Origin of the sequence: Hafnia paralvei ATCC 29927 (assembly GCF_001655005.1) — a bacterium.
GTDB classification, from domain to species: Bacteria; Pseudomonadota; Gammaproteobacteria; order Enterobacterales; family Enterobacteriaceae; genus Hafnia; species Hafnia paralvei.
Map to the genome: position 1 here is coordinate 1 of NZ_LXET01000004.1, position 57,671 is coordinate 57,671.

The 57,671-nt window shown below is 47.4% G+C and carries 45 protein-coding genes, 1 tRNA gene and 1 pseudogene (1 of these 47 running past the window's edge); 33 read left to right on the forward strand and 14 right to left on the reverse strand.

Translation table 11 applies throughout. From position 1 onward, the window contains the following. Window positions 1-237: 237 nt before the first annotated feature. The gene (locus M988_RS00480) at window positions 238-696 is read left to right on the forward strand and encodes a nucleoside deaminase (protein WP_004091228.1); all 459 of its coding nucleotides are present in this window, start codon (window positions 238-240) and stop codon (window positions 694-696) included. Beyond that, the gene (locus M988_RS00485) at window positions 693-1,880 is read left to right on the forward strand and encodes a cyanate transporter (RefSeq protein ID WP_061059405.1); all 1,188 of its coding nucleotides are present in this window, start codon (window positions 693-695) and stop codon (window positions 1,878-1,880) included. The genes M988_RS00480 and M988_RS00485 overlap by 4 nt, the downstream gene beginning before the upstream one ends. A gap of 50 nt (window positions 1,881-1,930) precedes the next feature. Here M988_RS00485 and yicI read toward each other — a convergent pair whose 3' ends face one another. From yicI to M988_RS00500, 3 genes are all read right to left on the reverse strand, one after another. After that, complete coding sequence (gene yicI, locus M988_RS00490) at window positions 1,931-4,255, reverse strand: alpha-xylosidase (protein ID WP_064572462.1); 2,325 nt, start codon at window positions 4,253-4,255, stop codon at window positions 1,931-1,933. Beyond that, window positions 4,242-5,699: a glycoside-pentoside-hexuronide family transporter gene (locus M988_RS00495; protein ID WP_008815621.1), complete on the reverse strand. Its 1,458-nt coding sequence runs from the start codon at window positions 5,697-5,699 to the stop codon at window positions 4,242-4,244. The genes yicI and M988_RS00495 overlap by 14 nt, the downstream gene beginning before the upstream one ends. A 190-nt stretch (window positions 5,700-5,889) precedes the next feature. Beyond that, window positions 5,890-6,465: a DJ-1/PfpI family protein gene (locus tag M988_RS00500; protein ID WP_008815620.1), complete on the reverse strand. Its 576-nt coding sequence runs from the start codon at window positions 6,463-6,465 to the stop codon at window positions 5,890-5,892. 172 nt (window positions 6,466-6,637) lie between these two features. On the opposite strand from M988_RS00500, the gene M988_RS00505 reads away from it, so the two are divergent. The 4 genes and pseudogenes from M988_RS00505 to M988_RS00515 all read left to right on the forward strand — a co-directional run bounded on the left by M988_RS00505 (window position 6,638) and on the right by M988_RS00515 (window position 9,855). After that, window positions 6,638-6,732: transfer RNA gene (locus tag M988_RS00505), tRNA-Sec, on the forward strand. Between the two features lie 211 nt (window positions 6,733-6,943). Continuing rightward, window positions 6,944-7,123, forward strand: a pseudogene (locus M988_RS22200) (DUF4942 domain-containing protein); the annotation flags it as partial. An 87-nt stretch (window positions 7,124-7,210) separates the two neighbouring features. Next, entirely contained in the window at window positions 7,211-8,248 is a 1,038-nt protein-coding gene (rhuM, locus tag M988_RS00510) for a virulence protein RhuM (RefSeq protein WP_064572463.1), read from the forward strand. A gap of 578 nt (window positions 8,249-8,826) precedes the next feature. After that, on the forward strand, window positions 8,827-9,855 hold the full coding sequence (locus tag M988_RS00515) for an alpha/beta hydrolase (RefSeq protein WP_020303545.1): 1,029 nt from the start codon (window positions 8,827-8,829) through the stop codon (window positions 9,853-9,855). Window positions 9,856-9,960: 105 nt separating this feature from the next. Here M988_RS00515 and M988_RS00520 read toward each other — a convergent pair whose 3' ends face one another. Both M988_RS00520 and M988_RS00525 read right to left on the reverse strand, forming a co-directional pair. Further along, window positions 9,961-10,929: a chemotaxis protein gene (locus M988_RS00520; RefSeq protein ID WP_008815609.1), complete on the reverse strand. Its 969-nt coding sequence runs from the start codon at window positions 10,927-10,929 to the stop codon at window positions 9,961-9,963. A gap of 203 nt (window positions 10,930-11,132) precedes the next feature. Further along, on the reverse strand, window positions 11,133-11,894 hold the full coding sequence (locus tag M988_RS00525) for an SDR family NAD(P)-dependent oxidoreductase (RefSeq protein ID WP_008815608.1): 762 nt from the start codon (window positions 11,892-11,894) through the stop codon (window positions 11,133-11,135). Between the two features lie 30 nt (window positions 11,895-11,924). Here M988_RS00525 and M988_RS00530 point away from each other — a divergent pair, with 30 nt between their 5' ends. The 7 genes from M988_RS00530 to M988_RS00565 all read left to right on the forward strand — a co-directional run bounded on the left by M988_RS00530 (window position 11,925) and on the right by M988_RS00565 (window position 20,997). After that, the gene (locus tag M988_RS00530; protein ID WP_082919387.1) at window positions 11,925-12,884 is read left to right on the forward strand and encodes an AraC family transcriptional regulator; all 960 of its coding nucleotides are present in this window, start codon (window positions 11,925-11,927) and stop codon (window positions 12,882-12,884) included. A 39-nt stretch (window positions 12,885-12,923) separates the two neighbouring features. Beyond that, entirely contained in the window at window positions 12,924-13,520 is a 597-nt protein-coding gene (locus tag M988_RS00535) for a DNA-3-methyladenine glycosylase (protein ID WP_008815606.1), read from the forward strand. 846 nt (window positions 13,521-14,366) lie between these two features. Further along, a complete protein-coding gene (gene tdcB / locus M988_RS00545) occupies window positions 14,367-15,359 on the forward strand; it encodes a bifunctional threonine ammonia-lyase/L-serine ammonia-lyase TdcB (RefSeq protein WP_004091192.1) in 993 nt (330 codons plus the stop codon). 72 nt (window positions 15,360-15,431) lie between these two features. Further along, window positions 15,432-16,757: a threonine/serine transporter TdcC gene (gene tdcC / locus M988_RS00550; protein WP_008815604.1), complete on the forward strand. Its 1,326-nt coding sequence runs from the start codon at window positions 15,432-15,434 to the stop codon at window positions 16,755-16,757. A gap of 59 nt (window positions 16,758-16,816) precedes the next feature. Further along, a complete protein-coding gene (tdcD, locus tag M988_RS00555) occupies window positions 16,817-18,025 on the forward strand; it encodes a propionate kinase (RefSeq protein WP_008815603.1) in 1,209 nt (402 codons plus the stop codon). Window positions 18,026-18,108: 83 nt separating this feature from the next. Then, window positions 18,109-20,403, forward strand: a complete 2,295-nt coding sequence (pflB, locus tag M988_RS00560) for a formate C-acetyltransferase (protein WP_008815602.1) — start codon at window positions 18,109-18,111, stop codon at window positions 20,401-20,403. A 165-nt stretch (window positions 20,404-20,568) separates the two neighbouring features. Then, the gene (locus tag M988_RS00565) at window positions 20,569-20,997 is read left to right on the forward strand and encodes a universal stress protein (protein WP_008815601.1); all 429 of its coding nucleotides are present in this window, start codon (window positions 20,569-20,571) and stop codon (window positions 20,995-20,997) included. Between the two features lie 207 nt (window positions 20,998-21,204). Here the strand turns inward: M988_RS00565 and fliB are convergent, their stop codons facing one another. Together fliB and M988_RS00575 are read right to left on the reverse strand one after the other, a co-directional pair. After that, window positions 21,205-22,428, reverse strand: a complete 1,224-nt coding sequence (gene fliB / locus M988_RS00570; RefSeq protein ID WP_064572464.1) for a flagellin lysine-N-methylase — start codon at window positions 22,426-22,428, stop codon at window positions 21,205-21,207. Window positions 22,429-22,530: 102 nt separating this feature from the next. Next, entirely contained in the window at window positions 22,531-23,076 is a 546-nt protein-coding gene (locus M988_RS00575) for a class IV adenylate cyclase (protein WP_008815599.1), read from the reverse strand. Between the two features lie 520 nt (window positions 23,077-23,596). Between M988_RS00575 and adiA the strand changes: the two genes are divergently transcribed. The 3 genes from adiA (at window position 23,597) to adiC (ending at window position 28,566) form a co-directional block, all read left to right on the forward strand. Further along, window positions 23,597-25,873: an arginine decarboxylase gene (gene adiA, locus M988_RS00580; RefSeq protein WP_064572500.1), complete on the forward strand. Its 2,277-nt coding sequence runs from the start codon at window positions 23,597-23,599 to the stop codon at window positions 25,871-25,873. A gap of 322 nt (window positions 25,874-26,195) precedes the next feature. Continuing rightward, a complete protein-coding gene (locus M988_RS00585; protein WP_008815597.1) occupies window positions 26,196-26,957 on the forward strand; it encodes an AraC family transcriptional regulator in 762 nt (253 codons plus the stop codon). A gap of 247 nt (window positions 26,958-27,204) precedes the next feature. Further along, on the forward strand, window positions 27,205-28,566 hold the full coding sequence (gene adiC / locus M988_RS00590) for an arginine/agmatine antiporter (protein WP_008815596.1): 1,362 nt from the start codon (window positions 27,205-27,207) through the stop codon (window positions 28,564-28,566). A gap of 68 nt (window positions 28,567-28,634) precedes the next feature. Here adiC and M988_RS00595 read toward each other — a convergent pair whose 3' ends face one another. Further along, entirely contained in the window at window positions 28,635-29,048 is a 414-nt protein-coding gene (locus M988_RS00595) for an ACT domain-containing protein (RefSeq protein ID WP_064572465.1), read from the reverse strand. A gap of 134 nt (window positions 29,049-29,182) precedes the next feature. Here M988_RS00595 and idi point away from each other — a divergent pair, with 134 nt between their 5' ends. The 5 genes from idi (at window position 29,183) to M988_RS00620 (ending at window position 35,054) form a co-directional block, all read left to right on the forward strand. Continuing rightward, complete coding sequence (gene idi, locus M988_RS00600) at window positions 29,183-29,692, forward strand: isopentenyl-diphosphate Delta-isomerase (protein ID WP_008815594.1); 510 nt, start codon at window positions 29,183-29,185, stop codon at window positions 29,690-29,692. Between the two features lie 329 nt (window positions 29,693-30,021). Further along, window positions 30,022-30,279, forward strand: a complete 258-nt coding sequence (bhsA, locus tag M988_RS00605; RefSeq protein WP_004091138.1) for a multiple stress resistance protein BhsA — start codon at window positions 30,022-30,024, stop codon at window positions 30,277-30,279. Window positions 30,280-30,442: 163 nt separating this feature from the next. Continuing rightward, the gene (proC, locus tag M988_RS00610; RefSeq protein ID WP_008815593.1) at window positions 30,443-31,297 is read left to right on the forward strand and encodes a pyrroline-5-carboxylate reductase; all 855 of its coding nucleotides are present in this window, start codon (window positions 30,443-30,445) and stop codon (window positions 31,295-31,297) included. Between the two features lie 262 nt (window positions 31,298-31,559). Continuing rightward, complete coding sequence (eptB, locus tag M988_RS00615) at window positions 31,560-33,227, forward strand: kdo(2)-lipid A phosphoethanolamine 7''-transferase (protein WP_064572466.1); 1,668 nt, start codon at window positions 31,560-31,562, stop codon at window positions 33,225-33,227. A gap of 264 nt (window positions 33,228-33,491) precedes the next feature. After that, window positions 33,492-35,054 (forward strand): methyl-accepting chemotaxis protein, encoded by a 1,563-nt coding sequence (locus tag M988_RS00620; protein WP_008815591.1) that lies wholly within the window; start codon window positions 33,492-33,494, stop codon window positions 35,052-35,054. Window positions 35,055-35,127: 73 nt separating this feature from the next. On the opposite strand, the gene M988_RS00625 is transcribed toward M988_RS00620, so the two are convergent. The 3 genes from M988_RS00625 to ygjJ all read right to left on the reverse strand — a co-directional run bounded on the left by M988_RS00625 (window position 35,128) and on the right by ygjJ (window position 39,147). Further along, window positions 35,128-35,616 carry a YbaK/prolyl-tRNA synthetase associated domain-containing protein gene (locus M988_RS00625; protein WP_064572467.1) on the reverse strand — a complete coding sequence of 163 codons (489 nt, stop codon included), beginning with the start codon at window positions 35,614-35,616 and terminating at the stop codon, window positions 35,128-35,130. Between the two features lie 81 nt (window positions 35,617-35,697). After that, a complete protein-coding gene (ygjK, locus tag M988_RS00630; protein WP_064572468.1) occupies window positions 35,698-38,070 on the reverse strand; it encodes an alpha-glucosidase in 2,373 nt (790 codons plus the stop codon). A gap of 9 nt (window positions 38,071-38,079) precedes the next feature. Beyond that, complete coding sequence (gene ygjJ / locus M988_RS00635; RefSeq protein ID WP_156518147.1) at window positions 38,080-39,147, reverse strand: protein YgjJ; 1,068 nt, start codon at window positions 39,145-39,147, stop codon at window positions 38,080-38,082. Between the two features lie 209 nt (window positions 39,148-39,356). Here ygjJ and ebgR point away from each other — a divergent pair, with 209 nt between their 5' ends. The 9 genes from ebgR (at window position 39,357) to dppF (ending at window position 51,999) form a co-directional block, all read left to right on the forward strand. Beyond that, window positions 39,357-40,340 carry a transcriptional regulator EbgR gene (gene ebgR / locus M988_RS00640; RefSeq protein WP_064572473.1) on the forward strand — a complete coding sequence of 328 codons (984 nt, stop codon included), beginning with the start codon at window positions 39,357-39,359 and terminating at the stop codon, window positions 40,338-40,340. 153 nt (window positions 40,341-40,493) lie between these two features. After that, entirely contained in the window at window positions 40,494-43,562 is a 3,069-nt protein-coding gene (ebgA, locus tag M988_RS00645; RefSeq protein WP_064572475.1) for a beta-galactosidase subunit alpha, read from the forward strand. 13 nt (window positions 43,563-43,575) lie between these two features. Beyond that, window positions 43,576-44,028, forward strand: coding sequence for a beta-galactosidase subunit beta (locus M988_RS00650; RefSeq protein ID WP_064572477.1), 453 nt, complete (start codon window positions 43,576-43,578; stop codon window positions 44,026-44,028). A gap of 84 nt (window positions 44,029-44,112) precedes the next feature. After that, complete coding sequence (locus M988_RS00655; protein ID WP_064572478.1) at window positions 44,113-45,597, forward strand: amino acid permease; 1,485 nt, start codon at window positions 44,113-44,115, stop codon at window positions 45,595-45,597. 653 nt (window positions 45,598-46,250) lie between these two features. Continuing rightward, the gene (gene dppA, locus M988_RS00660) at window positions 46,251-47,879 is read left to right on the forward strand and encodes a dipeptide ABC transporter periplasmic-binding protein DppA (protein ID WP_008815589.1); all 1,629 of its coding nucleotides are present in this window, start codon (window positions 46,251-46,253) and stop codon (window positions 47,877-47,879) included. 179 nt (window positions 47,880-48,058) lie between these two features. After that, window positions 48,059-49,078: a dipeptide ABC transporter permease DppB gene (gene dppB / locus M988_RS00665; protein WP_061059419.1), complete on the forward strand. Its 1,020-nt coding sequence runs from the start codon at window positions 48,059-48,061 to the stop codon at window positions 49,076-49,078. 11 nt (window positions 49,079-49,089) lie between these two features. Further along, complete coding sequence (gene dppC / locus M988_RS00670; RefSeq protein ID WP_061059420.1) at window positions 49,090-49,995, forward strand: dipeptide ABC transporter permease DppC; 906 nt, start codon at window positions 49,090-49,092, stop codon at window positions 49,993-49,995. A gap of 19 nt (window positions 49,996-50,014) precedes the next feature. Continuing rightward, window positions 50,015-50,995 (forward strand): dipeptide ABC transporter ATP-binding protein, encoded by a 981-nt coding sequence (gene dppD / locus M988_RS00675; RefSeq protein ID WP_008815586.1) that lies wholly within the window; start codon window positions 50,015-50,017, stop codon window positions 50,993-50,995. Further along, complete coding sequence (gene dppF, locus M988_RS00680; RefSeq protein WP_008815585.1) at window positions 50,992-51,999, forward strand: dipeptide ABC transporter ATP-binding subunit DppF; 1,008 nt, start codon at window positions 50,992-50,994, stop codon at window positions 51,997-51,999. Before dppD ends, dppF begins: the two co-directional genes overlap by 4 nt. A gap of 431 nt (window positions 52,000-52,430) precedes the next feature. On the opposite strand, the gene bcsG is transcribed toward dppF, so the two are convergent. From bcsG to bcsE, 3 genes are read right to left on the reverse strand one after another with little or no spacing between them, the layout of a single operon-like run. Next, window positions 52,431-54,098, reverse strand: coding sequence for a cellulose biosynthesis protein BcsG (gene bcsG / locus M988_RS00685; protein ID WP_008815584.1), 1,668 nt, complete (start codon window positions 54,096-54,098; stop codon window positions 52,431-52,433). Continuing rightward, window positions 54,085-54,306: a cellulose biosynthesis protein BcsF gene (gene bcsF, locus M988_RS00690; protein WP_008815583.1), complete on the reverse strand. Its 222-nt coding sequence runs from the start codon at window positions 54,304-54,306 to the stop codon at window positions 54,085-54,087. The genes bcsG and bcsF overlap by 14 nt, the downstream gene beginning before the upstream one ends. Beyond that, complete coding sequence (gene bcsE / locus M988_RS00695; protein ID WP_064572479.1) at window positions 54,303-55,865, reverse strand: cellulose biosynthesis protein BcsE; 1,563 nt, start codon at window positions 55,863-55,865, stop codon at window positions 54,303-54,305. The genes bcsF and bcsE overlap by 4 nt, the downstream gene beginning before the upstream one ends. Window positions 55,866-56,153: 288 nt before the next feature. On the opposite strand from bcsE, the gene bcsR reads away from it, so the two are divergent. The 3 genes in view from bcsR to bcsA are tightly spaced (each overlapping or abutting the next) and all read left to right on the forward strand, a layout consistent with a single transcriptional unit that may run on beyond the window. Continuing rightward, a complete protein-coding gene (gene bcsR, locus M988_RS00700) occupies window positions 56,154-56,351 on the forward strand; it encodes a cellulose biosynthesis protein BcsR (RefSeq protein ID WP_008815581.1) in 198 nt (65 codons plus the stop codon). Then, window positions 56,351-57,106: a cellulose biosynthesis protein BcsQ gene (bcsQ, locus tag M988_RS00705; RefSeq protein WP_008815580.1), complete on the forward strand. Its 756-nt coding sequence runs from the start codon at window positions 56,351-56,353 to the stop codon at window positions 57,104-57,106. Before bcsR ends, bcsQ begins: the two co-directional genes overlap by 1 nt. Then, on the forward strand, window positions 57,103-57,671 hold the start of the coding sequence (gene bcsA, locus M988_RS00710; RefSeq protein WP_064572481.1) for a UDP-forming cellulose synthase catalytic subunit. It continues 1,999 nt past the right edge of the window; the window shows 569 of its 2,568 coding nt (coding positions 1-569); it begins with the start codon at window positions 57,103-57,105; its stop codon lies off the right edge, out of view. Before bcsQ ends, bcsA begins: the two co-directional genes overlap by 4 nt.

Sequence of the window (57,671 nt, forward strand, 5' to 3'; positions counted from 1 at the left end):
GGATAAAAGCGCGCGAGTGCAGAGACCACGCGCTAGTGGTCTCTGCCCGTACGCCTAAACTAGTGTATCAATGAAGCTCGGTATGGACAGGCGGGCGGAATATTACACTGCAGTCCCACAAACGACAGGCGATCGAAACATTACACCGCAGCCCCACGAATTCTCACTTCACACTATTATTCCCCTTCACTCTCGAATATTCTTACTCTGCTAACTTTTTATTAACAGGAGTCACGAATGTCTTCTCATGATGAGTACCTACAGCGCGCTTTAGCGTTGGCGGCGGAGAGCGTTGAGCAGGGCGGGCGTCCATTTGGTGCGGTAATCGTACGTAATGGAGAGGTTGTCGCCGAAGCGGTGAATACCATTCATCTTAACGGTGACCCAACGGCACATGCCGAGCTGAACGGCATTCGTGATGTTTCTACACGTCATGGTAGTACTGCGCTGCGTGAGTGTGTGGTCTATGCAAGCGGTCAGCCTTGCCCAATGTGCTTGAGTGCCATGTATCTGACCGGCGTGCAGGCGGTGTATTTCGCCAACGGTAATCAGGATGGGGAAGACTATAAACTCTCTACTGCAGCGATTTATCAGCAACTGCAGTTACCGTTAGAACAGCAAACTTTGCCAATCCATCATTTACCGCAGTTGAATGGTCGTAAGCTGTATGAACGTTGGGCGCAAAAGCAGTCATGAGCCAAACACAAAAGCATGGATTGATGTTGTTAGTTTTGGTGTTGATCGGCCTGAACATGCGTCCGTTGTTGACGTCTATTGGTCCATTGCTGCCACAGTTACGTGAAGCCAGTGGGATGAGTTTCACTGCCGTTTCGTTGTTAACCGCGTTGCCCGTTGTCGCGATGGGCGTTTTAGCGTTGGCGGGTGGTTGGGTTGATCGCCATTTCTGCGAGCGTAATAGTGTGGCATTGAGCCTGTTGGCCATTGCCGTGGGGGCTTTACTGCGGGAACTGGCACCGCAAAGCCTATTGCTGCTGAGCAGCGCGTTGCTTGGCGGTATTGGCATCGGGATTATTCAAGCGGTAATGCCGGCGGTGATCAAACGAACATTCCAGCGGCGTATGCCATTGGTGATGGGACTGTGGTCAGCGGCATTGATGGGTGGTGGTGGTTTAGGCGCGGCGCTAACGCCTTGGTTAGCTGAGCATAGCGACGTTTGGCATCGTTCTTTAGCATGGTGGGCGTTGCCAGCACTGGTTGCGTTAATCGGCTGGTGGCCGCAGAGTAAATCGCTCAACCAGCCGATAAAATCGTCGCAATTAGCGCAGCCATTGCGGCTACATCTTAGTCCACGCGCGTGGACGCTGGGCCTGTATTTTGGGTTGATCAACGGCGGTTATACCAGCCTGATTGCATGGCTTCCACCTTACTATATGCAGCTTGGTGCCACGGCACAGTTCAGTGGTAGTTTGCTGGCGTTGATGACGGTAGGGCAGGCGGCAGGCGCGCTCATTCTGCCTATGTTTGCGCGTAAACAAGATCGGCGCAGCCTATTAATGGCGGCGCTTACGTTACAACTGATCGGTTTCTGCGGATTTATCTGGTTGCCACTCCAGATGTCGGTACTGTGGGCGGTAGTGTGCGGTTTTGGGCTCGGTGGTGCTTTCCCGCTGTGTTTGGTTCTGGCTCTCGACCATTCACCTCAGCCAGCTATTGCGGGGCGTTTAGTGGCCTTTATGCAAGGTATTGGTTTTATCGTCGCAGGGCTATCGCCGTATCTTTCCGGTTTACTGCGTAGCTTAAGCGGTAACTTCCTGCTGGATTGGATGTTCCATGCAGTGCTGGTGGTCGGACTTATGCTGCTGACGCTGCGCTTTGTTCCGTCACATTATCCACGAGAATGGGCACTGAACCGCCATTAAAAAATCGCCAGCGTTTAAAGCGCTGGCGATTGTCTTTGGCGTCAAAACGGCTATTTCAAGGAGACCGTCAGCTCTCCGCAGCCTTGCTGTGGGATAATGATAATACCCATTTCGTCAGGCTGTACTGAACCGTTGGTCGCAGAATTCACGCTGTGAATATTGCGTAAGCACAGACTCCAGTTGCACGCGTTACCTGTGCTGCTGACATGGAGTTGCTTGCCTTCACGTCGTACGCTAAGCGTGAACTGAGTACTGCCGTCGGCGGCAGGGATCACCGCTTGAGCCAGTGCGCCGTCTTCGAGGACGAACAGGTGGAAAACAGTGCCGTCGGCATAGTCGTAATCTGGTTTCTGGCTATTATTTCCAATCGCAATCAGGCTATTTGGGCGAACATATAGCGGCAGGCTGTTGAAGTCATGGCGCTCTTTACGCCAGCCGCCGGTGACTTCTTGGTTAGTGTACAAATGTGTCCAACGCCCAGTCGGCAAGTAGACGCTAACGTCGCCTTTTTCGCTGAATACCGGTGCAACCAGCAGCGAATCTCCCAACATGTATTGGCGATCCAGATAATCACAGCCAGGATCGTCTGGGAACTCTAGCATCATGGCGCGCATCACTGGTGAACCCGTATCCCTTGCCTGCGCAGATGCGGCATACAGATACGGCATCAGGCGGCATTTCCACTCAGTGAAGAAACGCACCACGTCGCAGGCTTGGTCATCATATGCCCATGGCACACGATAAGATTTACTGCCGTGCAAGCGGCTGTGGCTGGAGAGCAAACCAAATGCGCACCAACGTTTGTAGACGTGAGCTGGCGCGGTATTTTCGAATCCGCCGATATCATGACTCCAAAAGCCAAACCCAGACAACCCTAGCGACAATCCCCCACGCAGGCTTTCAGCCATGGATTCATAGTTGGCGTAGCAGTCGCCGCCCCAGTGAACGGGGAATTGCTGTGCGCCCACGGATGCCGAGCGTGCAAACAACACCGCCTCATCTTTACCCAATGTCTGCTGCAAGACTTCGTAAACTAACTTGTTGTAAATAAAAGCATAGTGGTTATGCATTTTTTGTGGACATGAACCGTCATGCCATACGACATCTGTCGGGATGCGCTCGCCGAAATCGGTTTTGAAGCAATCCACTCCCATATGAATCAGGCGTTTCAGATGGCTGGCATACCAGTCACAGGCGGCTGGATTAGTGAAATCGACAATTCCCTGTCCTGGTTGCCATTTATCCCACTGCCATACGTCGCCGTTCGGGCGTTTAAGCAGATAGCCTTTTTCCATCCCCTCTTTGAACAGCGGAGATTTTTGTCCAATGTAGGGGTTAATCCATACGCAGATTTTTAACCCTCGCGCTTTCAAGCGTTTGAGCATGCCTTGCGGATCGGGAAAGGTTTCTGCATCCCATTCAAAATCACACCATTGGAATGCCTTCATCCAGAAGCAGTCAAAGTGGAATACGTGTAGCGGCAGATTACGTTCCGCCATGCCGTCGATAAAGCTATTGACGGTTTTTTCGTCGTAGTTAGTGGTGAATGAAGTCGTTAGCCATAGGCCGAATGACCACGCAGGCGGCAGTGCTGGGCGGCCTGTTAGACGAGTATAGCGATCGAGAACCTGTTTCGGCGTTGGGCCGTCAAAGATCAGATATTCCAGATATTCGCCTTCCACACTGAACTGCACTTTCGAGACTTTTTCTGAGCCTATTTCAAATGACACGCATTCGGGATGATTCACCAGCACGCCGTAACCGCGGTTGGTTAAGTAGAATGGAATATTTTTGTAGGCTTGTTCGGTACTGGTGCCGCCGTCTCGGTTCCAGGTTTCAACGTTTTGCCCGTTTTTCACGAAAGCAGTGAATCGTTCACCTAAGCCATAGACGGTTTCACCGACGCCTAAATCGAGACGCTCATACAGATGTGTTTTGCCCTCTTTAGCGTTCTGAACATAACCATTGGATTTTGCTACGCTGCCAGTAATACGTTCGCCACTGCGTAGAAAGTCTAACGCCCAGTTTTCACCTTTAGTGACTCGCACGCTGAGATTTCCGCTATGCAGTGCGGCAAAACTATGGGTGTCTTCCATCCGAATGAGATGTTCGGTGGAGTGAGTTAAGGGATACTGTGGCCCGCGTTCCACTCGTCCAGCAAAGTGTGCGATGCGTACACCGATCACGCCTTCCTGCGGGGAGAAGAAACGCAGCGTAAACAACGGTGTGTCTAGCTGTGCAGAACGAACGCTCGCGTCGCGTGGGGCGGCATAGACGATCATCTCACGGTCATGTTGTTCCACCTCGAATACATATAATGGGTGGATTAGGCTGAGTCCTTCTTGGATGAGCCAGTTACCGTCACTGATTTTCATGACTTAAGTCCTCTGATGTCTTCATCTCTTGATTAAATTCTTGTTCGTTACGGCGTACACCTGCGGCTAGCTCTTTTAGGATGCGATTGATGAAAGGAGTACGTAGGGTGTAAAGGCGAGCCGCAATCACGGCGCTAAGGAAGTAGCAAATGGCTGGAACCAGCGTGAATAGGGCAATAATGCTGGCCATGGTGGCGCTATTTTGGGTTGCTGCGCCGGATTGGTAGCCTGAGCCCGCGAGCATCCAACCAATCAACGCACCGCCGAGTGCCAGACCCAGTTTTAGAACGAATAACGTACCGGCAAAGCTGATCCCTGTGAGACGTTTTCCGCTTTTCCATTCGCCGTAATCAACCGTATCGGACATCATCACCCACTGAATTGGGGTGACCAACTGATGCAGGATGCCGATGATAAAGATGAATACAAACATGGTGATATTCGCGCCGATAGGTACAAAGAACATCGCTACGCTCAATACCGTTAAAATCGCGTTGGTCCACCAGAATACGCTTACTTTGCATTTCCAATCAGTCAGTGGCTTGGCAGCAGCGCTGCCAAAAAGATTGCCAACGCAGTAAACGGTTAAGAACACGGTAAATACGGGGGGATTGTGAAGTAGGGATAGAAGATTAAACAACGCTGAGCCTTCTGGTGGAGCACCAAGCACATAGGTGACGTAGTACATCATTGCCCCTCCGCGCACAGACACCGCCAAAATATTAAAGATGGTTAGCAGGCCGACGATACGCCATTGATCATTGCGCATGATGTCTCTGAGATCTTCACGCATGCTGCCCTGAATCGCGCCTTCATCGCTAATACGTTCTTTGGTGGTAGCGAAACAGATAGCCAACATGAATACAGCGACAAGGGCGAGTATCGCAATCCCTCCTTGAAAACCGAAAGCCTGATTGCCTTTACCGACGAAATTGACCAGTGGCATCATGAGTACGGTACTTAGCATGCCGCCGGCGGTCGCCAGCACGAAGCGATAGGACTGTAGGGAAATACGCTGTGTTGGATCGGCAGTGATAACGCCGCCTAGTGCGCAATATGGAATGTTGACGACGGTATACATAAGCGTTAACAGCGTATAAGTACATGCGGCGTAAACCATTTTTGCCGTTAGGCTAAGATCTGGCGTGCTGTAGGCGAAGACACAGACGATGCCGAATGGAATGGCGGCGAATAGCACATAGGGGCGAAACTTCCCCCAGCGGGTACGGGTGCGATCGGCCACCAGACCCATGACGGGGTCGGAAATAGCATCCAGCGCTCGAGCCACTAAAAACATGGTGCCAACGAAGCCGGCTGGAATACCAAAAATATCCGTATAAAAAAACATCATGTAAAACATGACATTATCAAAAACGATATGGCTAGCGGCGTCGCCTAGCCCATAACCGATTTTTTCCCGCATTGACAGAATATGGTTGCTCATATATCCCTCTGAGGCGCATCTAGTGTGAATTCAATACGCCATTTTTAGAGCAAGGATATATCGCTAACCATTGTGTTTTTTGGTTCTGAAATTATGTTTTGTGTTTTATGTGATCAAGGTAACCGGTTTTGAAACAGAGTTATTATAGGGAAAGATGAGACGCAGTTAAGTTATTAGCTGCGTCTATATTTTAGGCGCGCGTACGCCAGAAATCGTAATAGATGTGGTCTACCTGAAAATCAACGTTGGCACTATCGCCGGTCAGCTTCCAGCCTAGATGGAAGGCAAAATCAAAGGCGACGCCCAGACCTTTACCACTCAGTAAGTTGCCGTCTTCAACGATCTTTTCATCCACGTATATACCGTCTTTCACATCCTGATAAAGCTCGCCTGAGCAAGTATAGCGGCGCCCCTTGAGCAGATGATTACCGCCCAGTACGCGGGCAGCGGCAGAACAGATGGGGCAAATCCATTTCCCTGCTTCGTCGTGGCGACGAATGAATTCAACCACTAAGGGGTTCGCGGCAAGATTAACGGTTCCTTCTGGCCCGCCGGGGATCACAACGGCGTCGAAGGTTTCATCCATATTGCGTTCCAGAAGTGCATCGGCAAACATCCGAATATTGTGGTAGCTGGTGATTTCCAACATATCTTGGCAGGCTAACGTGGTGACGCTGATATTAAGGCGGCGCAGCACGTCGATGGTCATGATAGCTTCAGCTTCTTCAAATCCTTTAGCCAACAATACAGCGACTTTCTTAGACATGGTATCTCCTGCTAATTAGGGGCGGTTATTTATGCAGCGAAGAGTACCAAACTTGTACCGATAAAAATAAAACGATGTTTTGAATATGCCATGGGCGTCGCGAAACAAGGATTTATCCTTTAGCATTGCAGGGATTTCGGGGTATAATTGCCGACTCTCTCGATCTCCTAATGGAAGATCATCGTCCCCGGTGGGGCGGCTGGACTTCAAATCCAGTTGGGGCCGCCAGCGGTCCCGGGCAGGTTCGACTCCTGTGATCTTCCGCCAATTTGCCTCTACTGAACTCTTCCAACGTCAACTAGGCCCCTGTTAAACCTTTGTGTATCAAGCTATCCATATATCCCGAGGTCAACCGGCATCAAACGGTTTTGGGGGGTATCAGGTTCGTTACTGGCGGAAATCCCTCAGGAGGATGGATTCATCAAAGGCCGGAGGATGTCATAGCGCTAACCGATGCTAAAGTTAAAACCGCGAAGTTATCCGGTTCATGGATTTTGTTCGCGACAATCCGCATCAGCAGGTCTTTGAGGACGATCTGTTCACCATTCGCTATTTCCAGAAAGGTAGCGGACATATCACGTTTAAACGCCTTGAACTGGTGGAGAAGATGAATGACATTGTAGCGAAGCATTATCTGGGAGCGCTGCCCGCAAAATAAACGCTATCTGCGTAATGAGCTTCACCAGGAATTTCTGGCATACTAAGCGGATTACAGCATTGCTAGTCAGATGTAAGCGGAGGCGGCATGACAGATAAATACTTAACCCAATCCCCGGCAGGCGAATTTGTTATGTTTGCCAGTGATGACGGTGAAGTTCGTGTTGAATGCCGCTTTGAGCAAGAGACGTTATGGCTCTCTCAGGCAACCATCGCAAGCCTTTATCAGATCACTCCTCAGGCCGTTACACAGCACATTAAAGCGATCTATGAAGAAGGCGAACTTGAACAAAACGCAACCTGTAAGTCTTACTTACAAGTTCAACAGGAAGGTGGCCGTCAGGTAAGCCGCAACAGGCTTCACTACAGCCTGCCTGTTATTCTTGCTGTAGGCTACCGCGTTCGCTCCCCTCGCGGCACGCAGTTCCGCCAGTGGGCAACCCAGACGCTCCAGGAATATCTGATCAAAGGTTTTGTGATGGACGATGAGCGGCTGAAAAATCCGCCAGTGGGTTCTTCTGCTGTGCCCGATTACTTCGATGAGATGCTCGAACGCATCCGCGATATTCGGGCCAGCGAGCGACGGGTTTATTTGCGGGTTAGGGAGATTTTTGCGTTAGCTGCCGACTATCAACCGTCGCTAAAAGAAACCACTCAGTTCTTTCAAACCATCCAGAACAAGTTGCATTTTGCCTGCACCGGACATACCGCCGCTGAACTCATTCATCTTCGTGCTGACGCCAGCCAGCCGCATATGTGGCTGACCAGCTATAAAGGTGAAGAGGTACGTAAGGGTGACGTGACGGTGGCAAAAAATTATCTCACTCAGGATGAGGTTAGCGAACTCAATCGCGTGGTTAACATGTGGCTGGATTTTGCCGAAGATCAGGCCCGCCGCCGTCAGCAGGTCTTTCTGCGCGACTGGCAGGATAAGCTGGATCAGTTCCTGCAATTTAACGACCGTGAGGTTTTGCAAGGTGCTGGTACGGTCAGTAAGAAAATGGCCGATGAAAAAGCCCAGGCTGAATATAGTCAGTTTGCTGAGCAGCAGCGCCGCTTAAAAGAAGCCGAAGGCGAGAAGGATATTGCCGCTTTGCTACAGTGGAAAACAGAGCCGAAAAAGTAACTCAGAATGCCTCCGCCCTCATAAGGAAAATCATTTGGGGGGGCTTATGGGAGTTACTCATTTATCCAACACAAAATATTAATTTTAACTCAATGAGTTAAGTATCAAATACGACTCCTGTGATCGATTTAAAACATCCTCTATATAGGCAAGTTTCCTCTATACCTATGCGGTAACACCCCCTCCTTTCTACGCAAAAACGTGACGTGAATCACACTAATCGTGCAAAGCAATAGATCGCAAACAATGAAATAAATGGTTTTTAATTCTACAAAAATAATATTTTAATAGTAATTAATTTTATCAAAAATATTTTTAACGCACTAAAAGATCGTTGCTATCTATTTAGCAATGATTCCATTATAGAAAAGTCTCATGGTCTTCATTTTTTCTGCATGTAGTATCTTCTCGGCGGCGTAAATATATAATGTTGAGATGAAAGGATGCTTGGCGTGTATTACTTATTAGTTTTTATTTTATCGTCATTTCTTGTTGTCATGGTTTCATTCATAACTGGCAGCTATACCATTTTACTTAATGCCACTATCCCATTGGGTTAGAATAGCGTAGGTTGAAGAATGAGTGATGCTATACAGGTCTATAACGTAAAAAGCAGAAAAACCAGAAAGAGAATGTATTTTTCTCTATGCTTAATTGTTTTTATTACATTTCTTTATTTTAGTGTGACAAGTCAAGCAGCGCTGGTTTATATTGCTAGGAATATGATCCCTGATATTTCTGTGTTACCGGATGATTACACAAAATATACTAATAATGTCACTCGCGTTGGTGATCTTCACTATCCGTCAAAATATGGTAGCAGTGATTTTGATATTTACTATCCATCGCAATCCACATTTAAGGCGTCTTTGCCGGTGATTATCTGGGTGCATGGTGGTGCTTTTATTTCGGGTGACAAGCGGAACGTGGAAAGTATTGTTTCGATGTTAGCAAGCGCGGGTTATGTGGTTATTGCTATGAATTATCAATTGGCGCCAGAAGCTCGTTACCCTACGCCAGTCTTGCAAGTATATGAGCTGCTTAACTACTTGCCTTCCTTAGCTCTGGCCTATCCTCAGATCGATGACAAACGTGTGTTTTTGGCTGGTGATTCGGCCGGTGCGCAGATCTCAGCACAAAGTGTTTTAGCGATGAGTAATGCGAAAATGCGTCGTGAGCTGAACATTACGCAGTCTATTCCAGAAAATATAATACGCGGTGTTTTGCTCTTTTGTGGCCCATATAGCGTTGAGAAGACGCTAGCAATTGATAGCCCATTGATAAAACAGGCCTTTGATACTATTGGGTCAGCTTATCTTGGCAAGGAACTATGGCGGCAAAGTAAAGAACTCGAGCAGTTTGATATTATTACTAATGTAACATCAAAATTCCCCCCAACTTTTATTGCGGATGGAAACTACATGTCTTTTTCCGATCAGGGAAAGGCGTTGGCAGATACGCTGAAAAATAAAAATGTTCCTGTTCAAACGACCTTTTTTAATGGGTCTAGAGTTATTCCTCACCAATATCAGGTCGATTTTTCCCGGCCAGAAGCGTGGTTTACCTTTTTTAAAGCTAAAGGTTTTTTGCATCAATACAGTGAGTGATAAATTATTATTTCTTGTGGTTCTAGTCGCGTTCAATAGCCTCTTGCGATCTCTATTCAAAGAGGATGCAAGATGGCTATTTGAACCAAAATGAACGCTATATGGTTAGCTTTCAGCAACGTCTGCCAGCGCTTTATGGATTACTGCAGAGAGCTCGGCAACATCAAATTTTGCGACATAACCATTGGCTCCGACTTTACGCACATGATCTTCGTTTGCGCTGCCTGACAGTGATGAATGGATCACGACCGGAATATGTTTTAATGCTGGTTCGTTTTTAATATTTCGCGTTAGAGTAAAGCCATCCATCTCTGGCATTTCAATATCGGTGAGTACTAGCCCAATGCGGTCTGTAATGGGCTGACCAGCGGCTTTAGCTTCGGCGGCAATGGACTGGATTTTTTCCCATGCCTCTAAGCCGGTGGTGTGCATAAGCGCCGGAATCCCCATCCCTTTCAAGCCTTGTTCCAGCATGGAGCGAGCAACTTTAGAGTCCTCTGCCACAATCGCCAGTGCGCCAGGCTTCAAGGCATAGATTTTCTCTTCGATAGCGTCTACATCGACATCGCGGCCAGAGGGGATGATGTCATACAGAATTTGTTCAACGTCGAGTACTAGCGCCAGATCTTTGTTGCCGTTTTCGTCTTCCATGCTGGCGATACTGGTAATGTTACGGCTACTGACGCCTGAATCTGCGGCATGAACTTGACTCCAGTCCAAGCGAATAATGTTATCCACTGACTCCACGGCAAAGGCTTGAGTGCTGCGTGCATACTCGGTGATAAGCAGCAGGTTGAGACCCGTTTCCGGTGTGCAGCCAAGCGCTGCAGGGAGATCGATAACCGGCATTATCTGGTCACGGATATTTACCACGCCTAATAGAGGGGACATCATGCCTGCTGCACGATTAATTTTTTGCATTGGCACGATTTCACGCAGCTTGAAAACGTTGATGCCATAAAGCTCTGATTTACTTTCGTGTTGACTGGTTCCTAACCGAAACAGCAACAGCTCGAACTTATTGGATAAGGCCAGATTAGCCCTTTCATCGATATCTTTCTGAAAACTATCCATCTAAACCTCAGTTGCTTATCGGTAGGTGTGGGTAACAATGTTGGTAACAATACGAAGACATTTTCTATAGAGGTTATCGGCAGCAACTGGGGAAAATGGAGTGGTTGTGGGGAAATGATATGTGACCGAGCAAACAAAATGAGTTTAAAGAAAGCAACTCAAGCCGATGGCTTACACCCGCTTGAGTCTAGGGAGATAATAAATTACAAACGCATTCCACCAGAGACTTCAATTCGTTGCGCGTTTACCCAGTGATTATCGTCGGATAAAAATGATGCCAGCATTTTTCCGATATCGTCAGGTAATCCCGGGCGACCTAATGCGGTCATATTGGAGACAAGCTGATTAATCTCGGGGTTATCACGCACCACGCCGCCGCTAAAATCGGTTTGAATTGCTCCTGGCGCCACGGTATTTACTGAAATATTGCGGGGGCCGAGATCGTGAGCCATATAGCGGGTGAACACTTCAATAGCACCTTTAACGGTGGCATAGGCCACGCTATTTGGATTCACAAAGCGAGTGACTCCAGATGAAATATTCACGATCTGGCCACCATCACGCAGCAGCGGCAGTAATTTTTGAGTCAGGAAAAAGACACCTTTGAAATTCACTTGAAACTGTAAATCAAGCTCTTCCTCAGTGACCTGCATAAACGGCGTATGGTTTGAAATACCCGCGTTATTGACCAGATAGTTGAATTTATCGGTGTTTAGCTCAGCCAGTGCGTTTTTTACCTGAGTGGAGAAAGCATCGAAACCTGCGATGTTAGCGGTATTCAGATGAATGGCGATAGCTTTAGCACCTGCTTCTGTAGCCGCTTGAGTAACCTCTTTAGCTTCTTGTTCTCCAGAGTTAAAGGTAAATATAGAGTGAACTCCGCGCTTGGCGAGATTAATGACGGTGCTGCGACCCAGACCACGACTGCCACCGGTAATAACAGCGACTTTAATATTCTGTTTCATGACAAAATTTCCTCGATTAACGATGAGTTCATGATAGGCGAGGAGAGAGATAGTGGTGTGCCTGTTATCGGCGTATTATTGCCTAATCGTATTTTATTGCGGGTCATGAGCATGACTGAAGAATTACTCGCTCTATTAGCAAAACATACTTTCTCCAGCCATGAGCAAACTCCGTTTCACACGGCTTTACCCAGTGTCACTTTGGTCAGAGCGAGCAATGGTCGTTATCCCCGCTATATTTTGCATCGTCCTGCTCTTTGCATGGTGCTTCAAGGAACCAAACGTACAGTTTTTGGTGATATGCCCTTTGACTACTCTGCTGGGCAGGCGCTAGTCGTTACCACCACCATGCCCGGCGTTAGCCGCATTATCGAAGCCGATGCCCTCCATCCTTACTTAGGCATTATCGTTGAGTTCGATATGGTGATCCTGAGAGATGTGTTTATTCAGCTCTCTCAGCGACCCATACAAAAAAATGAATCATCTCATGCGGCTTTTGTGGTCGATACCAATGAGTCTCTTTATCGTTGCGTGCTTCGAGGACTGCGTTTACTCGATACGCCTGATGCGATCCCTGTATTGCATACGGGATTTATGCAGGAGTTGTGTTATTGGCTGCTGACGGGGCCCAACGGGGCGGATATTGCGCGCGTTATCATGGGGGATGGCCACTCGGCAGGCGTTCTCAGCGCATTAGCGCTACTGCGTGATAAATACACTGAATCGTTGAGCCTTGATGCATTAGCTAAAGCCGCAAACCTTAGCCGCTCTGCCTTCCATCGAAAATTCAAAGACCTAACGGGAATGAGCCCGCTTGATTATCAAAAGCAACTGCGATTGCTGGAGGCTCGCCAGTTATTGCTAGCGCATAACAACACGGCGGAAGCGATTGCTTTCCAAGTAGGCTATAACAGTCCGAACCAGTTCAGCCGTGAATACTCGCGGATGTTTGGCCTATCACCGCGCAAAGATGCACTGGCGTTAAGATAATGATGAAAAAATATTATTCAGAGATAGGAGCCGCTGAGAATGAAAAAATTGGCGTTAGATTTTTATTCTGCCGATGTTATTACCGTCGCCAAGCGACTGATTGGCTGCTATTTGGTGCGTGAGCTGGAAGAGGGGACGATTATCGGACGCATCAATGAAGTGGAAGCCTATGATGGAGCTATCGATAAAGCCTGTCATGCCTATGGCGGTAAGCGAACGGTCAGGAACGAACCGCTTTTTCGTGCTGGTGGCATTGCACATGTTTATTTTGTGTATGGCATGCACAATTGTCTTAATGTAGTCAGTGGTGTGATGGATGAGCCTGCAGCCGTATTATTGCGTGGTATTGATATCGTACAAGGCGCCGATTTAGCCGCATTTAATCGCTATGGTAAACGGATGGAGGAGTTAACCAAGGCACAGATTAAAAACCTATCCAACGGCCCAGGAAAGCTATGTAGTGCGCTATCCGTAGATAGGACTTTTGACTATGAGCCTTTGTCCGGCAGTCGGCTGTATATTTGTGGGCAGATAAGAGATTTTCAAAAGTTGCCGGTTACAGTGACTGCGAGCAAACGTATTGGTATTGATTATGCGGAAGAAGCCGTTGATTTTCTCTGGCGATTTACTGGCTAGACGTTGTGTGACATAGAATAACAAGCAGTATTTGACTCAGATGTTTCATATCTCGATTACGGTCATATAGTCGTTGATCTGCTTAATAAACGTCTTTAGCAACAATACTTCATCGGCTGTCCACCATCCCATTAAGTGGCCGATAAATAATGCATTGTGCAAATCGTGAGACGTTTTTATCTCAAACGAATAATCTCTCATTTCCTCCCAAGTACAATCAAAGTTCTGGCATGTAACTATCCTGTGGGGATCAGAAACGTACCTCATGATATAGCGCTGATTACCTTCTGTCAGAAGATATATCTGCTCATTAAATACACAGAATGAGAATGGAAAGTGGATATTCATAAGTGAGCTAATTATGCCGCGAGTAACATTAACGATGTCCATCGCTGAATACCTACAATCGATACAAGAGTCTTTTATTTATAAACACAGATAAGTGAAAAAGAGAACGATCTTGATCACAGAGTAAATAAACTTAGTAATGAATTGGGTATTTTAGATAGGAGGGTTAATACCGCATGTTATTTATTAATGGGTGAAAATTAAATCTATTTTTAGAATATTAACAATAAATCTACGTTGTGTCTTCTTGAGAATAGGTGCATTGACTACGTGACGGTAACATTTATAACAATTCGTTAATATTAATTAAATTATATTTGTAATAATGCAAAAATATTTTTTTATTTAAATATTCATCCAATATTTCAAATGAAAAAGAACTTCATTTTTTATAACTCAGAAAATAAATAAAGGATCTAATTATCGCGACTCCTATCACATTCAAAGTTGAAATATTTAAGCATACTGCCGGCGTCAAATAATCTGCGGGATGAGAAAATGAAGATATATAATAATCTGCCAGTGACGCTTAACGACATAATCGAGGCCCAGCAAAGGATAAAAGGCCATGTCTATAAAACCGGCATGCCTAAGTCAAACTACCTCAGTGAACGTTGTAACGGCACCATCCATCTTAAATTTGAGAATATGCAGCGCACCGGTTCTTTTAAAATCCGCGGCGCATTTAATAAATTGAGTTCTTTATCTAGAGAAGAGCGTGAGCAGGGCGTTATCGCTTGTTCAGCGGGTAATCACGCACAGGGCGTTTCTCTTTCCTGCGCGATGTTAGGAATTGATAGTAAAGTTGTCATGCCTTGCTGCGCTCCAAGCTCTAAAGTCGCGGCGACAGCAGATTATTCTGCCGAGGTTATCCTGCACGGAAATAGTTTTAATGACACCATATCGAAAGCGCAGGAATTAATTGAAGCAGAGAATAGAATATTTATTCCACCTTATGACGACGTTAAAGTAATTGCAGGCCAGGGCACCATTGGTTTAGAGATTCTTGAAGACCTGTATGACGTTGATAACGTTATTGTCCCTATTGGTGGTGGGGGATTAATTTCCGGTATCGCGATTGCGCTGAAATCAATTAACCCAACAATCAATATCATAGGTGTCCAAGCGGTCAATGTTCATGGTATGGCCAAATCTTTCCATGAAGGACAATTTTTATCTCACCGCACAACAGGTACAATCGCGGACGGCTGCGACGTAGCGACGCCAGGTAAACTGACATATGAGATTGTCAAAGAGCTGGTTACCGATATCGTGGTAGTCACGGAAGAAGAAATTAAGCGCGGCATGATTGATCTTATTCAGAGAAACAAGATCGTGACTGAAGGTGCCGGTGCGCTGGCATCTGCGGCAATATTAAGCGGTAAGCTCAAGGGCTATATCGAAAATAAAAAGACCGTTAGCCTTATTTCCGGTGGGAATATTGATTTATCCAGAATATCCGAGATAACGGGACTGAATCACGTTCACTAATAATATGTTAAGACCCTACTGAGGTTGCGGTAACGCAGCCTCAAGAAAGGGCAAATCCGCGAGGAATATAGTATGACGACAGACAGCGTAACTTATGCAAAACAAGGATCTACGTGGCGAAAATCGGACACCACATGGACTCTGGGGTTATTTGGTACGGCTATCGGTGCAGGGGTTCTGTTCTTCCCTATCCGTGCAGGTTTCGGCGGTTTAATTCCAATCCTCATCATGCTGGTATTGGCCTATCCTATCGCTTTCTTATGCCATCGTGCATTAGCGCGTTTATGCCTATCGGGTAGTAATATTTCCGGCAACATCACCGACACGGTTGAAGAGCATTTTGGCAAAACCGGTGGTGTCATCATCACCTTCCTGTACTTCTTCGCGATTTGCCCACTGTTATGGATTTACGGTGTCACTATCACCAACACCTTTATGACATTTTGGGAAAATCAGCTGCAACTCATGCCGTTAAACCGCGGCTTAGTGGCTTTGGTTCTGCTGATGGCGATGGCTTTCATCATTTTCTTCGGCAAAAACCTGATGGTTAAGGTAATGAGCTTCCTGGTATTCCCGTTTATTGCCAGCCTAGTTCTGATTTCTCTGTCGCTCATCCCTTACTGGAACGCCTCTGTATTTGAGCAGGTAAATGCCAGCAGTATTTCTTTGCTTGGTCATGATGGTATTTTAGTCAACGTTTGGCTAGGTATCGCCATCATGGTGTTCTCCTTTAACTTCTCGCCAATCGTCTCTTCTTTCGTTGAGTCAAAACGTGAAGAATATGAACCTGAGTTTGGTGCGCAGTTCACTGAAGACCGTTGCTCTAAGATTATCTCTCGCGCCAGTATGCTGATGGTTGCCGTGGTGATGTTCTTCGCCTTTAGCTGCCTGTTCACGCTCTCACCAGCGATGATGGCCGATGCGAAAGCACAAAATATTCCAGTTCTTTCTTATTTGGCAAACCATTTCTCTTCCATGTCAGGTGGTAAATCAACGTTCTCAACCGTGTTGGAATATGGAGCCTCGCTGATTGCTCTAGTGGCTATCTTCAAATCGTTCTTCGGTCACTATCTGGGAACGCTGGAAGGTATGAATGGCTTAATCGTTAAGTTCGCGTGTAAGGGCGATAAGAAGAAGTACTCGGCTGGCAAACTGAACATGATTAGCATGTTCTTCATCATGGGTTCGACTTGGGTCGTCGCTTATGTAAACCCAAATATCCTCGACCTGATTGAAGCGATGGGTGCGCCTATTATTGCCTCTCTGCTGTGTTTACTGCCGATGTATGCAGTTCGTAAAGTTCCTGCTCTGGCAAAATACAAAGGCAAACCAGAAAACTACTTTGTCACTATCGTTGGTCTGCTGACTATCCTGAATATCTTCTACAAACTCGTTTAATCTAAATTAAAAAAATAGCAGCTAACTCCTCTCTGGGGAGTTAGCTGTGAGGTATCTCTATGTCTTCAAAATCTGTAGTGCTAGTTATTAATTGTGGATCTTCGTCTATAAAATTCTCTGTTATGCAGGGAAATAACTGTGATGTGATGATGTCTGGCATTGTTGATAACGTTGGTATTGAAAATACCTCAATGACGATAGATAAAACTATCAGCATTAATTTAAAGACCGGTAGTTATGAAGATGCTTTGAATTCTATCGTCAGAGAATTAGAAAAAAGAAAGCTGAGTGAGGCTATTTCTTGTGTAGGCCATCGCATTGCTCACGGTGGGGAAGCCTTTAGCGATGCAACCCTGATTAATGACGAAGTATTGGAAGAAATAACTAATGTTTCCTCTTTAGCACCACTGCATAATTACGCTAACTTGGAAGGAATAATGGCAGCACGTCATATATTCCCTGATTTACCCCACGTAGCCGTATTTGATACGGCATTCCATCAGAGTCTAAAACCAGAAGCCTACACTTACGCATTACCACAGCAATATTTTAAGAAATATGGTGTAAGACGTTATGGTTTCCACGGCACCTCACATCGTTACGTTGCTCAGCAAGCTATTGAGCAGCTTGGTTTGGATGAAAATAATTCAGGCATTATTGTTGCTCACTTAGGCAACGGTGCGTCGATATGCGCAGTGCAGAACGGTAAAAGTGTGGATACGTCCATGGGGATGACGCCGTTAGAAGGCTTGGTGATGGGAACCCGCAGCGGCGACGTTGATTTCGGGGCGCTGGCCTATCTGGCGGATAAAACCGGTAAGACGCTGGATGACCTGATGTTTATGGTAAACAAAGAGTCTGGGCTATTGGGGATTTCCGGCCTTTCCAGCGATCTGCGTGTCTTGCAGAAAGCTTATGAAGAGGGGCACGAAGGGGCTCAGCTGGCAATTAATGTCTTTGTCCATCGTTTGGCCCGCCATATTGGCGGCCACGCTGCATCATTGACCAAGCTTGATGCCCTCATTTTCACCGGTGGCATTGGGGAAAACTCCGAGCTTATTCGTAAGCTAACGCTCGATCATCTGGCAGTCTTCGGTTTGAAAATTGATGACGTTAAAAATCATATACGCCGTACCGGTGACGCTGAGATCGTTACTTCTTCATCTTCCAAAGTGATTGCCGCAGTCATCCCAACCAATGAAGAAAAAATGATTGCGCTGGACGCCATGCGAGTGAGTTCCACTGCTGAAAATATCGCGTTCGCATAACGTAGTGAAATAAAGCTGAAATAAATACTCTTTTCGCCCCTATATTCGACAGGGGCGATATCATCGTATATGGAGTTTGATGAATGAATATCGATCTAGATGTATGTGAGAATATATTTACCGACGCATGGAGCGGATTTTCTGGTTCACAATGGAAAGAAGAAATTAATGTAAGAGATTTTATTCAAAATAACTATACGCCATATGAAGGCGATGAATCTTTCCTTTCCACAGCCACCGAAGCCACCACTAAACTGTGGGAAAAAGTGATGGAAGGTGTGCGGCTTGAAAACGCGACTCATGCGCCGGTTGATTTTGACGATAATATCGCGACAACTATCACGGCACATGCTCCGGGATATATTCATCAAGATCTGGAAAAAATAGTTGGATTACAAACTGAAAAACCACTGAAACGCGCGTTATTCCCGTTTGGCGGTATTAATATGATTGAGAGCTCTTTTGAAGCTTACAATCGTAAACTGGATCCAAATTTTAAATACCTTTTCACCGATATTCGTAAAACCCACAACCAAGGTGTATTTGACGTTTATTCTCCAGAAATGCTGCGCTGCCGTAAATCGGGCGTTCTGACAGGCCTGCCGGATGGCTACGGCCGTGGGCGCATCATTGGTGATTATCGCCGTGTGGCTCTGTATGGCATTCGTTATCTGATCCGTGAAAGAGAGCTACAGTTTGCCGATCTGCAGGGCAAGCTAGAAAAAGGGATTCAACTTGAGCAGGTGATCCGCCAGCGTGAAGAGCTTGCTGAGCAGAAACGTGCGCTGCAGCAGATTCAGGAAATGGCGGCGAAGTATGGTTTTGATATTTCGCGTCCGGCGCAGAATGCACAAGAAGCGATCCAGTGGCTTTACTTTGGTTATCTGGCTGCGGTGAAATCACAGAACGGCGGGGCGATGTCATTGGGACGGACGTCAACGTTCCTTGATATTTATCTTGAGCGTGACCTCAAAAATGGCGTCATCAACGAGCAGGAAGCCCAGCAGCTGATTGATCATTTCATCATGAAAATCAGAATGGTGCGTTTTTTACGTACTCCTGAGTTTGACACGCTGTTCTCCGGCGATCCGATCTGGGCAACGGAAGTCATCGGCGGCATGGGCTTAGATGGCAGAACGCTGGTAACGAAAAACTCATACCGTTATCTAAATACGCTTGAAACCATGGGGCCATCGCCAGAGCCAAACCTGACAATTCTGTGGTCTGAGCGCCTGCCGAAAGCGTTTAAAGCCTATGCGGCGAATCTCTCGATTGCGACTTCATCGTTGCAGTATGAAAACGATGATTTGATGCGTCCTGATTTTGACAGCGATGACTACGCGATTGCTTGCTGCGTTAGCCCTATGGTGGTCGGTAAGCAGATGCAGTTCTTTGGCGCACGTGCCAACTTGGCTAAAACCCTGCTTTATTGCATCAACGGCGGTGTGGATGAAAAGCTAAAAATTCAGGTTGGGCCAAAAGTACCAGCCATGACCGATGAAATATTGGATTACGACAAGGTGATGGCAAGTCTGGATTCGTTCATGGACTGGCTGGCGGTACAGTACATCACCGCACTGAACGTTATTCACTACATGCACGATAAATATAGCTATGAAGCTGCGTTAATGGCACTGCACGATCGTGACGTTGTACGCACCATGGCGTGTGGTATTGCAGGGCTTTCCGTTGCCGCTGATTCTCTGGCAGCAATTAAATATGCCAAGGTGCGTCCAATTCGCGATGAAAGTGGCTTGGCGATTGATTTTGCTATCGAAGGGGAATATCCGCAGTTCGGTAATAACGATCAGCGGGTGGACGATATTGCCTGCGATTTGGTTGAGCGCTTTATGAAGAAAATTCAGAAACTGCCAACCTACCGTGATGCTGAGCCAACGCAGTCTATTCTAACGATCACCTCTAACGTGGTTTACGGACAGAAAACCGGTAACACCCCAGATGGGCGTCGAGCGGGTACGCCGTTTGGTCCAGGCGCTAACCCGATGCACGGACGCGATCGCAAAGGAGCCGTTGCTTCATTAACATCGGTGGCGAAACTTCCGTTCAAATATGCGAAAGATGGCATTTCATATACTTTCTCGATTGTTCCCGGCGCACTAGGTAAAGACGAATTTATCCGTAAAAACAATCTGGTTGGTCTGATTGATGGTTATTTCCATCATGAAGAACACGTGGAAGGCGGCCAGCATTTGAATGTGAACGTCATGAACCGTGAAATGTTGCTAGATGCGATTGAGAACCCGGACAAATATCCGAGCTTAACTATTAGGGTATCGGGTTATGCCGTGCGTTTTAATGCGTTAACGCGTGAACAGCAACAAGACGTCATTTCGAGAACTTTCACCAGCTCGCTGTGATCGACTAGTCGTGTTTGATCCTCAATGCCTCGCAAAGCCTGCGAGGCATTTTTTATGGGCGTAAGGGGGGACGTTTGGTCTCACAAATCTGCGCTAAACAAGTACCACCCTGAATTAAGTAAGGCTATTCTATACATAAGTTTTCTACATGGAGAGGTCATACATATGTATAAAAGCATTTTGGTGCCGGTAGATATTGAAGAGGATATTCTGACTCAAAACGCACTGCGCCACGTTGAGTATCTGGCAAAAATGGCTGATGCCGACGTTCATTTTTTATATGTACTACCCGATGCACAGGCTTTCGTCACCGCTTACTCGTTTGGTATCAAAGAGTTTGAAAATAAAGCGGTTACCTACGCGGAAGAGAAAATTCGGGAGCTTATTCAGGGTGTTGACCTGCCTAAAGATCGCATGTCATACACCATTCGCTTCGGCACACCGCGTGATGAAGCATTACAGCAAGCAGATGAAATGGGGGCAGACCTGATTATTGTAGGGTCGCATCGTCCAAGCGTGAAAACCTATCTGTTGGGCTCCAACGCCGCAGGTATCGTGCGTCATGCAAAAGTGAATGTGATGGTAATTCGCTAGTTTTTGCTTCTTCGGTACTTCTGATATTTCAATGAAAGGGGGCTAATGCTGATCGTTTAAGAGATCGAGATACACGGGGCTAGTACACCGCGGGGCGCTCCGGCAGCTAAAGCTGCTACGACCCCATCGGTGTACTTCCCCTAAAATCGCGCTTAAGTGACCGGCATTAGCCTTCTGCAGGCTCCCTTTTTTATCAATCAGCGCCCATTAATTGAGTAGCAACAAGCAGGATAAATCATCATTCGCGTTTATCTGATCGACGTATGCGTTTAGCTCTTTTGCTAAGTTGTGGTTGTGGTTATAAACCATATGAAATGAGCCAAAAAGCTGCATGATTTCTTCCTGAGTCACGTCTCGCGTCATGGATATCATCGATATTTGAGTTTTTAGATAAAAATAATCCGCAATCATCAGATAATATTTACGCAAGATGTCGCCCATCTCATCGCCGGGAAAAGCGTTGTTGTACATATGGTAAAGAATGTAATTCTTCACTACATGTTCTTCAGAGAGGCAACTTTTGGCTAGCACCTTTTCCCATTGCATATTTAAAACTGTGAATTTTTCCTGCACCATAGCTTCGTTGGGTTCTTTATCTAGCTCTAAATAAGCTGCGAGATTCAGGTGATTTTGTACCATGAAGTTGCGGCCGCGACGAAGTTGTTGAATAGCGGTGCCAAAGACACTCAACAGCATCAATTTCATGCTGGCTGAGCTACTGATTTGTTTACGTTGCTTGGTAATTTCGCCACTTGCCAATTGATTTTGCAGATTTAAGAAAAGAGAGTCTAGATTCTCGACGTTGGTTTCAACTTCATACTTAATCTGCTGTAAATAAAGGATCAGATGTACGATGGCGAGTAAATTATCTTCGATGGTAGGGCTGTCAGCCATGATGAGGTGGCTGCAAAATAAATTGATTAATTGACTCGTTTGAGAGCGATCTGCGTTTACTCCCTTCTGCTTAATTCGTATGGCCGTTTCAACGATTAATTTTTCATGCTCATTTACTAGCATGCTATCTGGTTGAAATAACACTTGATTAACCACTTCGGGGCAAGCCATTGTCAGGCTGAGTAAGGTCTCGTTTGCATACTGTCTTTTTAGTCGAGGGAATGTGTTGCAAGTCATACTCAGCGCATTGGGGCCCATTTCAGCATGGATAGTGCAGAGTTTATCTGCATTTAGCATTGGACAATTCCCTGACTCATTCACTTTAACCATCGCAAATTCATTGTAGCCTTTGCGGGTTAACAGCAGCGAGTTTTTGGCAAAAGAGCGAATCTTTTCGTGGTGGGCATTGGTGTATTTTTTGTAGGTTTTCTTATCAATAAAGATCTGCCAACCGGAACAGCAATGATCGATACACTCAGCTCCAGAGCATTGGAATCGGGTGTAAAAATTTGGGGTAACGGTCTTATGTGTTTTCATATGCTAGCCAGTGATGGGTTTCTCGTAATGTTTAAATTATCACCAGCACGTTTTTTTGATCTTTGAATAAGCGTGAGAAAAATAGGTTAATTTAAATCACTGTCATGTTTGACTCAGCATCTGACGATAACTACGTTTTTCCCTCATTGATTCATTTAAACCTAGCGCCTGTGCTTTTTGCTGTAACTCTTGTAGCAAGCTGGGAAGCGCGGATTCGTCGTCGGTCATAATGGCAATCTCGGCGAAATGCCCGAGCGTTGGCAAGTGATCTATGGTGATGTGATAGCGCCCAAGAAAATAGATGCTACGGTTTTTTTCCATACGCAGGCTTGGGACAAACCCCAGCTTTTTGACCATACTGGCGACTTTTTCGCAGTCCTCGATGTTAATTGCTTCACACTCTGAGGCATCTGGCCCCTTCACTATCCACAGCTTGATTCCAGACGGCTGCATTTCACGAATGCACATGCTGACGCCGTGATTGATCAGTGGAAAACCGGGAAGCTCGTAGTAGCAATCAATTTCGCGATTATCAAGATGAAAGGGTTGTGCACCCGCTGCGGTGATGCGCTGAAGAAAAGCGTCGGGCTCGCTGAGATGAAATTTTAGCTCAGCTTCGTATTTTCCGATGAAGTGATCGTGTCTCATTACTATTCCTAGGGTTAGAGGCTATGCAGCCAATAATAACACGCTAGCAAAGTATAACTATGAGACGTATTGGCTAATGTATAAATAAAAAACTGCGATTTTGCTATGGAATATCAATTCACGTAAAGATTTGTGAAGTATTAATAATGTATATTACTAGCATTAGTTTAGTTTTTTTTTCTTGTGTGAGTATAAATATCACTATGAGGTAAAAAAATAAAATCGTTGTTCATATATGTCATTCACAAGAAGTTTAAAATAATAAGAATCAACGTTAACGCATTGTTTTTATTTGGTTTTATATTGTTTTTGCATGTCAGAGTATGCACTTTACAATAACGATGAAACGGGGCAATACTAGCAGCGTGTTAACGAAATCAAAAACGATATAGCATTGAATAGACCTGCATAGATAAGTGCTTATTCTATAAAGTATGGCGACTAGTGTTCTGAGAATATATTAAAATATCCTCAGCACGACTAATCGTTATGTCTATTTATCTGTAAGGATAAAAACATGATGAAAGTATTAATTGTTGAAAGTGAATTTTTACATCAAGACACTTATGTCGGAGCGGCGGTTGAACGGTTGGCTGATGAACTCGTGCGGCAAGACGTCGAAGTGTTAAAAGCGACTTCATTTGATGACGGTTACGCCATTTTGTCTGCGAATGAAGCTATTGATTGCCTGATGTTCAGCCGCAGTATGGATGATTCAGCAGAGCAGGTGCTGGCACAGCAATTGCTGAATAAGTTACATGAACGCCAAGAGAATGTGCCGGTATTCCTGCTCAGCGACAGAGAAAAAGCGACTCAGGAACTGAGCCGCGAGATGATGGAGCAAATTGACGAATTTGCGTGGATCCTCGAAGATACCGCAGATTTTATTGCTGGTCGTGCCGTTGCTGCGATGAAACGTTATCATCAACAACTATTGCCACCGCTGATGTCGGCACTAATGAAATATAGCGATGTTCATGAGTATTCATGGGCGGCTCCAGGTCATCAGGGGGGCGTTGGCTTTACCAAAACGCCAGCTGGACGCTTCTATCATGATTACTACGGCGAAAATTTGTTCCGTACTGATATGGGGATCGAGCGTACCTCTCTGGGATCTCTGCTCGATCACACCGGCGCATTTGGTGAAAGTGAAAAGAACGCCGCTCGCGTATTTGGCGCCGATCATTCCTATTCTGTGGTCGTAGGGACTTCAGGCTCCAACCGCACCATCATGCAAGCCTGTATGACCGAAGATGACGTAGTGGTCATTGACCGTAACTGTCATAAATCCATCGAGCAGGGGCTGATTCTGACCGGTGCTAAACCTGTCTACATGCTCCCTAGCCGTAACCGCTATGGCATTATCGGGCCAATCTATCCTCAGCAAATGCAGCCTGAGGTTATTAAAGAGAAAATAGCCAACAGCCCACTGACTAAAGATAAAATCGGCCAGCAGCCTTCTTATAGCGTCGTCACCAACTGTACCTATGATGGTGTTTGCTATAACGCGAAAGACGCTCAGGGATTGTTGGAAAAAACCACCGACCGCATTCATTTTGATGAAGCATGGTATGGTTATGCCCGTTTTAATCCGATGTATCACAACCACTATGCGATGCGTGGTGAACCTACAGAGAACGATCGCAACGGTCCAACGCTGTTTGCGACTCACTCCACGCATAAACTGTTGAATGCGTTGTCGCAGGCATCTTACATTCACGTACGTGATGGCCGTGGCTCGGTAGATTTCTCTCGGTTTAACCAAGCTTACATGATGCATGCGACCACTTCGCCGCTGTATGCAATTTGCGCTTCTAACGATGTTGCTGTTTCTATGATGGACGGCAATAGCGGCTTGTCACTGACTCAGGAAGTGATTAATGAAGCAGTGGACTTCCGTCAAGCGATGGCGCGTTTATATAAAGAGTTCACTCAGGATGGTGACTGGTTCTTTAAACCTTGGAATCAGGAAATTGTCACAGATCCAGCCACCGGTAAACAAATGGCATTCGAAGATGCCCCAGCTGAACTGCTGGCGTCGGAGCAAAGCTGCTGGGTGATGAATCCGGGCGACAACTGGCACGGTTTCAAAGATCTGCCTGAAAACTGGAGCATGCTTGACCCAATTAAGGTCAGTATTTTAGCACCGGGTATGAGTGATGATGGTGAGCTACAGGAGAAAGGGGTTCCGGCTGCTTTGGTTACCGCTTGGCTGAGCCGCCACGGTATCGTGCCAACACGTACTACGGATTTCCAAGTGATGTTCCTGTTCTCGATGGGGGTAACGAAAGGGAAGTGGGGGACGTTGGTCAACACCTTGCTTTCGTTTAAACGCCATTATGATGCCAATACCCCGCTATCTCAGGTTCTGCCTGAGTTGGTAGACGATTATCCTGAGGTCTATGGCAAGTTAGGTCTGCGTGATTTGGGCGATAAGATGTTTGCCTATCTGCGTAAAAATAACCCTGGTGCTAAGCTGAATGCGGCATATTCGGGTCTTCCTGAGGCGGTGATGACGCCACGTCAGGCTTATCAGTCTATTGTTGCGAATAAGGTGGAGATGGTTGCGATCGACGGTCTGGTCAACCGCATTGCAGCCAACTCCATCATCCCTTACCCACCAGGAATCCCAATGTTACTGTCTGGTGAAAACTTCGGTGGCGAAGATAGCCCACAGATTGGTTATCTGCGAGCCTTACAGGCGTGGGATCATGAATTCCCTGGTTTCGAGCATGAAACTGAAGGGACTGAAATTATCAACGGTGTTTACCATGTGATGTGTGTTCGCACAGAGTAACTATCGTTGGTGATGTAGCAAAGACACCACAGCAAAAAACAATAAAGTTTTATCTCTTGTAGTATCTGCGCGGGCATGTCCCGCGCTTTTTTGTCTCTAATGTTTACTTTTTAATCTGTAATCGAGTAAATACCCTGCGTAAATAAATTTATACGGCTCTATTTATCTTTTAGATATTGAATAATTAGAAAAGCACTGTATTTTATTCATTGGCATTTGAATCATCATATGTATTACTTTTTCTTTTATGTCTTATTACTCTAGTCGATAAGTCTAGTTTAGTAGCGGCATTTTATTCTTTACGTCTGTAGGATGTCTTATTATGAAACTTAGTAGCAACGACAATTGTGTTGTCGTTTTAACTCGAAAAGATGTCACCGTTAATTTCAACGAAGAAAATGAAATCACGTTCAAAGCTAATCACATGATGCTCATATCTTGTGAAAATAACGTAATAGATTTCTCAGAATTAGAGCCTTCATCGGTGCTGCATTTGAATAGAGATGTAATAAAAGACTATATCCATTTTTTAAAAAAAGACATCAGCCAAGTGTCTCCCAATCTACGCTCTGTACCGTGTTTTATGATTGAGCGGTGCCAAACCCCCCACATCTTTCAAGAGGCTGCACGTCTCTCTCAAGATTCGTTAACTTGTGAAGTCGATCTCGAACGTAGACGTTGCCTTGCTTTCACAGTGCTATCAATTTTTCTCAATAATAACAGCCTCATACCTTTTCTTATTCGTGAGGTGAGAAGCAATTTAAGTGCTAATGTTTACAACATTATTCAAAGCAATATGCACAAAGAGTGGAGCTTGACTTCAGTCGCCAGTTGTCTGTGTTTAAGTCCTAGCTCATTGAAAAAAAAGCTAAAAAATGAAGATACTACCTACAGTAAAATCATTACTGACTGTAGAATGCGTTATGCTGCAGAACAACTACTTGTTTTTAATAAAAATATTTCTCAAGTTTCTTCTCTTTGTGGTTATAGCAGCACGTCATATTTTATCTCAGTCTTTAAAGAATATTACGGTGTCACCCCCCTAAACTATGTACACCGTAGTCGAGATAGAATGACTGCATAATTCTTCTATTAAAATGAGTAAATATTATTTAATATAATTTATCACTAGCTAGTCTATATATATTTTAAGTTTGAAAAGTTATGTAATCTTTTTATGTTTTATCTTTATATATATAGTTTTATCTAAATGGTCGTCGGCTAAAAATATGCTAATAATGGAGATATTCACCGTTAGCCTCTGGAATGATCTCACTCTGAGCGTAATATTGGTTTTACCCTAAAACTTCTATTTAACTTAAGGTTAGATTATGTCTACGGATTCTGAATCTCATAAAGTGGGACTCATTCCTGTTACTCTCATGGTATCAGGTAATATTATGGGTTCCGGTGTATTTTTATTGCCGGCAAATCTAGCATCCACCGGTGGGATTGCAATCTACGGATGGTTGGTGACCATCATTGGCGCGCTAGCGCTGTCGATGGTCTATGCCAAAATGTCGTCCTTAGATCCCAGTCCCGGCGGTTCTTATGCTTATGCTCGTCGTGCTTTTGGCCCTTTTCTTGGTTATCAAACTAACGTTCTGTACTGGCTTGCCTGCTGGGTCGGTAACATCGCGATGGTGGTTATCGGCGTAGGTTATCTCAGCTACTTCTTCCCTGCATTAAAAGATCCGATGGTGCTAACCGTCACCTGCGTTGCCGTACTCTGGATTTTTGTTTTACTCAACATCGTTGGGCCAAAAATGATTACTCGCGTACAGGCCGTGGCAACCGTCTTGGCCTTGATCCCGATTGTGGGCATCGCGGTGTTCGGGTGGTTTTGGTTTCGGGGTGAAACCTATATGGCGGCGTGGAACGTCAGTGGTCAGGGGACATTTGGCGCCATTCAAAGCACGCTTAGCGTGACGCTGTGGTCATTTATCGGGGTTGAAAGCGCCTCGGTTGCTGCCGGTGTTGTGAAGAACCCTAAACGTAACGTCCCAATTGCCACCATCGGCGGGGTTTTGATTGCTGCAGTGTGTTATGTGCTGTCCACAACCGCCATTATGGGGATGATTCCAAATGCTGCGCTGCGTGTCTCCGCTTCTCCTTTCGGTGACGCTGCTCGTTTAGCGTTGGGAGATACCGCAGGAGCCATCGTTTCTTTCTGTGCTGCCGCGGGTTGTTTAGGCTCACTTGGTGGTTGGACGTTACTCGCCGGTCAAACAGCAAAAGCGGCCGCTGATGACGGATTATTCCCTCCTATTTTTGCCAAGGTCAACAAAGCAGGTACACCGGTAGCTGGTTTGCTAATTGTGGGTGTGCTGATGACCATTTGCCAATTCGGGAGCATTTCACCTAATGCGGCGAAAGAGTTTGGCCTTGTTTCGTCAGTGACCGTTATCTTTACGCTGGTACCTTATCTCTATACCTGTGCGGCGCTGCTATTGCTAGGGCATGGTCATTTTGGCAAATATCGCGCTGTGTATATTGCGGTTGTCACCGTTGCCTTTATCTACTGTATTTGGGCGGTGGTGGGGTCCGGTGCGCAGGAGGTTATGTGGTCATTTGTCGTACTGATGGTGATTACCGCCATGTATGCGTTGAACTATAACCGTCTGCATAAAAACCCATATCCGTTGGATGGCACCAATCCTGACGGATCGCTGAAAGCTACGTCGAACAACTAAAAGCAGGCGTACATCATAGAATATAAAAACCGCAGCGGTTTCCGTCCTGCGGTTTTTACGGTCTCTGTTTATGCTAGTGCGCTGCGTTGCTGTAGGGCAACTAAAGCAGCAAGTGCACGTTGAGCATCGCCTTCCGGGACGAATATATGGTCATGGTAATAGGCGGCCACTACGTTCGCGCTGATGCCATTCTCGGCTAGTTCGGTAGCGATAGCGGCAGTTAAGCCAACAGCGTCGAGACTAGAGTGAACCGTTAGCGTAATTTGGCGAAAATTGCTGCTGATGTTTAATCCGGCGGCTTGGGCATTTTCTCGCGGTAAGATCAGGGTGAGCCCTTCGGCTTCAAAAAAAAGGCCAAGCGGATTGAGTTTGCTAGCCTGTTCCAAGGTTAGATTCTGGCTGGTACAAAATACAAAGGTATTCGGATTCAGCGCTGGCTCCATAGAGGCCAGTAGTTGAGTGATCTCTTTTATTCCGTTCATATTGACTTCTCCATTCCGTTTTTTGCGCAAGAGTAGCGGGCTATTCATGTGGCGTTAAATTAAAAAAAGTTTGCTGCAATTAGGTATGCTTATAGGCATATAGTAATGCTCTGCGATTGCGTGAGGACAAGGCCATGATTGAAGTGATTCTGGTTGATGAAAGCGACATGCCGGTTGGCAGAATGGAAAAATTAGCCGTTCATCAGCAAGGGCTGCTGCATCGGGCTATCTCAGTGTATGTTTTTAACGATCATCAAGAGCTACTGCTTCAGCGTCGTGCCGTGGGTAAATATCATGCGGGTGGGCAATGGAGCAATACCTGCTGCGGTCATCCATTTCCCGGCGAAGATACTCAAGAGGCGGCAATGAGGCGTTTATATCAGGAAATGGGTATGGCCTGTGCCTTGCACGAATCGTTTGAATTAAGTTATCGCCTCGACGTTGGGGGCGGGTTGATCGAGCACGAACTGGCTCATGTGTTTATCGGCCACAGCAATGTTGTGCCGCAGCTTAACTCAGAAGAAGCTGACGCCTTCGCTTACCATCCGCTTGAGGAAATTATTGAGCAAATGGCATTAGAACCTGAACGTTTTACTCCGTGGTTTAGACTATGTCTGCCAAAAGTGATTGAACGCTTGGGCTAACCGGTTCCTTCTTCCGTCATGGGAGAGGGAATGTTTTACCCATTCCTATTCTGTAATGAAATGTCGGTCATGTCGTTTTTTGTCCTCTGGGCCTGATAACGGGCTACCTTCTGTTTTTCCTCATATTTATTCACTGAACCAGAGCGGCTATTCCTGCTTTGATTCAGAAGTTAAACGCTATTCGTAAAGTTGTTCAAATTGTATTCAAAAAAATTGAATAACTAGCTCAAAAGTATCCGATTTTAACGCTTCGTTAACCGATCTATTCTTTAGTCATCGGAAGGCAAGCGCCTTTCAAAACATAGAAAAATTCAAGAAAGGTAAATATTATGAAAAGCATCAAAAATTTAGCTGTAGTTTTAGCGCTTTCTGTAACTGCATTTGCTGCTTCTGCTGCAGATCTGTCTTCCGCTCCGACTTCTGATATGCAGAAAATGGGTGTGGTTTCCGTTAGCGGTGCAACGACTCTTGATGGTTTAGAAGCTCGTGTTGCTGCCAAAGCTGAGCAGGCAGGCGCATCTTCTTATCGCATCATTTCCACGACTGGGAATAACCGCATGCACGCTACTGCGGAACTGTACAAATAAGTTTTCTCCCCTCTAGCACCCTGAGTTTCAAAAACAGAAAAGGCCTTTCCCCATGATGGGGAGAGGCCTTTTTGTTTACCACGATCTGCAACATGTTGGTACACGGTGCCTTTCTCATGTTTTTGGTGGTAGCCTAACTCTATTGCATTCGTAAGCGTCAATCATGTCCAACGGGATCGTTGAGGAGAGCATTGTGGGAATTAACATCGTGGATAAAAAAATCGGTTTTATCGGTTGTGGTAATATGGGCAAGGCGATCTTAGGTGGATTGGTCGCCAGTAAATTGGTCCCAGCAGAAAATATCACGGTGTATAACCGTAGTGCGAAAAGCGTGGAAGCGATTAGCCAGGAATTTGGCAGCCGTGGTGCAAACAGCGCTGATGAAGTCGCTAAAGAGGCTGATGTGTTGATCGTGGGTGTTAAGCCAAACATGATGGCTAACATTCTTGGTGAGATCCGTGACGCTTTGAAACCAAACGCAATTATAGTTTCTATTGCAGCTGGGGTGACTCTCGAAACGCTAGAATTTGCCCTTAAAGACGGGCAGAAAGTGGTGCGTGTCATGCCTAATACGCCCGCTCTCGTCAATGCGGGAATGTCGTCGATAACGCCGAATAAACAGGTCAGTGAAGATGAAAGCGCGCTTATCGTTGAAATCTTTAGTAGCTTTGGTCGAGCAGAAATTGTCCCTGAATACCTGATTCACTCCGTGGTTGGTGTAAGTGGTTCAGCCCCTGCCTATGTGTTTATGTTTATTGAGGCCATGGCTGATGCCGCTGTTCTTGGCGGTATGCCGCGTGCGCAGGCCTATCAATTTGCTGCGCAGGCGGTAATGGGGTCGGCAAAAATGGTGTTGGAAACAGGGAAACATCCGGGGGAGCTCAAAGATATGGTGTGCTCACCAGGTGGAACCACGATTGAAGCGGTGAAAGTTTTAGAGCAAAAAGGATTACGTGCAGCCGTTATGGATGCAATGCAAAGTTGTATGGCTAAATCTGAAGAAATGAGTCGCCGCTAGTTCTCCCCTCTCTCCCGAATGCTTATGTCGAAGCGATCGCCCTTTTATAGGACGATCGCTCATGTTATTACCCGCAAAATTTCGTCAGGATATTGATTATAAGGTACTCATAAAGTGCTCATATCGATGTTGACTTTTCAGCAATTGAGAACTATGTCGCCGATTGAGAACTTTCTTGGTAAATTCCCTCCCCGAGTCTGAACGATTCGGAATGTGGTGTGTCTCATGTCTTCTAGGATTGGTAACAAGGTTTCAGAAAGTAATGCAAAAAATAAAATTGCTATCACAACCAATGCAGGCGCTGCTGTTAGCGATTTATGTTGGTATTTTTCTCAATATTCCGGTTTTTTTACGCCGTTTTGATGAAGTTAAAGAGGGGCTCCACTTTTCCAAATGGATGACGGGAAGTTTAGAAGTTTTAGTCGTCCTCCTTTTCACTTTCTTTGTGCTGAGAGTCTGTTCGCTAGGCGGCCGCCGATTCTTTCAGATTGCAGCCACATTAATTACCCTGATTTCAGTCGCAGCCAGTTACTACATGACAGCATTTAACGTTGTGATTGGCTACGGCATTATCATTTCTGTGTTTTCGCCCGGAGATCTTGGGCTGTTTTCCGAGGTTGTCGGTTGGAAATTTCTCCTTTGGTTTATCGCTGCTAGCATCATTCCTTTAGCCATTATCTGGTTAGGTTCTGGGCGTAACACACTGTTAGAACAGTTAAAAACGCCTGGAAAGCGAATTTCATCCTTGGCCGTTATGGCTGCAATCGTTGCCGTTGTTTGGGTTCCATTAAACATGATGGGGACCGCGCAGAAGAAAATTGATCAGAAAAACAACGTGGATATGCCGAGCTATGGCGGTGTCGTCGCCCACTCTTATCTGCCATCAAACTGGCTAGCGGCATTTGGCCTTTATGCTTACACTGCCCTAGATGAGCGTCAGGATGAGGCCGATTTATTGGATCCTGCAGCGAAGTTTACCTATGTTGCGCCTGAGGGGATTGACGATACTTATATCGTATTCATCATTGGCGAAACTGCCCGTTGGGACCATATGGGCGTTCTTGGCTATGAGCGCGATACTACGCCTCAGTTGGCGAAAGAGCCTAATTTGGCTGCGTTCCGCGGAGAGTCTTGTGATACTTCGACCAAGCTTTCGCTACGCTGCATGTTTGTGCGGGAAGGCGGCACTGAGAATAATGCTCAACGCACGCTAAAAGAGCAGAACATTTTCTCTGTGCTTCACCAGATTGGCTTCAGCTCAGAGCTATTTGCGATGCAAAGTGAGATTTGGTTCTACAACAATACCGATGCCGATAACTTCTCATTCCGTGAGCTGATTGCGGCAGAGCATCGTAACGATGGCAAACCGGTAGATGATATGTTGCTGGTGGAAGAGCTGAAAAACTCGTTGCAGAAGCACCCTAACGGCAAACATCTGGTGGTTCTGCATACCTCCGGTTCGCATTATCTGTATACGCAACGCTACCCGCGTAGCTATGCAAAGTTCCAGCCGGAATGCATGGGAGTTGATGACTCTTGCACCAAAGAACAGCTGATGAACTCGTATGACAACAGCATTTTGTATACGGACAACATGATTAAAAGCGTGATTGATCAGGTGCGTGATAAAAAAGCGTTGGTATTCTATGCCTCCGATCACGGTGAATCGATCAGTGACAACGAACATTTCCACGGAACTCCGCGTGAAATGGCTCCGCCGGAACAGTTCCGCGTACCGCTGATGGTCTGGGCATCTGACAAGTTCTTAGCATCTGGTGATAACGCTAAAATGTTTGCGCAAGTACAAAAGCAGGCCAAACAGGGACAAACACATCGCCACGTTGAGCTCTATGATTCCATTCTGGGGTGTTTAGGTTATACGTCGCCAGACGGCGGTATTAATGAAAACAATAACTGGTGTCGTTTCTAATTTAGTCAGTTAGCTTACTTAATCAGTTGGCTTACAAAGCCGGAGAGAATCTATCGCTCCGGCTTTTTTATCTAAACATTCATACCTCTGCATGAATTTTTCCTCAAGTTTCCCTTAAAAGCGCCGATAAACTGATCAATCGTTAGCCAGTTTCCTCTGTTCTGGACTTACTCTCCGTAGAGAGAGGCATTCCCGTTGGCGACGAGACATACCCCGTCTAACGCTCTCTTTTGCAGGCTCTTTAATTCCTAGGGATATCACCATATGAGTAAACACCTGACAGTCCGTGGTGGGCTGGCCATCATCATGCTTGTTTATACGCTGCTATTGCTGATGATTAGCATCATTGGTATTCAATCTGTTCGCCAAATCAATCAAAAACTGGCCGTCGTCAATCAGGTGCAGGCCGAAGAGCTGAGCCCGTTGGCGGCCAGTTTCAATGCTACCCTGCGAGCACGCACTGCGGGTGCGTTATCGATGCGACAAATGGAAATGGGGAAGCTAGCGGCAGCCGATGATAGCCGCCAACGAGCTGAAAAATTAATCAGTGAATCTGATGCTGCGATGCAGAAATTTACCGATCTGAAGAAGTTAACTCCACGTGGTGCACAGTTGAGCGCTGAGTTGGAAAATAGCTATCAGATTTATGTGAGCCAAGCGTTACGCCCAATGTTACAGGCTCTGAAAGCGAATGATAGCGCGAAATATTACGCCCTGTTGGAAGATCAGTTGCGCAACCTGTCCGCTAATTTTGATCGGGATTTGCGCGACTTCCGTGCCTTTGCTGATGAGGTCGGGCAGAAAGCTCTGCAAGATGCGCAAAATGATTACCAGCGTGATCTGATCATCATCAGTTGTGCATTTGCCTTCTCGCTGTTGATTGGAGCACTGTGTTGGGTTGCGCTGCGCAAAATTATTTTGCATCCGTTGGATCGTCTGGATGCGCATGTTTCGCTGATTGCCGACGGTGATTTATCTCAGGATCTTGAAAGTGAAGGTAAATCAGAGATTGCTAAGTTAGGCCGCCGTTTACGCAGTATGCAGACGTCGCTGGCCGATACCGTCAGCCAAGTGCGTGATGCCAGTGTGCAGGTGGAGGTGGGGGCTCGAGAGCTGACCGCAGGTAACCGTAATTTATCACAGCACACCGAGGAGCTGGCTGCTTCTCTAGAAGAGACGGCCGCCAGCATGGAGCAGTTAACTGCCACGGTGAAGCAAAACGCAGATAACGCCGAGCAAGCCAACCACCTGGCTGGAAATGTGTCACATACGGCAGATAAAGGGGCTGAAATTGTTAGCGAGGCGATTACTCGTATGCAGGGTATTTCGACCAGTTCTCAGAAGATTGCCGATATTATCAGCGTTATCGATGGCATAGCCTTCCAAACCAATATTCTGGCTTTGAATGCGGCCGTTGAAGCTGCTCGTGCCGGAGAACAAGGGCGTGGATTTGCTGTCGTGGCTGGCGAGGTGCGTAACTTGGCACAGCGCAGCGCCCAGTCGGCGAAAGAGATCAAAACGCTGATTGAAGACTCTGCCCGTCGTGTGAAAGAGGGGTCGTCAATGGTGACATCGGCGGGTGAAACTATGGCTGAGATCGCCACCGAAATTCGTCAGGTAACGACGCTGATGGGTGAGATCTCTGAGGCTTCGCACGAGCAAAGTCGCGGCATTGAGCAGGTAAATCAGGCTATCTCCCAGATGGATCAGGTGGCGCAACAGAATGCCGCACTGGTGGAAGAATCCGCTGCTGCAACGGGCTCTTTAGAAGAGCAGAGTGGGCATTTGATGCAGAGCATGAGCGTGTTTAAGCTGGCGCAAAACTAAAGTGGAATAACACAGGTTTAGGCGCGGCTTTTGTCGCGCCTTTTCTATTGAGAGCAGATGAGAGCAGACCCAATTATTCCTGCTTTACAAACGACACCAGCTTAGGCTGCGCAATACGTTGGTAGTCTTGCGTGTTTAAGATCATTGAGCGTTCAAGGGTACCTGCGTTAAAGGCCAATTCGTCAAAGCGTTCAAACAACAGCGGGTCGGCAACGAGCAATAAGTCAGGATGGAAACTAAACGGAGGGATAGCGCCAAAAACGCAGTCAGTCAGCGTATCCACCTCAACCGGGCTGGCTAGCGATGCACGAGTCCCGCCGATGCCGTGTGCCACCGCGCTTAAATCGGCCTGTTTATCCGCAGGTAAAATTGCTAGCACGTGCTGTTTAATACCGTTCCCTTTCACATGACACAGCAGTGCCTTCGCGCCTTGGCCAAGCTGAGTGCCACGGATCTTAGCCACCTCTTCAGATTTGCCTGCCGTTGGATGCTCAACGACTCGGTAGCGAGCCTGCTGTTCATTGAGCAGCGCCGTTAAACGTTTAAATGTTGCTATCGACATGCTATCACTCCTGATTTTCTGTTCACCCCACATCTACTTCGAAGTTATGTGGCTATATTTTTAGCGTCATTTTATGTTGTACTATTTTTTTTGTGTGAAAAAATCGTTGTACAACATATAAAGATGAGCGGCGCTCCAGGAGAAATTTGGTGCACCTTGTTGCTCGCCATTCAGCGGATTGTAGTTCTCACGAATTGGGCCATCGGTCATTAACCCATTGGCGTGAGCGAAGAACCGATTAGCCATTTCCACCGCATCCGCACGATAACCGTAACGCTCCATTCCTTTCAGCCCAAAGTAGAACTGATCCACCCACACGCGGCCGCGCCAGTAAATATCTGCGCCAAACGCCGGATTAGTTAGCGCTGCGGTGCCGAGTGGGACGTAAGTATTAAACTCTTTCGGATCTTTCATCACCTTCACCACGGCATCGGCATGTGCCTGAGTTGCCGCGCCATTAAACAGCGGCGACCAGCCTTCTGGCCCTTTGCCGCGCGCCACAATCTGTTTGCCTGCACAGCCATTTGCCAGCGGTTTATCTTCGATGCGGATGTCGTAGTAGAAGCCAGTTGCATCGTCGAACATACAGGTGTTGATGTAGTCGGCCAGTTTTTTAGCGTGCTGGCTAAAGCGTTGCGCATCCTCAGGTTTACCGAGGATCTTTGCCATTTCCGCCAGATAAGTGCTGTCGCTGTACATATAGCTGGCCTGATCCACCGACTCTTGTAACAGCGAATATCCCAGCAGCATGCCGTCTGGGGCGCGGTTTTCGGCGAACAGAACCTGCCAGTCCTCGCGCTTGCCGCCTTTATCCAGATAACGTTGCAACTGGTCTGGGTCGATAAAGCCAAACACCGCTGCGTCATCGCGCCCGGATTCCCACGAAGCCGCAACCTGCGCCGGAATGTCGATGCTGTCATATTTCCCGCTACGCAAGACGCGGTTGTAGTTATCCAGGCCCACCATTTTTTGCTCTTTGCCACCGCGTTTCACGGTAAAGATCATTTTGCCGTCCGGTGTGTTATGCGCTTTATCGCGCGTGGCACCATATTCCGGTACGCCATTTCGGTTGTGGTCGCGGTTACGCAGCCACCAGTCGTGATAGGCCACCAGATGCGGATACATCTCCTCAAGCCAGATTTTGTCGTTTGTGGTTTTGTATACTTCTATCACGGACCAGGCCGCCAGGCTTGGTTTGGTGTTGCGTTCATTCCAGTTGCTGCCATCGCCGCCGCGCTCCGGGCTGGTGTTGTAGGCGATAAGATCGGGTACAAAACCGGCATCCCATGGTCGAACAGGATCATCCGATGGGATCTGCCAGGCAAAGACCGCGCGGATGTTATCTTTGGCAACTGACGGGTTGAAATGCGCCATGGCATAAGCCTGCTTCCAGGTGTCCCACGGCCAGGTTTGATTCCCTGAGAACCAGCGTCCGGTTACCGATGGCGTAACGGAATCAAATTTCATCGCACCGGCCACTCCGCGCCAGTTACCGTTTAGCGTCTCGATAGCTTTTACCGCTACGCGGGTTTGCGCTGCCGTGGCATCAGGATTATTCAGACCCGTTTTCAGATAGCCTTCCCAGCGCTGCTCGGATGCAGTGAGATACGGCTGCGGACTTTTGAGAATATCAGCAATCTTGCTTTGCTCTTTTTGCGTTTCGGCTGCCGTCAGCAAATGAGAGTAAGTGGTGTAAATTTTGGTAGAGCTGTCAATTTTTGCTTTAGACACAAAACGATGACCGTCGATCTGCGTGTTCATTGGCAGAGTCTTATGGATTTGGTACTGGGAATCGCCGGAGGTCATTAAATTCGCGTCGGCGCGCACTTTACCAAAGTTCACGGTCAGGCCGTCGGAGGTGGCATGCAGCGTGCGCGTGTAACCGGGAAAAGCCTGCTCGATGGTCTGATCGGACTGCGGTTTCTGTTCCTGAAGATGGTATTTCTCGAGTAACTCACCATCCCAGACCAACTCCAGAGGCGCGTCGGTGGTGATTTCTGTTTCCAGCAATGAGGTGCGGGAGGTGACAAAACGCAGCGTCATTTTTACCGTCACGCCTGGGGCAGTCAGCGTCTGGATAAGCGCGCCAGGAATGCTGTGCGCCTGCATCGTGAAAGCGACTTTCTGGCCATTTTTATACACGCTCAGGCGGTCGAAATTGTTCGCCATAAAGTTGATGTACTCTTCGGTCAGCAGCGCGGGGCCGGGGAATCCACCCATTCCTTCACTGCTTGCCGGTAATAAATGCCCGTGCCAGGCGCCGTCATCAAACAACGGATTAAAACGCTGATGCTCATCAAAATCGTAATCGAGCATGGCGTGCGGTGCGCCGGTACGGTCAATCACATTTTGATAATCGTTGGCTTTTAACACTGTGGTGTCGTGGTGTGTGGTTTTACAGCCAGCCAGAATCAGCACGGCTGCGAGCGGGGCAAGACGGAATAAAGGTTTCATGTCGTATCCTTACCAGTAGAAATATTGCATCAGGAATACCGAGTTGCTGGCATCCGTGGTGTCGTTATGCAGATAAAAACGGCTGTCCAGCGCGGTGGCGAACTTGCCGTCGAAATATTCGTACCAGATACCAAACTGTGCGTAGGAGGTGGTCTGGTCTTCGGCGTTATCCAGCAGATGTTTTGCGTAGCTCCACGCGGTGGAGAGATAAAGTCCCTTGCTCGGTTCAACCATGCCGCTGACCATCATCCCGCTTTCGCTGCCGGGGTTGGTTCCATCGCCTTTGCCGGTATGGTGCCAGACTCGCCCAGCCAGATGTTTGCTCTGTAAACCCAGCAGGTAAAGCTGCCCGGTGCCATCAGTGACTTCCAGCCCGTTAAGCAGGGTCAGGTCTTTTTGAATGTCGTATTGAAGATAGCCGTTGATCATTGCCCGATAGGTGTATTTATCTGAATAACGGTCATATTTGCCAAAATGGAGCAAGGCTTTGCTTTCGTCAACGCGGCTTTCCGGGGCGGCGGTGATGCTGTAGCGAAAGTCTCCGGTGAGGTTTTGTACTTTGGCGGCGTAGGTTAAATCGCGCGTATTGGGGATCACGTAACCGTATTCTGGTGTGAAATCTCCCCACCATTGCAGGTCATCCAGCGAGGAATCGTTACGCCCGCTTAAGATCCATTCGGTGCCTTTATCGGTGCGATAGCCGCCGTAAAAGCGGTTAATGCCGCCTTCGAAACCGCCCCAACTATGGTCTGGCACCCACGCGTTGCCCTGGTGGTCAGCTTGAACGGTCCAGCCTTCGCCATACAGCAGACCGAACCAGTTGCCGTGTTTGACTTCCAGACCGCCCTCAATATAGGTACCGTCGCTGTATTTGTGTTTATTGTCGCCGTTCAGGTAAACACTGCCACCTAACCCCATTTCGCCATAAAAGCGGAATGCGGTTTCGGCATTACTGGCAGATATTTCCGGAGCGTTGGGCATCTGTCGCTCAGCCGGTTCAATAGTTTCAGCGGCTTGTAACATCCCCATCGGTATGAACAGCAAAGCCAGCGGAGTCAGTGATAAATTTTTAACCATGAAATCCATTCCTTATCGTTATCACTGCATTCACGCAGTGGAATGGAAAACATACTAGTTAAAAATTTACTAAAAAATACACTTAAATTAGTAAAGCGATAGTTCGATCACAACTTCAAATGGGCGGGGGAATAGGTTAAATACAGCGATATACATGCTACTATTGTGCCACTGAGCTATTGTTTTCATCTGATGATTATTGGGATTTTATGGCTACATTGAAGGAAATCGCGAAGGCGGCCCAGGTCTCGGTGGCGACGGTTTCACGAGTGCTAAATGACGATCCCACCTTGAGTGTGAAAAGTCAGACGCGTCAGAAAATCCTCGAAGCCGCAGAGCGCCTCGAATACAAAGTCCCCAGCGTCAAGCGACAGGCTAATCAGCGCCTGACATTTGCTGCACTTTATACTCATGGACAAGAACTAGAAATCAACGATCCCTATTATTTGGCGATGCGTTATGGCATTGAAACTCAATGTGAAAAGCTAGGCATCACGCTAGTTTCTTGTTATGACTTTAAAGGCGACAGAACGCTGCCAGCAGTCGACGGTTTACTGATTATTGGTAAACCTCAGTCTGTTGCACAAGCAATACTTGAACAGCAGGATTTACCGCTGGTGTACCTTGATGGCGTCACCAATGATCCGCGCTTTGACTGCGTGAGCGTTGATTTATATAAAATCAGCCAGAAAGTTATCGACTACTTTATTTCCCGTGATTACCTGCGCATCGGTTTCATCGGCGGGCGCGATGACCCTGAATATGCCGATCAGCGCGAGCGAGCGTTTGTTGAATACGGGTTAAGTAAAAACGTGGTCCAGCCGCAGGATGTTTACTACGGCGATTTCAGCAGCCAGGCGGGTTACCAGTGTGCGAAAAAAATGCTTTCTGCATCAAAGGATTATCCGCCAGCCTTGTTTGTTGCGACCGACTCCATAGCCATTGGTGTGCTGCGCGCATTGCATGAACATGGCGTTAAAGTCCCCGAGCAAATGGCGCTGATTAGCGTCAACGATATTCCAACCGCACGCTTTGTGTATCCTGCTTTATCAACTGTCCGCATTCACTCCGAAACCATCGGTGCGCAGGCCGTTAACCTGCTGATGGAACGGATTCGCGACGATCGGACCATCCCACTTTCCGTCTTTGTTCCAAGCTCTTTGCTGTTGCGAGACACAACGGTATCTCCTTGATTTTTAAGGGTGGGTTAGCGCAGGCGACATCCACCGCAAATCCTTAACCTCAACGATTTATTGTGATCCCCTCGGCATTTAGTAAACTTTAATTTTTTGTTTTACTAAATATTTACTATTGTTTACCCATACCCACGTAATGAGGATGTTGGCGTGAACAATTGGGAAAACATCGAAAAACAATCTGAGAACCGTTTACCAGCGAGAGCTTGGTTTCACAGCTATAGCAGCACGGAGCAGGCGAAAGGACTGGATCGTTCCGCGAGTCAGGGCTTTATGCTGCTAAGTGGCAAGTGGGCTTTTAACTATTTCGACCATCCGGAAAAAGTGCCTGCTGAATTTTATCATCAGCCAATGACGGATTGGGGTAACATCACCATTCCGAGCATGTGGCAAATGGAAGGCCACGGTAAACTGCAATACACTGACGAGGGTTATCCATTCCCTATCGACGTGCCTTTTGTTCCCACCAATAATCCAACCGGTGCCTATCAGCGCCAGTTTTCACTTCCGCTGGACTGGTTGCAACGCCAGATCATTATCAAATTTGATGGCGTAGAAACTTACTTTGAAGTCTATGTTAACGGCCATTACGTTGGCTTCAGCAAAGGCAGTCGCCTGAGCGCTGAATTCGACCTCAGTCCCTACGTGCAAGCGGGTGAAAACTTGCTTAGCGTGCGGGTGATGCAGTGGGCGGATTCCACTTACATCGAAGATCAGGATATGTGGTGGATGGCGGGGATTTTCCGCGATGTTTACCTGATTGGTCAGCCGCAGGTGCATCTGCATGATTTAACCGTAATCACTGAATTTGATGAAAATTATTGCGATGCGGAACTTCAGATAAGCTGCGAGCTTCATAATAATTCCGCGACGCACGCCGTAGATTTCCAGCTTCATGCCCAATTATTGGATGGCGATAAATGCGTTGCCGAACAGCAAACTACGCTCGCGATACAGAATGATTCAACCTGCCAGTTTTTGCTGCCGGTAAAACAGCCAAAGCAATGGAATGCGGAACATCCCAACCTCTATTTGCTGCTGTTAACGCTGCGTGATGCCAGCGGTGAAATCATCGAAGTAGTACCGCAACAGGTCGGCTTCCGTGACATCAAAGTGCGCGACGGGCTATTTTATGTGAACGGACGCTATCTGAAATTACACGGCGTGAACCGCCACGATCACGATCATCAGAAAGGCCGCGCAGTGGATATGGAGCGTGTTGAGCGCGACATCATTTTGATGAAGCAGCACAACATCAACTCCGTTCGTACCGCACATTACCCGAACGATCCCCGCTTTTATGCCTTGTGCGACCAGTACGGCCTGTTTGTTATGGCGGAAACCGATCTTGAAAGCCACGGCTTTGCTAACGTCGGTAATCTCAGCCGCATCACGGATGATCCTGCTTGGGAACAGGCTTACGTCGAACGTATCGAACGCCACGTCATGGCGCAGAAAAATCATGCTTCCATCATCATGTGGTCGCTGGGCAATGAGTCGGGTTACGGCTGCAATATTCGTGCGATGGCCGCGCGCTGCAAGGAACTCGACCCAACGCGTCTGGTGCATTACGAAGAAGATCGCGACGCAGAAGTGGTCGACGTTATCAGCACCATGTATTCGCGCGTTTCGATGATGAACGCGTTTGGTGAATATCCGCATCCTAAGCCGCGCATCATTTGTGAATACGCCCATGCGATGGGGAACGGGCCGGGTGGGCTGGCGGAATATCAGGCGGTATTTAATCAGCATAAAAGTTTGCAAGGCCATTACATCTGGGAATGGTGCGACCACGGTTTGCTGGTGCACGACGAGCAGGGCCGCGAGCGCTATCAATACGGCGGCGATTACGGCGACTTCCCGAACAACTACAACTTCTGCATGGACGGCCTGATTTATCCCGATCAGCGCCCGGGCCCTGGCCTGCGTGAATACAAACAGGTGCTATGCCCGGTCAATATTCGCCAGACGGAACACGACGATGTGTTGCTGGTGGAAAACCGATACTGGTACAGCACGCTGGGCGATATCGAGTTTCAGGTGGCATATCAAGTCGATGGCAAAACCCTCGCGCAGCAAACATTAGCGCTGCCGCATTTGCTGCCTGGCGAGGCCGAAGAGTTGCGTCTGTCACCACCGCAACTGCCAGCCGGTGAAGTGTTTATCAACGTTGAAATCATTAAGCGGAGTGCGACGAGCTACAGCGAAGCGATGCATGCTCTCGGCCACTTCCAGATTTTGCGCCAACAGGCGGAATCGCGTGAGCCGTTGCCGCTCAAGAAATCTGGCACATTACGCAATGACACGCAGGGGCATCAGCAAGTTATCAGCGGCACTGATTTTACTCTGACGTTCTGCCGTTTAAGCGGCGAGCTGGTTTCCTGGTTAGTCGCAGGCGAAGAGATCGTTGGGCGCGCACCGCATCTGACGTTCTTCAAACCAACAATTGATAACCATAAGCAAGAATTTGAAGGCCTGTGGCAGCCGTATCACCTGCATTTGATGCAACATAATTTCCGCGCGATGCGGCATTTCTCGCAGGGTGACGATGAAATTATTGAAATTGATAGCGTCATTGCGCCGCCGGTATTCGACTTCGGGATGCGCTGCACTTATCGCTGGCGCATCACGCCCGCAGGCCACGTCACGCTGGATTTGTCCGGCACGCCTTACGGCAATTACCAGGCTATTATCCCGAAAATTGGCCTCGATTTTGGCATCAGCAAGCGCTTTAAACAGGTGGAATATTACGGACGTGGGCCGGGTGAAAACTACGGCGATAGCTGCCAGAGCAACCTGATAGGCCATTATTGCCAGCCCGTTGAGAGCCTGTTTGAAAACTATCCGTTCCCGCAGGATAACGGCAACCGGCAGCAGGTGCGCTGGCTGAGCGTCGAGGATGAAAAGGGTAACGGGATTTTCATTCAGCCGCGCAGACCGATTAACTTCAGCCTATGGCCTTACAGCGCTGAAATGTTGCAACAGGCGCAGCACATCAACGAACTGGAAGTGTGCGATTACCTGACGCTAAACCTTGACGACCAAATCCTCGGCCTTGGTTCCAACTCCTGGGGTTCCGAGGTGCTGGATTCATTCCGGGTTTACCTCAAACCGTTCGAATACGGCTTCACCATGGTGCCGTTCCGTAAGGCAGAAACTGCGATAAGCGATCTGGCGAAATACGATTTCCATCCACAAAGCGTACGCGCACATTCTTGATGAGGCTGGCGTAATGATTATTGTAAATACTTTAGAAGAATTTCAGAGCGTTTACCGGGCTGGGAAAAAATGGCAGCGCTGTATGGAAGCAATTAATAACCTGAAGAGTATTAAGCCTGATGTTTTTTATTCGATAGGGGATTCACTAGTTTATCGTCTTACGGAATGTTCTGGTGCTGGTGACGGGCTATTTGAAGGCAACCGCCGTTACTTCGATGTGCATTATTATCTTGCCGGACAAGAAATGGTGGAATATGCCGCCAAAGCTGAATTAACCCCAGAAGTTCCTTATAAGGATGAATGTGACCGAGAGTATTTCAGCGGGCAGGGCGCAAAACAGAAGCTGGTGGCGGGTAATGTCGCCATTTTTGAAAACCACGAAGCGTACAGATTTTCTGCTGGGGATAGCATGCGGAAGGTCATCCTGAAAGTTACCGTTGAGGAAACGTATTTCCTTAATAAATAAAACGTCGGATGGTGCTAACGCTTATCCAATCTACGTTAGCGACATCCGCAAATACAATAAAAATACCCTACATGTGGAGTTAATATGGCTTCAACGAACAGAAACACCATTGGCAAGTTTGGACTATTAGCCATGACATTTGCGGCGGTATTTAGCTTCAATAATGTCATTAATAATAATATTGAATTAGGTATTGCGTCGGCACCGGTTTTTTTAGTGGCAACGCTTATTTATTTTATTCCATTTTGTTTGGTTATTGCCGAGTTTGTTTCGCTTAATAAAAATTCTGAAGCGGGCGTTTATGCGTGGGTGAAAAGTGCTATGGGTGGGCGTTGGGCATTTATTACCGCCTACACTTACTGGTTCGTTAATTTGTTTTTCTTTACTTCATTATTACCGAGAGTTATTGCTTACGCATCGTATGCATTTCTCGGATATGACTATATATTTACGCCATTGACTACAGCAATTATTAGTATCTGCTTGTTTGCATTTTCGACCTGGATTTCTAACCATGGCGCGAAATTGCTGGGGCCAATGACGTCTCTCACTTCCACGCTCATGCTGTTGTTGACGTTCTCCTACATTATTCTTGCGGGTGCTACGGTGATTGGTGGTGTAGAACCTGCTGACCCCCTCAACGTAGAGGCAATTACTCCTCATTTTAGCTGGGCGTTTCTTGGCATTATTGCGTGGATTTTTCAAGCAGCAGGCGGTGCAGAGTCTGTGGCTGTGTACGTTAACGACGTAAAAGGTGGCAGCAAAGTCTTCGTGAAAGTGATAATCCTTTCGGGACTGTTTATTGGTGGTTTGTATACGGTTTCTTCTTTACTGATTAACGTGTTTGTTCACAAGGCTGATTTACACTTTACCGGGGGTACAGTTCAGGTATTTGAAGGGTTAGCACGTCATTTTGGCCTGCCCGCGATGTTCATGAAGCGTTTTGTGGGGATTGTCTCTTTTACTGCGATGTTTGGTTCTTTGCTGATGTGGACTGCGGCTCCGGTAAAAATATTTTTCACGGAGATTCCAAAAGGTATTTTTGGTGAGAAAACCGTGCACTTAAATCAGCATGGAGTGCCTACTCGTGCCGCCTGGATCCAGTTCTTAATTGTCATTCCTCTGATGCTTATTCCAACCATTGGTTCGGGCAGCGTACAGGAATTGATGAATACGTTGATCAATATGACGGCGGCAGCATCTATGTTGCCTCCACTATTTATCATGCTGGCATACCTAAACTTACGCATCAAATATGATGGCGTGAATCGCGATTTCCGCATGGGAACACGCATGCAGGGCATTACCATCGTCAGTGTGCTGATTGTAATTTTCACCGTTGGGTTTATTGCTTCCACGTTCCCAACGGGTGCCAGCATCATGACCATCATGTTTTATAACGTCGGTGGGTTGGTTATCTTTCTTGGTTACGCGTGGTGGAAATACAACAAGTACGAAAAAGGGCTGGACGCGCGGGCTCGATATGAAGCAGACACTCCGCTGGCACAAATTGTGCTGGAGCAGCAACGAGATAATATAACGACAGCAGGTATTCCTGTGGTTCGTTAGTTGTGCCATTAAATCAGCCAGCCCGTTAAATCAGACTGGCTTTTCTTGTTTTGCTATAACTCGTTTAATAATCACCAGCGCGTTTTTGAACGGCAAATCCTCTGTGCTAAGGTTAAGCCAGAAACAACATTGCACATGCCCTAACATGATGCGAAACAGCCAAAATGATTCCCCAAAATGGAGCATGACTTCGCTCAGAACAGCATTTCCTCCTGTCGATGCCGCAAATTACAAACCCAATTGTTCAGATATTCAGCATTTGGCGATAATTTTTTCACCAATTCTGCCAGAGATATCCGCTATTAAAATTTTGTTACATAGTGAAATAAGCTGACCAACGACTGCTAGCATAAATTTTAATCCTGTAAATGTTATCAAGACGTTTCTTTAATGTTTGTATGCTGTATATCACAGTCCTTGTAAATCACCTTTGGTTATATTGACGTCACCTTAAACACTTGCGAAATTGGTATGCATAAGGTGGGTGATTAACACTGGAAGCCCCTTCCAAGTGCTACCCAATGTGGCCCCGAAGAATCGTTCTCTTTGGCATGCGGGTTGCACCCATCCTTGGCTTTTCAGCCAACACTGCACGGGTCGCATATAAAAAAACAGATCTGGCAGACACACACATCACTACGGAGCCAAGCGTTATGTCTTCTTATAAGAACACCTCCACTCACCGTGGAAAAAAAATAGGTGCGTTGAAGTTGGGGATTGGTCTGGTTGCTCTGGCGCTGGCCGCCGGTGCTCAGGCAAAAACTCTGGTTTATTGCTCAGAAGGTTCACCTGAAGGTTTTAACCCTCAGTTGTTCACTTCTGGTACAACTTACGATGCGAGTTCTGTGCCGCTCTACAACCGTTTAGTTGAGTTCAAAACTGGCACCACTGAGATCCAGCCGGGTTTAGCCGAAAAGTGGGAGATCAGCCCAGATGGTAAAACCTACACTTTCCATCTGCGTAAAGGCGTGAAGTGGCAAGGCAGCAAGCTGTTTACCCCAACGCGTGATTTGAACGCTGATGACATCGTGTTCTCCTTTATGCGTCAGAAAGATGAAAAAAACCCGTACTACAAAGTGTCCGGTGGCACCTATGAGTATTTCCAAGGTATGGGATTGGGTGAATTGATCAGCAAAGTAGAAAAAGTGGACGATAACACCGTACGCTTTGAACTGACACGTCCTGAATCACCATTCTTAGCTGATTTGGCAATGGATTTTGCGTCTATTTTATCTGCTGAATACGCCGATGCGATGATGAAGGCGGGTACACCAGAGAAGATCGACCTTGAGCCGCTGGGGACGGGGCCATTCCAACTGGTGCAATATCAGAAAGACTCCAAAATCCTGTACAAGCCGTTCAAAGATTACTGGGGACCTAAGCCAAAAATCGATCGCTTGGTCTTCTCCATAACGCCGGATGCTTCCGTGCGTTATGCCAAACTGCAAAAAAATGAGTGTCAGGTGATGCCGTATCCAAATCCGGCTGACATTGACCGCATGAAGCAAGATAAAAGTATTACGTTGATGGAGCAGCCGGGTCTGAACGTTGGCTACTTGTCGTATAACGTTGAGAAAAAACCGCTGGATAACGTGAAAGTGCGTCAGGCACTGACGATGGCGGTAAATAAAGAGGCGATCATTGAAGCGGTGTATCAGAAAGCGGGTCAGCCAGCGAAGAACCTGATCCCACCGACCATGTGGAGCTACAACGACAAAATCACCGACTATGCTTACGACCCAGCGAAAGCAAAAGAGTTGTTGAAAGAAGCAGGCTTGGCAGATGGTTTTGCTATCGACCTGTGGGCAATGCCGGTACAGCGTCCATACAACCCGAACGCTCGCCGTATGGCTGAGATGATTCAGGCTGACTGGGCGAAGGTCGGTGTAAAAGCCAAGATTGTTACCTATGAGTGGGGTGAATACCTAAAACGTGCGAAAGACGGCGAGCATCAGACCGTGATGATGGGATGGACTGGGGACAATGGGGATCCAGATAACTTCTTCGCGACGCTGTTTAGCTGTCAGTCTGCTAAAGATGGTTCTAACTACTCAAGATGGTGCTACAAGCCGTTTGAAGATTTGATCCAGCCAGCACGCGCTGAATCCGATCACGAAAAACGCACCGAACTTTATAAACAGGCTCAGGTCGTTATGCATGATCAGGCACCCGCGTTGATCATCGCTCACTCCACCGTTTATGAGCCAGTGCGTAAAGAAGTGAAAGGCTATGTGGTTGATCCATTAGGTAAACATCACTTCGATCAGGTGTCTCTCGACTAACCACGTTAACCCCTCCCATCCTCCCTCTTGTCAGGGGGAGGAATAGAAATAGATTGTGCCGAGTGGGCATTTTCATCATTCAACGCTCTTCTGTGAAGGGGAGCGTTGGGGTGGGGTCTCCGTTAGACGTAGCTGTACTGTGAGCAATGCTTCAATCATAAAAATAGAGAGTACGGGATATGTTGCAGTTCATACTCCGGCGTTTGGGGTTAGTGATCCCAACGTTTATTGGCATAACGTTATTAACGTTTGCTTTTGTTCACATGATCCCCGGCGATCCGGTCACGATCATGGCAGGGGAGCGCGGGATCTCCGCCGAACGTCATGCTCAGATGATGACGGAAATGGGCTTGGATAAACCGCTGTATCAACAATATTTCATCTACGTCAAAGACGTACTGCACGGTGATTTAGGCACCTCGCTCAAGAGCCGAACGCCGGTTTGGGTTGAGTTTGTCCCCCGTTTTAAGGCCACGCTGGAACTCGGTATCTGTGCGATGTTATTCGCTATCGCGGTCGGTATACCGGTCGGCGTATTAGCTGCGGTGAAGCGCGGCTCCATATTCGATCATACCGCTGTCGGTATCTCACTGACAGGCTATTCCATGCCGATTTTCTGGTGGGGGATCATGCTTATCATGTTGGTATCGGTACAGTTCAATCTCACGCCCGTATCGGGGCGCATAGACGACAGTGTTTTCCTTGATGATAGCTATCCGTTAACCGGATTTATGCTGATTGATACCCTATTGTGGGGAGAGCCGGGTGATTTCAAAGATGCAGTCATGCACATGATTTTACCTGCCATCGTGCTGGGTACTATCCCATTGGCGGTCATTGTGCGTATGACCCGCTCATCGATGTTGGAAGTGCTGAGTGAAGACTATATCCGTACCGCTCGCGCGAAAGGTTTGGGGCGTATGCGCGTGATTATTGTACATGCGTTGCGCAATGCGCTGTTGCCGGTGGTCACAGTCATTGGCCTACAGGTGGGGACCCTATTGGCGGGGGCGATCCTGACAGAAACCATCTTCTCTTGGCCTGGGCTAGGGCGCTGGTTGATTGATGCTTTGCAGCGCCGAGATTATCCGGTGGTACAAGGTGGTGTGCTATTGGTAGCCGTCATGATCATTCTGGTTAACCTGCTGGTTGATGTGCTGTATGGCGTCGTTAACCCACGTATTCGCCATAAGAAATAGGAGGCGCAACGATGTCTAACGTTACAACAACGTCCTCGGCAATAAGCGCGCCTAAGCCGATGACTCCGTTTCAAGAATTCTGGCACTACTTCAAACGCAACAAAGGTGCGGTGGTAGGACTGGTCTATATCGTCATCGTTTTAATTTTGGCGATTGGTGCAAACGTGTTGGCTCCGCATCTGCCAGCGGAACAGTTCCGCGATGCCTTGCTTAAACCTCCCGTATGGCAAGACGGCGGCAGTTGGAAATTTATTCTTGGCACAGATGATGTAGGCCGTGATGTGCTGTCGCGCCTGATTTATGGTGCGCGTTTGTCACTGCTGGTGGGATGTCTAGTGGTCGTATTGTCACTGATCCTCGGCGTGATATTCGGCCTGTTGGCAGGATATTTTGGCGGTGTGGTTGATGCCGTCATCATGCGTATTGTGGATATCATGCTGGCCTTGCCAAGCCTGCTGTTGGCTCTGGTTCTGGTGGCTATTTTCGGCCCGTCGATTGTTAACGCTTCATTGGCGTTAACCTTTGTTGCGCTGCCGCACTACGTGCGATTAACGCGTGCGGCGGTGTTAGTTGAGGTGAACCGCGATTATGTGACCGCTTCTCGTGTAGCGGGCGCAGGTGCGATGCGCCAGATGTTTATCAATATTCTGCCTAACTGTTTAGCGCCTTTGATTGTGCAGGCGTCGTTAGGTTTTTCGAATGCCATCCTCGACATGGCTGCATTAGGTTTCCTTGGCATGGGGGCTCAGCCGCCAACGCCAGAATGGGGAACCATGTTGTCTGATGTACTGCAATTTGCGCAAAGTGCGTGGTGGGTCGTGACCTTCCCTGGCTTAGCGATTTTGCTGACGGTCTTGGCATTTAACCTGATGGGCGATGGATTACGCGATGCGTTAGATCCGCGTCTCAAGCAGTAGTGGGTAGAGGTAGAATATTATGGCTTTATTAGACGTTAACGAGCTATCAGTTCACTTCGGTGAAAAAGAAGCGCCGTTCCGTGCCGTTGATCGCATCAGCTACAGCGTTAATCAGGGTGAAGTTGTCGGCATCGTTGGTGAATCAGGTTCTGGCAAGTCAGTGAGCTCTCTAGCAATCATGGGGCTGATTGACTTTCCTGGACGTGTGACGGCTAGCAGTTTGAGCTTTAACAATATTGATTTGCAGAAGATTTCTGAAAAAGAGCGCCGTCAGATTGTAGGTGCTGAAGTGGCTATGATTTTTCAGGATCCTATGACCAGTCTGAATCCGTGTTACACCGTGGGTTTTCAGATTATGGAAGCGCTCAAGGTGCATCAGGGGGGCAACCGCAGTACGCGTCGTCAGCGTGCTATCGACCTGCTAACGCTGGTAGGCATTCCCGATCCGGGCTCGCGCTTGGACGTGTATCCGCACCAGCTTTCTGGGGGGATGAGCCAGCGAGTGATGATTGCAATGGCCATTGCTTGTCGGCCAAAACTGCTCATTGCTGATGAACCTACCACGGCGCTGGACGTTACCATTCAGGCACAGATTATTGAGCTACTGCTGGAGCTACAGCAAAAAGAGAATATGGCGCTGGTGCTGATTACCCACGATTTGGCACTGGTCGCAGAAGCAGCCCATAAGATTATCGTGATGTATGCGGGACAGGTTGTGGAAGCAGGGACAGCGCAGGAAATTTTCCGAACCCCACGCCATCCTTACACTCAGGCTCTGCTACGTGCGTTGCCAGAGTTTGCCGCCGATAAGGCGCGATTGGCATCGCTCCCCGGTGTTGTTCCGGGTAAATACGATCGTCCAAACGGCTGCCTGCTTAACCCTCGGTGCCCGTATGCCAACGATTTGTGCCGTCAAGTTGAGCCAGAACTTAAAGATATCAACGGACGCAGGGCAAAATGCCATACGCCGCTTGATGATGCGGGGAGACCCACACTATGAGTCACGCAACACTGAATAAGCAGGCACCGCTGCTTCAGGCTATCGATCTGAAAAAACATTATCCGGTGAAAAAAGGTTTATTCGGCGCGGAACGTTTGGTTAAAGCGCTTGATGGGGTCTCGTTTACGTTGGAACGCGGCAAAACGCTGGCGGTGGTTGGTGAGTCTGGTTGTGGTAAGTCGACGTTGGGTCGCCTGTTAACCATGATTGAAATTCCTACTGGTGGTGAGCTGTATTATCAAGGACAGGATTTGCTTAAGCCGGATGCAACAGCGGAAAAACTGCGTCGGCAGAAAATCCAGATCGTGTTCCAAAATCCCTATGCTTCGCTAAATCCACGCAAGAAGGTCGGGGCTATTTTGGAAGAACCGCTCACTATCAATACGTCGCTTAGCGCCGTTGAACGCCGCGAAAAAGCATTAGCGATGATGGCGAAAGTGGGATTGAAAACTGAGCATTACGATCGTTATCCCCATATGTTTTCCGGTGGGCAGCGTCAGCGTATCGCGATTGCACGCGGTTTGATGCTCAATCCTGACGTGGTGATCGCTGATGAGCCCGTTTCTGCGCTGGACGTTTCGGTGCGCGCTCAGGTACTGAACCTGATGATGGATTTGCAGCAAGAGATGGGGCTGTCTTATGTCTTTATCTCTCATGACTTGTCGGTGGTGGAGCACATTGCCGATGAAGTGATGGTGATGTATTTGGGGCGCTGTGTGGAAAAAGGGCCAAAGGATGCCGTGTTTAACAATCCGCGACATCCTTATACCCAAGCGCTGCTCTCTGCGACGCCACGCTTGAATCCAGACATGCGCCGCGAGCGAATCAAGTTGACCGGTGAGCTGCCAAGTCCGTTAAATCCACCGCCTGGCTGCGCCTTTAACGCGCGCTGCCGTCGTGCATTTGGCACTTGCAAGCAGCTACAGCCACAGCTGAAACAGTATGGCGAACAGCTGATTGCCTGTTTTGCTGTGGATCAGGATGAAGCTGCGGAAAGCGCTTAGTATCGATTTATCAGGATTCTATTTTGAGAGCTCTGAAAAGAGCTCTTTTTTTATATGAAAAATAAGACTATCGCGAGATAAATCACCATGTATTTAGTGCGTCTTTAATGTTCTATAAAGGTATGCTTGTACATTATATTAGCAAGCTATAAGTTTGCTATGATTCATTCATGGGCATAGAAATATCTTAATATGGTCATCGTTATTATTTGAAGCATTTGGTAGGGGCGTTAAACAATCAAAAATATATATTTTTTAATGCCTAGAGTGTTCATACAAGTGTACATAATTAAATGCTTTCTGTTACGGTAGAAATATTCTCTGCGTATTTGAGCATAGTAAATACCGCGTTATAAATGCGATTTAAGGGAATATATATTGAGAAGGCTCCCTTTGGGGGAGCCTTTAGATACGCTGTTTTGCATGCGATATTACTGCGGGTAAGGCACCCAATCGCCACCGTTGAGGCGGATATAAGGTTTGCCCTGATACTGAATAACGATGGCGTTATCGTTCTCTGAAACTGGTGCCGTTTGTGGTAGCCCTTTCAGCAAGGCTTGCCAGTTTACGCTGCTTTCCGTGAAGATTTTACCGTCAACGGAACGAGCAACTAACTCGGAAAGAGCCAGATAGCTGCTTGGCTGATCGACAATAATTTCAGTCGGTTGCGGTGCTTTCATACCGATAAACTTGATACCAACGGGGACATGCGTAATGCTTGGGCTTGGAATATCACGTAGGCCTGACATCTGCATTTTGTCCCCAACAAGCGCGGCACCATGCTCAGGCACGACAACCACCATCACTTTGCGATTTGATTTCTCAAGCTGCGTTAGGAATGCGTCTAGCTGATCAAACAGTTTTTGTGCGCGGGGCTTATAGTCGGCGCTCTTGCTGCTACCAACCATACGATTACCGTCATGCAGTGGGATCAGGTTAAAGAAGGTGGCGGTGCGTGCATCGCCTGACTTTTCAACGGTTTGCTGCCAGCGTTGTAAAACTTCTAAATCGTTAAATATCGGTTCTCCATCAAACGACGTGAGCTCGTGCGAAATCCCTGCCTGAGATTCCAACGGCGTCTGCAAACCGGCATCTTTGCGCAGGTCTTCCAAGTAGTTACCGAACTTACCTGAGTGGTCCATAATGAGTCTCTGACCAAAGCCGAGTTTAGCCAGATTATCCATCAGATAGCATTGCTGGCCTGCGGCAGAGTAGAGCTCTTTATGCGAAGGCTGGCCGCAGCTCGCACGTAACAGACGAATCGACGCAGGGCCGCTGTAGGCGGTAGCAGAGTTAAAGTTTTTGAACAGAATATCGAAGTGCTTCCACAGTGGGTGATCCTGCAAGCCAACAGAATCCACATCAGACCACGCCAAAGAACAGATGTTGATAATCAACAAATCGAATGGCTGTGCATCGGCCGGTAGTGCCGTCGGGAATTGGGTTTGGCGCTGCTGTTCACTGGCATAAAATGCGTCGAGGTAAGCTGAAAGATTCTTATTGTCAGGTGGTGCAGTTTGAGCAGGAAGATCGCTGTTAACGCCTGCTGAATTTGTGCTGGCATCGGAAGATTCTGCCGCTGCCGTTGTGGCATTCGCGCTAGTGGTATCCGGTGTGAGTGAGAATGCAGGTCCGGCAATCTGCAGCACGTTTAACCATACAAGGGCCCCGACGACGAACACGGTAACGCGTATCCACTGCGAGATAAAAAGATAGCCAACCAGCATGACAAAGCCCGCGCCAATCATTTTCCAGTTAATGAAGCGATTCACTAAGTCCAGCAGATAGGAGGCCGAGAAGCCCGCCAGCTGCGAACCTTGGCTCATGATGCTGTTAATCCCCGGTAGCCATGTATCGTGATAGAACAAGCCAATCCCAATAGGGATCGCTATCCAGTTGCGCCAGCGGTGCAAACGGACGTTTGGCAAAGGAAACAGCAAAAAGGCGAGGAATATCAGATTTGATAGCGCATCAAAATTAAGATAACCAAACCACAGCAGAGCGAACTTCAGCAGGAAGTAGAAATTCCAGCCTCCAAGTCCGCGCCAGTAGTGCCACAGGTCCGTTAAGGTATTCGTGGAGTTACTATTTTTGGTCATTTTTACGGTCTACCGTGACAGAAGTGTTACGTTGTAAGCGAGTATTACGCCGCAGGATCCCCTCGGATTTTAAATAGCGCGGCGTGAAGAGTACTTGGCGTATTGATTGCAGAATATGGGGTAATTTTTTACGCAAATAGTAGCCCAATGGCAGAAGTATCACCGCACAGACGATGATGATTTGCAAAATATCCATGCTGTTCATCATTCAACACGCTCCTGACTTGGCGTGAGTAATAGCCTGATTGGCTGCGGTGAATGGCGTAAAGGATGTTCCGCCGCAGATTCACTGTTTTTGCGATTTACCAGCGGTGTGATGCGGTCTGAAAGGTGCCAGTTAGATGGCTTGTTGGACTGCATCTGCTGTAGTTCGGCGATGATCAGCTTGTCTTGATACCACACCATGCGATTTGTGAAGACCTCATCGACCGGCAATGGGAATATATGGCTAAGCGCGATATCTAAGTCATTGATTCTACATGATGAAAGAAACAGCGTTAGCCGGTTTTCATCGATAGTAACCAAATCACCAAAGCGACGGGTTCGGCAGATTGTTAATACCTGTTCAGTGCGCAATCCTGGAACGGGGCGTAAGGCAATTAAAATGCCTTTGCTATCTTCTGGTAATAAAGTGTTATTCATCAAAGACATCAGCGTTTCGCAGAAGGTATTGTAAGGAATATATCCTTTCAAGTTCAGCGGACGCATGGCTTCAATCAGTAGGTCAATGTCTGACGGTACATGGCGAGGATAGGTGTGCCCTTGAACACTTTCCAACATTGTTAGACAACGTGATAGCGGCGCATTGTGTGGGATTATCAGGTTAGCCCCGCAGGCCAACAATAGTCGCTCGTCGCTGAAACGTAGGCAGGTAGTACTTTCGCGCACCACCAGTTTGATCGCCTTGCCACGTTGGCGGCGCAAACTATGAATTTCACGCGCTAATGTATCGATTTGATCACTATTAGAAAGTTGGAAAACTAACGTACAGGCTTGAGCGGCATAGGCGGCATTAAACAACGCAAGGTTGCTTTCAAACAGATGCCAGTTTTCAGAGAGCGGTGGAGCCCCTTCCAATACGGCTTTATGCGCCATATAAATTTGTTCATCGTTGCGGGGTTGTGGTGCTTGTAGAGTATCTTCATGGGCATGCCAACCGCGCTCGTCAAAATAGACCCCCACGTCTTGCTGCGCAGTAACGCCGTTTTGATTACACCAGTAGGCAACGTCGTAGCGGTGCAGATCTTGCAGCCAGCGTAAGCTTGCCAAGCCGCATAGCGTACGATGCTGGGACTGAAGCATGGTTCTCTGGCTATTTGCACTTTTGCCGTAATCGATAATCAGCAAGGTGCAATTTTGTTGGCGTAGCCAGCGGGTGGTATCTCGCATCCACTCGGTCAGTTCATAGGGTTGCAGCTGCTCCCAAATTCCTGATGGCGTGAATAACACCAGCAGTCGGTTTTTCGGATGCAGACCGCGCATCAGATCTTCCGTAAACTGAAATAACGCTTTACGCTTTTCGGGAAGTGAGTAAATAGGGAGTTTATTGGGGCCAAGCGTGTAGTTAGCGCCGATAATATCCTGCGGTGGACACTTTACGCTGATTAACGCTGCACGCGTTTCTGCAGGCTGGCTTGAGATTACCTGCTGACAAAAGCTTTTAGCATCAACTTCACGGTCTGCACTAATCCAATAGAGGCCGGGAGCTTGCATTATAAGAAGCTCATCCCATAGTTGATGAACCCCGAGAGAAAAAGATAGCGCCATAGAGTGTTAATTCTCTGAATGTGATTATACCCGTCAAGCTTAACGTTTTTACCTAATCGCTAGATTTATCCTAGTCTCCATAGATTTTTTTGTGTCGCTTTTTATCTACGGCGATAATTTATTTGTCGTATGCGGTCTACTAGCGAAAAAAGATAAACGAATGTAACATTATAAATAATTTACGACAAATTACTAAGACTGATGCGTACCCGCTATTACGTTGTAGTCACGGGTTTTTTTAAGCTGTCTATAATCATAAACATTAGTCGATTTTTCATGGATAGCAGAATGAATGACAAAAGAATTAATCTAATTGCGAAAGATCCTACGTTTACTTTCCAAAATGATATTGCTGCACTGAGCAATGCTTTTGCTATTCCTAAAATCAACTATGTTGATATCTCACGCCAAGAGCATATGAACGAAGTGATTCGTCGTTGGCCGCTATTGGCCGAGCTCACTCAATTGACGGGGAGAGTCCGTTAATGGCTGTTATTGCTTTGCAAGGGCTGCGAGGTGGTGTGGGGACCACATCCATCACCGCCGCATTGGCGTGGGGGTTACAACAGTTAGGCGAGTCAGTATTGGTGATCGATATGACGCCAGCAAATCTATTGCGTATGCATTTTAATACTGACTTCGCTCATTCCCAAGGTTGGGCTCGCGCCGAATTTGATGGTATCGCATGGCAAGACGCTGCGTTACGTTACACTGAATTACTGGATTTCTTGCCTTTTGGGCAGATTAACGGTGATGAGCACGCTCAATTTTTTACTGACGTAACGCGCTGGATAGATTGGTCGCGAAATATTAATGCGCTGCGCGCGAGCGGCAGATATAACTGGATCTTACTTGATGTTCCCAGCGGTATGCACCCACTGGCACAGCACTTTACCTCGTTGGCTGATAGTGTCATAAACGTTATTGTTCCTGATACCAATTGCCACATTCGGTTGCATCAACAGCCCCTCCCGCAGGGCGTTTTTCTGTTGGCTAATCAGCTAGTAGCGACGAGCCAACTACAAGAGGATATCTATCAGCTTTGGCTGCAAAGTTTACCTTCTTTGCTGCCTATGGTGATCCACCGTGACGAGGCGATGGCAGAGGCGAGCGCAGTCAAACAGCCGCTCGGAGAATATTATCCGCACTCTTTGGCGGCGGAAGAAATTATGACACTCGCCAACTGGTGTTTGCTGCATTTCGATGCTGAAGGCAATGCTGCCGATGGGATGATCCCATGAGTCTCCTTCTCGATCTCTTTCTCATGCGGCCAGCGCGTCAAGCTTTGGTCGATCGTTACTACCAATATCGGCAGTCAGCTTCAGCATTGGGTTCCGTATTAGGCTGCTTCTGGTTGACGGTTGCGTGGTTCTTTCTCAAGCTGGAGTCTCCCCGCTGGCAGCAGATCCGCGCGCAACAAACGACGCTTTTTCCCCATATTGATACGCAACGTCCTCGACCACTCGATATTGTTCGTTACGCGATCCAGAGTCTGTGGCTAATCGTGTTCTTCTCGGGGAGACACACGAAAGAGTGGGGTATCCGCGCGCTGATTAAAAAATGGCATAACGGCTATCATGATTGGCTGAAAAGCTTACCTGAGAAGATGCAGGAGCATGGTGCGGAGGAGTCGGAACAGGCTTTTAATCGTTTAGGCCAAGGCATACGCCGTCTGGTATTGGGCGTTATGTGTGTATTCTCCGCTCTTCTTGCGTTGCTCTGTATTTCCCAGCCGTTTGACTTAAGTTCGCAGTTTGTATTCGTGGTGCTGCTGTGGGGCATCGCGATGATTGTGCGGCGTATTCC

Coding starts and splice junctions, on each gene's coding strand:
- M988_RS00480 (WP_004091228.1), top strand. CDS start 238: ATGTCTTCTCATGATGAGTACCTACAGCGCGCTTTAGCGTTGGCGGCG.
- M988_RS00485 (WP_061059405.1), top strand. CDS start 693: ATGAGCCAAACACAAAAGCATGGATTGATGTTGTTAGTTTTGGTGTTG.
- yicI (WP_064572462.1), bottom strand. CDS start 4,255: ATGAAAATCAGTGACGGTAACTGGCTCATCCAAGAAGGACTCAGCCTA.
- M988_RS00495 (WP_008815621.1), bottom strand. CDS start 5,699: ATGAGCAACCATATTCTGTCAATGCGGGAAAAAATCGGTTATGGGCTA.
- M988_RS00500 (WP_008815620.1), bottom strand. CDS start 6,465: ATGTCTAAGAAAGTCGCTGTATTGTTGGCTAAAGGATTTGAAGAAGCT.
- rhuM (WP_064572463.1), top strand. CDS start 7,211: ATGACAGATAAATACTTAACCCAATCCCCGGCAGGCGAATTTGTTATG.
- M988_RS00515 (WP_020303545.1), top strand. CDS start 8,827: ATGAGTGATGCTATACAGGTCTATAACGTAAAAAGCAGAAAAACCAGA.
- M988_RS00520 (WP_008815609.1), bottom strand. CDS start 10,929: ATGGATAGTTTTCAGAAAGATATCGATGAAAGGGCTAATCTGGCCTTA.
- M988_RS00525 (WP_008815608.1), bottom strand. CDS start 11,894: ATGAAACAGAATATTAAAGTCGCTGTTATTACCGGTGGCAGTCGTGGT.
- M988_RS00530 (WP_082919387.1), top strand. CDS start 11,925: ATGATAGGCGAGGAGAGAGATAGTGGTGTGCCTGTTATCGGCGTATTA.
- M988_RS00535 (WP_008815606.1), top strand. CDS start 12,924: ATGAAAAAATTGGCGTTAGATTTTTATTCTGCCGATGTTATTACCGTC.
- tdcB (WP_004091192.1), top strand. CDS start 14,367: ATGAAGATATATAATAATCTGCCAGTGACGCTTAACGACATAATCGAG.
- tdcC (WP_008815604.1), top strand. CDS start 15,432: ATGACGACAGACAGCGTAACTTATGCAAAACAAGGATCTACGTGGCGA.
- tdcD (WP_008815603.1), top strand. CDS start 16,817: ATGTCTTCAAAATCTGTAGTGCTAGTTATTAATTGTGGATCTTCGTCT.
- pflB (WP_008815602.1), top strand. CDS start 18,109: ATGAATATCGATCTAGATGTATGTGAGAATATATTTACCGACGCATGG.
- M988_RS00565 (WP_008815601.1), top strand. CDS start 20,569: ATGTATAAAAGCATTTTGGTGCCGGTAGATATTGAAGAGGATATTCTG.
- fliB (WP_064572464.1), bottom strand. CDS start 22,428: ATGAAAACACATAAGACCGTTACCCCAAATTTTTACACCCGATTCCAA.
- M988_RS00575 (WP_008815599.1), bottom strand. CDS start 23,076: ATGAGACACGATCACTTCATCGGAAAATACGAAGCTGAGCTAAAATTT.
- adiA (WP_064572500.1), top strand. CDS start 23,597: ATGAAAGTATTAATTGTTGAAAGTGAATTTTTACATCAAGACACTTAT.
- M988_RS00585 (WP_008815597.1), top strand. CDS start 26,196: ATGAAACTTAGTAGCAACGACAATTGTGTTGTCGTTTTAACTCGAAAA.
- adiC (WP_008815596.1), top strand. CDS start 27,205: ATGTCTACGGATTCTGAATCTCATAAAGTGGGACTCATTCCTGTTACT.
- M988_RS00595 (WP_064572465.1), bottom strand. CDS start 29,048: ATGAACGGAATAAAAGAGATCACTCAACTACTGGCCTCTATGGAGCCA.
- idi (WP_008815594.1), top strand. CDS start 29,183: ATGATTGAAGTGATTCTGGTTGATGAAAGCGACATGCCGGTTGGCAGA.
- bhsA (WP_004091138.1), top strand. CDS start 30,022: ATGAAAAGCATCAAAAATTTAGCTGTAGTTTTAGCGCTTTCTGTAACT.
- proC (WP_008815593.1), top strand. CDS start 30,443: ATGTCCAACGGGATCGTTGAGGAGAGCATTGTGGGAATTAACATCGTG.
- eptB (WP_064572466.1), top strand. CDS start 31,560: ATGCAAAAAATAAAATTGCTATCACAACCAATGCAGGCGCTGCTGTTA.
- M988_RS00620 (WP_008815591.1), top strand. CDS start 33,492: ATGAGTAAACACCTGACAGTCCGTGGTGGGCTGGCCATCATCATGCTT.
- M988_RS00625 (WP_064572467.1), bottom strand. CDS start 35,616: ATGTCGATAGCAACATTTAAACGTTTAACGGCGCTGCTCAATGAACAG.
- ygjK (WP_064572468.1), bottom strand. CDS start 38,070: ATGAAACCTTTATTCCGTCTTGCCCCGCTCGCAGCCGTGCTGATTCTG.
- ygjJ (WP_156518147.1), bottom strand. CDS start 39,147: ATGGTTAAAAATTTATCACTGACTCCGCTGGCTTTGCTGTTCATACCG.
- ebgR (WP_064572473.1), top strand. CDS start 39,357: ATGGCTACATTGAAGGAAATCGCGAAGGCGGCCCAGGTCTCGGTGGCG.
- M988_RS00650 (WP_064572477.1), top strand. CDS start 43,576: ATGATTATTGTAAATACTTTAGAAGAATTTCAGAGCGTTTACCGGGCT.
- M988_RS00655 (WP_064572478.1), top strand. CDS start 44,113: ATGGCTTCAACGAACAGAAACACCATTGGCAAGTTTGGACTATTAGCC.
- dppA (WP_008815589.1), top strand. CDS start 46,251: ATGTCTTCTTATAAGAACACCTCCACTCACCGTGGAAAAAAAATAGGT.
- dppB (WP_061059419.1), top strand. CDS start 48,059: ATGTTGCAGTTCATACTCCGGCGTTTGGGGTTAGTGATCCCAACGTTT.
- dppC (WP_061059420.1), top strand. CDS start 49,090: ATGTCTAACGTTACAACAACGTCCTCGGCAATAAGCGCGCCTAAGCCG.
- dppD (WP_008815586.1), top strand. CDS start 50,015: ATGGCTTTATTAGACGTTAACGAGCTATCAGTTCACTTCGGTGAAAAA.
- dppF (WP_008815585.1), top strand. CDS start 50,992: ATGAGTCACGCAACACTGAATAAGCAGGCACCGCTGCTTCAGGCTATC.
- bcsG (WP_008815584.1), bottom strand. CDS start 54,098: ATGACCAAAAATAGTAACTCCACGAATACCTTAACGGACCTGTGGCAC.
- bcsF (WP_008815583.1), bottom strand. CDS start 54,306: ATGATGAACAGCATGGATATTTTGCAAATCATCATCGTCTGTGCGGTG.
- bcsE (WP_064572479.1), bottom strand. CDS start 55,865: ATGGCGCTATCTTTTTCTCTCGGGGTTCATCAACTATGGGATGAGCTT.
- bcsR (WP_008815581.1), top strand. CDS start 56,154: ATGAATGACAAAAGAATTAATCTAATTGCGAAAGATCCTACGTTTACT.
- bcsQ (WP_008815580.1), top strand. CDS start 56,351: ATGGCTGTTATTGCTTTGCAAGGGCTGCGAGGTGGTGTGGGGACCACA.